General features: G+C 72.4%; 49 protein-coding genes and 1 tRNA gene (2 of these 50 running past the window's edge). 25 read left to right on the plus strand and 25 right to left on the minus strand.

Translation table 11 applies throughout. The features are described from left to right. Window positions 1–1406: the start of a DEAD/DEAH box helicase gene (locus tag ACZ4VW_RS05015; RefSeq protein ID WP_467958524.1), read on the minus strand. The gene continues 1495 nt to the left of window position 1, outside the view; the window shows 1406 of its 2901 coding nt (coding positions 1–1406); the start codon lies at window positions 1404–1406; the stop codon falls past the left edge of the window. 189 nt (window positions 1407–1595) lie between these two features. Here ACZ4VW_RS05015 and ACZ4VW_RS05020 point away from each other — a divergent pair, with 189 nt between their 5' ends. Then, window positions 1596–1931 (plus strand): hypothetical protein, encoded by a 336-nt coding sequence (locus ACZ4VW_RS05020; protein WP_467958526.1) that lies wholly within the window; start codon window positions 1596–1598, stop codon window positions 1929–1931. A gap of 105 nt (window positions 1932–2036) precedes the next feature. Here the strand turns inward: ACZ4VW_RS05020 and ACZ4VW_RS05025 are convergent, their stop codons facing one another. Then, window positions 2037–2495 carry a DoxX family protein gene (locus ACZ4VW_RS05025; protein WP_467958528.1) on the minus strand — a complete coding sequence of 153 codons (459 nt, stop codon included), beginning with the start codon at window positions 2493–2495 and terminating at the stop codon, window positions 2037–2039. A 268-nt stretch (window positions 2496–2763) separates the two neighbouring features. Between ACZ4VW_RS05025 and ACZ4VW_RS05030 the strand changes: the two genes are divergently transcribed. Then, window positions 2764–3036 (plus strand): DUF6343 family protein, encoded by a 273-nt coding sequence (locus ACZ4VW_RS05030; RefSeq protein WP_467958530.1) that lies wholly within the window; start codon window positions 2764–2766, stop codon window positions 3034–3036. Between the two features lie 57 nt (window positions 3037–3093). On the opposite strand, the gene ACZ4VW_RS05035 is transcribed toward ACZ4VW_RS05030, so the two are convergent. From ACZ4VW_RS05035 to rpsA, 4 genes are all read right to left on the minus strand, one after another. After that, entirely contained in the window at window positions 3094–3462 is a 369-nt protein-coding gene (locus ACZ4VW_RS05035) for a tetratricopeptide repeat protein (RefSeq protein WP_391797958.1), read from the minus strand. Window positions 3463–3611: 149 nt separating this feature from the next. Further along, window positions 3612–4220 carry a dephospho-CoA kinase gene (gene coaE / locus ACZ4VW_RS05040; protein ID WP_467958532.1) on the minus strand — a complete coding sequence of 203 codons (609 nt, stop codon included), beginning with the start codon at window positions 4218–4220 and terminating at the stop codon, window positions 3612–3614. Between the two features lie 87 nt (window positions 4221–4307). Then, window positions 4308–5246: a PAC2 family protein gene (locus ACZ4VW_RS05045; RefSeq protein ID WP_467958534.1), complete on the minus strand. Its 939-nt coding sequence runs from the start codon at window positions 5244–5246 to the stop codon at window positions 4308–4310. A gap of 201 nt (window positions 5247–5447) precedes the next feature. Further along, window positions 5448–6950, minus strand: a complete 1503-nt coding sequence (gene rpsA, locus ACZ4VW_RS05050; RefSeq protein ID WP_019885395.1) for a 30S ribosomal protein S1 — start codon at window positions 6948–6950, stop codon at window positions 5448–5450. A gap of 343 nt (window positions 6951–7293) precedes the next feature. Between rpsA and ACZ4VW_RS05055 the strand changes: the two genes are divergently transcribed. Next, entirely contained in the window at window positions 7294–8121 is an 828-nt protein-coding gene (locus ACZ4VW_RS05055; RefSeq protein ID WP_467958536.1) for a class I SAM-dependent methyltransferase, read from the plus strand. Window positions 8122–8322: 201 nt separating this feature from the next. Further along, window positions 8323–10965, plus strand: coding sequence for an ATP-dependent RNA helicase (locus tag ACZ4VW_RS05060; RefSeq protein WP_467958538.1), 2643 nt, complete (start codon window positions 8323–8325; stop codon window positions 10963–10965). Here ACZ4VW_RS05060 and pgfA read toward each other — a convergent pair. The 3 genes from pgfA to ACZ4VW_RS05075 form a co-directional block, all read right to left on the minus strand. Next, window positions 10949–11911: a cell envelope lipid trafficking protein PgfA gene (gene pgfA / locus ACZ4VW_RS05065; protein ID WP_467958540.1), complete on the minus strand. Its 963-nt coding sequence runs from the start codon at window positions 11909–11911 to the stop codon at window positions 10949–10951. The genes ACZ4VW_RS05060 and pgfA overlap by 17 nt on opposite strands. Before the next feature lie 13 nt (window positions 11912–11924). After that, window positions 11925–12065, minus strand: coding sequence for an SPW_0924 family protein (locus ACZ4VW_RS05070; RefSeq protein WP_467958542.1), 141 nt, complete (start codon window positions 12063–12065; stop codon window positions 11925–11927). Window positions 12066–12286: 221 nt separating this feature from the next. Next, a complete protein-coding gene (locus tag ACZ4VW_RS05075) occupies window positions 12287–14035 on the minus strand; it encodes a lytic transglycosylase domain-containing protein (RefSeq protein ID WP_467958544.1) in 1749 nt (582 codons plus the stop codon). 230 nt (window positions 14036–14265) lie between these two features. On the opposite strand from ACZ4VW_RS05075, the gene ACZ4VW_RS05080 reads away from it, so the two are divergent. Continuing rightward, window positions 14266–15147: a DUF4184 family protein gene (locus ACZ4VW_RS05080; protein ID WP_467958546.1), complete on the plus strand. Its 882-nt coding sequence runs from the start codon at window positions 14266–14268 to the stop codon at window positions 15145–15147. A gap of 54 nt (window positions 15148–15201) precedes the next feature. On the opposite strand, the gene polA is transcribed toward ACZ4VW_RS05080, so the two are convergent. Then, window positions 15202–17913, minus strand: coding sequence for a DNA polymerase I (gene polA / locus ACZ4VW_RS05085; RefSeq protein ID WP_467958548.1), 2712 nt, complete (start codon window positions 17911–17913; stop codon window positions 15202–15204). 124 nt (window positions 17914–18037) lie between these two features. On the opposite strand from polA, the gene ACZ4VW_RS05090 reads away from it, so the two are divergent. From ACZ4VW_RS05090 to ACZ4VW_RS05130, 9 genes are all read left to right on the plus strand, one after another. Continuing rightward, entirely contained in the window at window positions 18038–20320 is a 2283-nt protein-coding gene (locus tag ACZ4VW_RS05090; protein ID WP_467958550.1) for an FdhF/YdeP family oxidoreductase, read from the plus strand. Between the two features lie 68 nt (window positions 20321–20388). After that, window positions 20389–20898 carry a PaaI family thioesterase gene (locus ACZ4VW_RS05095; RefSeq protein ID WP_467958552.1) on the plus strand — a complete coding sequence of 170 codons (510 nt, stop codon included), beginning with the start codon at window positions 20389–20391 and terminating at the stop codon, window positions 20896–20898. Window positions 20899–21575: 677 nt separating this feature from the next. After that, window positions 21576–22460 (plus strand): trypsin-like serine protease, encoded by an 885-nt coding sequence (locus ACZ4VW_RS05100; protein ID WP_467958554.1) that lies wholly within the window; start codon window positions 21576–21578, stop codon window positions 22458–22460. 197 nt (window positions 22461–22657) lie between these two features. Next, window positions 22658–23065 carry a hypothetical protein gene (locus tag ACZ4VW_RS05105; RefSeq protein WP_467958556.1) on the plus strand — a complete coding sequence of 136 codons (408 nt, stop codon included), beginning with the start codon at window positions 22658–22660 and terminating at the stop codon, window positions 23063–23065. 457 nt (window positions 23066–23522) lie between these two features. Continuing rightward, on the plus strand, window positions 23523–24755 hold the full coding sequence (locus ACZ4VW_RS05110) for a branched-chain amino acid ABC transporter substrate-binding protein (RefSeq protein WP_467958558.1): 1233 nt from the start codon (window positions 23523–23525) through the stop codon (window positions 24753–24755). Window positions 24756–24861: 106 nt separating this feature from the next. Then, window positions 24862–25794 (plus strand): branched-chain amino acid ABC transporter permease, encoded by a 933-nt coding sequence (locus tag ACZ4VW_RS05115; protein ID WP_467958560.1) that lies wholly within the window; start codon window positions 24862–24864, stop codon window positions 25792–25794. Window positions 25795–25799: 5 nt separating this feature from the next. Then, window positions 25800–27566 (plus strand): branched-chain amino acid ABC transporter permease, encoded by a 1767-nt coding sequence (locus tag ACZ4VW_RS05120; RefSeq protein ID WP_467959563.1) that lies wholly within the window; start codon window positions 25800–25802, stop codon window positions 27564–27566. Between the two features lie 5 nt (window positions 27567–27571). Continuing rightward, window positions 27572–28570 carry an ABC transporter ATP-binding protein gene (locus ACZ4VW_RS05125; protein ID WP_467959565.1) on the plus strand — a complete coding sequence of 333 codons (999 nt, stop codon included), beginning with the start codon at window positions 27572–27574 and terminating at the stop codon, window positions 28568–28570. Continuing rightward, a complete protein-coding gene (locus tag ACZ4VW_RS05130) occupies window positions 28567–29283 on the plus strand; it encodes an ABC transporter ATP-binding protein (RefSeq protein ID WP_355111231.1) in 717 nt (238 codons plus the stop codon). The genes ACZ4VW_RS05125 and ACZ4VW_RS05130 overlap by 4 nt, the downstream gene beginning before the upstream one ends. A 76-nt stretch (window positions 29284–29359) precedes the next feature. Here the strand turns inward: ACZ4VW_RS05130 and ACZ4VW_RS05135 are convergent, their stop codons facing one another. After that, window positions 29360–30019, minus strand: coding sequence for an ANTAR domain-containing response regulator (locus tag ACZ4VW_RS05135; protein WP_467958562.1), 660 nt, complete (start codon window positions 30017–30019; stop codon window positions 29360–29362). Between the two features lie 98 nt (window positions 30020–30117). Between ACZ4VW_RS05135 and ACZ4VW_RS05140 the strand changes: the two genes are divergently transcribed. Beyond that, window positions 30118–30192, plus strand: a tRNA-Leu gene (locus tag ACZ4VW_RS05140). 92 nt (window positions 30193–30284) lie between these two features. Here the strand turns inward: ACZ4VW_RS05140 and ACZ4VW_RS05145 are convergent. From ACZ4VW_RS05145 to ACZ4VW_RS05155, 3 genes are all read right to left on the minus strand, one after another. Continuing rightward, on the minus strand, window positions 30285–31001 hold the full coding sequence (locus ACZ4VW_RS05145) for a DUF4331 family protein (RefSeq protein WP_467958564.1): 717 nt from the start codon (window positions 30999–31001) through the stop codon (window positions 30285–30287). A gap of 53 nt (window positions 31002–31054) precedes the next feature. Continuing rightward, window positions 31055–32491 (minus strand): pyruvate kinase, encoded by a 1437-nt coding sequence (pyk, locus tag ACZ4VW_RS05150; protein ID WP_467958566.1) that lies wholly within the window; start codon window positions 32489–32491, stop codon window positions 31055–31057. Window positions 32492–32671: 180 nt separating this feature from the next. Further along, on the minus strand, window positions 32672–33343 hold the full coding sequence (locus ACZ4VW_RS05155; protein WP_467958568.1) for an SIMPL domain-containing protein: 672 nt from the start codon (window positions 33341–33343) through the stop codon (window positions 32672–32674). Window positions 33344–33480: 137 nt separating this feature from the next. Between ACZ4VW_RS05155 and ACZ4VW_RS05160 the strand changes: the two genes are divergently transcribed. Then, a complete protein-coding gene (locus tag ACZ4VW_RS05160; RefSeq protein WP_467958570.1) occupies window positions 33481–35277 on the plus strand; it encodes a bifunctional metallophosphatase/5'-nucleotidase in 1797 nt (598 codons plus the stop codon). Here ACZ4VW_RS05160 and ACZ4VW_RS05165 read toward each other — a convergent pair. The 6 genes from ACZ4VW_RS05165 to ACZ4VW_RS05190 form a co-directional block, all read right to left on the minus strand. Continuing rightward, window positions 35274–36689, minus strand: a complete 1416-nt coding sequence (locus ACZ4VW_RS05165; RefSeq protein ID WP_467958572.1) for a lysine N(6)-hydroxylase/L-ornithine N(5)-oxygenase family protein — start codon at window positions 36687–36689, stop codon at window positions 35274–35276. The genes ACZ4VW_RS05160 and ACZ4VW_RS05165 overlap by 4 nt on opposite strands. Next, entirely contained in the window at window positions 36686–38101 is a 1416-nt protein-coding gene (locus ACZ4VW_RS05170) for a pyridoxal phosphate-dependent decarboxylase family protein (protein ID WP_467958574.1), read from the minus strand. Before ACZ4VW_RS05170 ends, ACZ4VW_RS05165 begins: the two co-directional genes overlap by 4 nt. Before the next feature lie 163 nt (window positions 38102–38264). Then, window positions 38265–40757 carry an aminopeptidase N gene (gene pepN, locus ACZ4VW_RS05175; RefSeq protein ID WP_467958576.1) on the minus strand — a complete coding sequence of 831 codons (2493 nt, stop codon included), beginning with the start codon at window positions 40755–40757 and terminating at the stop codon, window positions 38265–38267. Window positions 40758–40807: 50 nt separating this feature from the next. Continuing rightward, complete coding sequence (locus ACZ4VW_RS05180) at window positions 40808–41800, minus strand: asparaginase (protein ID WP_467958578.1); 993 nt, start codon at window positions 41798–41800, stop codon at window positions 40808–40810. Next, the gene (locus ACZ4VW_RS05185) at window positions 41800–42105 is read right to left on the minus strand and encodes a chorismate mutase (RefSeq protein WP_467958580.1); all 306 of its coding nucleotides are present in this window, start codon (window positions 42103–42105) and stop codon (window positions 41800–41802) included. Before ACZ4VW_RS05185 ends, ACZ4VW_RS05180 begins: the two co-directional genes overlap by 1 nt. A gap of 11 nt (window positions 42106–42116) precedes the next feature. Continuing rightward, window positions 42117–43004 carry a helix-turn-helix transcriptional regulator gene (locus tag ACZ4VW_RS05190; RefSeq protein ID WP_467958582.1) on the minus strand — a complete coding sequence of 296 codons (888 nt, stop codon included), beginning with the start codon at window positions 43002–43004 and terminating at the stop codon, window positions 42117–42119. Window positions 43005–43096: 92 nt separating this feature from the next. Here ACZ4VW_RS05190 and ACZ4VW_RS05195 point away from each other — a divergent pair, with 92 nt between their 5' ends. Beyond that, the gene (locus tag ACZ4VW_RS05195) at window positions 43097–44872 is read left to right on the plus strand and encodes a glycoside hydrolase family 35 protein (protein WP_467958584.1); all 1776 of its coding nucleotides are present in this window, start codon (window positions 43097–43099) and stop codon (window positions 44870–44872) included. A 145-nt stretch (window positions 44873–45017) separates the two neighbouring features. Here ACZ4VW_RS05195 and ACZ4VW_RS05200 read toward each other — a convergent pair whose 3' ends face one another. Next, window positions 45018–45815, minus strand: coding sequence for a S1 family peptidase (locus ACZ4VW_RS05200; protein ID WP_467958586.1), 798 nt, complete (start codon window positions 45813–45815; stop codon window positions 45018–45020). Between the two features lie 141 nt (window positions 45816–45956). Between ACZ4VW_RS05200 and ACZ4VW_RS05205 the strand changes: the two genes are divergently transcribed. From ACZ4VW_RS05205 to ACZ4VW_RS05215, 3 genes are all read left to right on the plus strand, one after another. Next, a complete protein-coding gene (locus tag ACZ4VW_RS05205) occupies window positions 45957–46859 on the plus strand; it encodes a hypothetical protein (RefSeq protein ID WP_467958588.1) in 903 nt (300 codons plus the stop codon). A gap of 76 nt (window positions 46860–46935) precedes the next feature. After that, the gene (locus ACZ4VW_RS05210; RefSeq protein WP_467958590.1) at window positions 46936–48537 is read left to right on the plus strand and encodes an ankyrin repeat domain-containing protein; all 1602 of its coding nucleotides are present in this window, start codon (window positions 46936–46938) and stop codon (window positions 48535–48537) included. Continuing rightward, entirely contained in the window at window positions 48528–48704 is a 177-nt protein-coding gene (locus ACZ4VW_RS05215) for a hypothetical protein (RefSeq protein ID WP_467958592.1), read from the plus strand. Before ACZ4VW_RS05210 ends, ACZ4VW_RS05215 begins: the two co-directional genes overlap by 10 nt. Window positions 48705–48711: 7 nt before the next feature. On the opposite strand, the gene ACZ4VW_RS05220 is transcribed toward ACZ4VW_RS05215, so the two are convergent. The 3 genes from ACZ4VW_RS05220 to ACZ4VW_RS05230 form a co-directional block, all read right to left on the minus strand. After that, complete coding sequence (locus ACZ4VW_RS05220) at window positions 48712–50199, minus strand: PE-PGRS family protein (RefSeq protein ID WP_467958594.1); 1488 nt, start codon at window positions 50197–50199, stop codon at window positions 48712–48714. A 71-nt stretch (window positions 50200–50270) separates the two neighbouring features. Further along, window positions 50271–51158, minus strand: coding sequence for an SDR family oxidoreductase (locus ACZ4VW_RS05225; protein ID WP_467958596.1), 888 nt, complete (start codon window positions 51156–51158; stop codon window positions 50271–50273). A gap of 1 nt (window position 51159) precedes the next feature. Then, window positions 51160–51924, minus strand: a complete 765-nt coding sequence (locus ACZ4VW_RS05230; RefSeq protein WP_467958598.1) for an SDR family oxidoreductase — start codon at window positions 51922–51924, stop codon at window positions 51160–51162. 68 nt (window positions 51925–51992) lie between these two features. On the opposite strand from ACZ4VW_RS05230, the gene ACZ4VW_RS05235 reads away from it, so the two are divergent. The 5 genes from ACZ4VW_RS05235 to ACZ4VW_RS05255 are packed head-to-tail and all read left to right on the plus strand — an operon-like array spanning window position 51993 to window position 56316. Continuing rightward, window positions 51993–52763 (plus strand): enoyl-CoA hydratase family protein, encoded by a 771-nt coding sequence (locus tag ACZ4VW_RS05235; RefSeq protein ID WP_467958600.1) that lies wholly within the window; start codon window positions 51993–51995, stop codon window positions 52761–52763. Next, window positions 52760–53617, plus strand: coding sequence for a CoA transferase subunit A (locus ACZ4VW_RS05240; protein ID WP_467958602.1), 858 nt, complete (start codon window positions 52760–52762; stop codon window positions 53615–53617). The genes ACZ4VW_RS05235 and ACZ4VW_RS05240 overlap by 4 nt, the downstream gene beginning before the upstream one ends. After that, on the plus strand, window positions 53614–54348 hold the full coding sequence (locus ACZ4VW_RS05245; RefSeq protein ID WP_467958604.1) for a CoA-transferase subunit beta: 735 nt from the start codon (window positions 53614–53616) through the stop codon (window positions 54346–54348). The genes ACZ4VW_RS05240 and ACZ4VW_RS05245 overlap by 4 nt, the downstream gene beginning before the upstream one ends. Next, a complete protein-coding gene (locus ACZ4VW_RS05250) occupies window positions 54348–55397 on the plus strand; it encodes an NAD(P)H-dependent flavin oxidoreductase (protein ID WP_467958606.1) in 1050 nt (349 codons plus the stop codon). Before ACZ4VW_RS05245 ends, ACZ4VW_RS05250 begins: the two co-directional genes overlap by 1 nt. A gap of 28 nt (window positions 55398–55425) precedes the next feature. After that, complete coding sequence (locus ACZ4VW_RS05255; protein ID WP_467958608.1) at window positions 55426–56316, plus strand: tyrosine-protein phosphatase; 891 nt, start codon at window positions 55426–55428, stop codon at window positions 56314–56316. On the opposite strand, the gene ACZ4VW_RS05260 is transcribed toward ACZ4VW_RS05255, so the two are convergent. Further along, window positions 56313–56576, minus strand: the end of a protein-coding gene (locus ACZ4VW_RS05260; protein WP_467958610.1) for a DEAD/DEAH box helicase. Its footprint extends 1437 nt past the window's final position; the window shows 264 of its 1701 coding nt (coding positions 1438–1701); the start codon falls outside the window, past its right edge; the stop codon is at window positions 56313–56315. The genes ACZ4VW_RS05255 and ACZ4VW_RS05260 overlap by 4 nt on opposite strands.

Consider the following 56576-nt stretch of genomic DNA (forward strand, 5'->3'; position numbering starts at 1 on the left):
GCGAGGGCTCCCACGGGCACGGCGCGGACGGTCTCGCCGTCCACCTCCGCGGTGCCGGTGAGAGCGGCGGCGAGGGCGTCCACGGGCTCCAGCAGGCCCAGTTCCCGCTTCCGGGCCTTGCGCACGAGGTCGGGGTCGACGACGACCCACTGGTCGCGCAGCCGGACGATGGGCCGGTGGGACTCGGCGAGGACGTCCATCTCCCGCTCGGTCAGCGGGTCTCCGTCGAGGGCGAGCTGCCAGTTGAAGCGGAGCAGTTCCTCGCTGTCGAAGAAGGTCGTGCCGTCGGTGGCGGAGCCGGGGGCGGACAGCGCCGGCCGCACCACGGCGGAGGCGCTGAGCGACCGGGCCAGCTCGCGGGGCCAGTGGACGGCGACCCCGGCGTCGGCGAGGCGCGCGGCGGCCGGGCCCAGCAGCTCGTACAGCTCGTCCTCGGTGAGGGCGAGGGCGTCGGGGACGTCTCGCTCCAGGAGCCTGCCGAGCGGGGACCAGACGCGGGCCGCGCGGCGCAGCGCGAGAACGGCGTCGATCCGGGCGCGCGGCCCGAAGAGGTCGTCGCCGGCGCCCGCCCAGAGGTCGGCCGCGTCGATGACGAGGGTGGGGTCGGCGAGGCTGTGGATCTGCAGGAGCGCTGCGGCGGCCTGCCGCTCGTCCCCGCCCTCCTCGGCGATGTCGAAGAGCTCGTCCCCGGCGAGGTCGAGGCGGAGCGAGACCCTGACCCCTGCGTCCATGCCGGCGGCGGCCTCGGCCGCCCAGGCACGCGCGCGGGGCAGGTGCTGCGCGGTGCGCGCGGCGAAGGGCGCGCCGGCCGCGTGGGCCGCGGCGGGCGTACGGGGCAGGGTGTCGGCGACCGCGTCGAGGAAGGCCCGTACGAGCGCCTCGGGCTCCGGCAGCTGGAGCGGGCTGCGGCCGGGGACGGGGACGGCGTGGCCTTCGGGGGGCAGAGCGGCGGCGACGGCCCGCAGGTGGGCGATGTCGTCGGCGTCCAGCGGGCCAGCTCGCCAGGCGTCCAGGTCGTCAGAGGTGAGTCCGGGCAGCAGCCGGCCCCGCGCGACGAGCTGCAGGGCGTGCAGGGCGGCGGCGCCCCAGCAGGCGGTGGCGGGGTGGACGGCCGGATGGTGCCGGGCGGCGACCAGGTGGGGCAGGGCCTCGGCGACGCCGAGCGAGACGGCGGGGACCGTGCGGCTGCGGACTCCGGCGCCGTGGCGGCGTACGACGGTGAGCTCGACGACCCGGCCTGCGGCACTCTCGCCGGCCGCGGACGTCTCCGGGCTCCGGCCGGCGGACGGCGGGGGCGGGACCGGGGGCAGCTCGCCACCGTCGGGGGCCCAGAAGGCGACCCGCCCGTCGCGGGGCAGCGCGGCCGGCAGGAAGACGGCGGCACTGGTCTGCCAGGTGTGTGTCACGGCGCTGCCCACCTCCCCGTTCCGCGACGGAAACCGACTGGACCTCCGACCTTACGGGTGGGGTCTGACAACGGGCCTCCGCGCCCTTCGCCCGGGCGGCCCAGCAGCGGATGACAGCCCGCCCGGCAGGCGGCAGGGTGACGGGAAACGGGGCGTCCGCCGCCTCCGCCCGACAGACGAGGATCCGCCATGTCCGTTCACCGGCGTCTCGGCACCGCCGCCGGGGTCGCGCTCCTGACGCTCGCCGTCGCGGGCTGCTCCGGCCTCGGTCGCTCCGCAGTGGGAACGATCACCTACGAGACGGGGAACGAGGTGGTGGTCACGGTGACGAGCCCGACGGTCAAGGGCTGCCACCGGCTCGCGCCGGCCGGCGCGACGAAGATCGAGAACCTCTCGATGGTCGACATCATCATGTATCCGACGCGGGACTGCCGGGGCACGCAGCCGATCTACGTCCCCAGCCGCTTGAGCGACTCGATCGTGCCGGGGACCGCCCCCTGGCGCAGCTACAGCGTCGTCCACTGACCCGTCGCCCCGCGAAACGGCGCGCCATGCCCGGACCCCCGTCCCAGGCATGACGCGCCGTCGCGCGCGAGTACCGCTGCCGCGCCTCCCCCGTCGAGCGTCGCCTCACGCGCGGCGCCGCGGGACCAGCGCCAGGAGCTCCTTGTTGTGGTCACGGCGCGTCCAGGCGATCACGACCAGCGGTACGGCGAAGAGGAGCGGCGTCAGGGCGTACTGGCCGTCGAAGACGGTCAGCTGGGTGACGAAGGCGCCGATCATCAGACCGGTGAGCGCCGTGGCCGCGACGCTGGAGAGCACCGGGACGACCAGCGCGACGGCTCCGGCCAGTTCCAGCGCTCCGACGGTGTACATCAGCCAGTCGCCCCAGCCGATCTTGTCGAAGGACTCGGCGGCTGACCAGTGACCGACGAGCTTCGGCGCGGCGCTCGGGATGGCGAAGGCGAGCGCGAGCAGGATCTGGAACACGCGGACCGTGATGTCGGCGCGGCGGCTCAGCCGGCCGGTGCGCGTCGTGGCGGCGGAGTCGGCGGTCGCGGAGGCGGTGGTCGCGGAGGCGGTGGTCATTGGGTGATCCCTTGTGTCGGCGTCATGTTCGCTTTCACAGGGGTAGACGGCCGGTGCGCGGGAAACTCATCGCCCCGGAGGCTCCCGACTCGATCTTTTTGAGGGGGACTTGGGGCGAGCCGACCACGAGGCTCGGCAGACTCGTCCACGGCCGTCACGGCGAAAGCCCGCCGGTTCCGGACTTCGGCGCACAGGCGGTCGGTCCCACGGCCGGACCCGTTCACCCGTCCCCTCCTGGGGTAGACCTCGGGTAGGAGATGAGACGGTCATGCGTACTGGGAGTGAGCCCGCGACCGCGCGCAGTGCCTTGCGGATGCGGTTCTGGCTGAGCCTGTGGGGTGTGGTCTGGGCCGTCCTCGGCACGACGGCGTTCGCCCTGGTCGGAAGGCCGGGTTGGGCGGCGGCATGCGGGGCGCTGTTCCTGGTGGCCGCGGTCGACATGTCGATGGTCCTGCGCCACATTCGCCAGGGCCCGCACTGGCAGCCGGGACGGGACGTCCCGCCCTACGAGCCCGACCATGACGGCCGGGGACGTCGCTGACGCGCCGGTACGGCCCGCCCGCTCGGCGCCCCCGTGGGTTGCCCCGGGCCGTGCGGCTCAGTCCTCGGCGCCGAAACGGGCGGCCTGGAGGTACTCCGGCTTGGGGTCGAGAGCGGCCGCCAGCCGGAAGTGCCGGGTCGCCTGGTCGGGCCGGCCGGAGCGCTGGAAGGTGCGGGCGAGCGCGAAGTGCGCGAACGCGTTGTCCGGTTCGCGCTCGAGGACGAGTTCGAACTCCAGCTCCGCGGGTCGCAGCTGGGCCGCGGCGAAGAACGCGCGGGCCCGCAGCAGCCGTGCGGCGGTGTTCTCGGGATGGGCGGCGATCACCGAGTCGAGCAGCTTGACGGCGCCGCGAGGATCCCGCGCGGCCAGCAGTTGCTCGGCGGCGCGGAAGTCGATGACGTGGGTTTCCGGGTTCCTCTCGGCCACGGTGGCATCCTTCCCTTGCTCCGGGGGTTCAACATCGCGTACGGCGGCCGTATTCCGTACGGGAATACGATCCGACCGCCGCCTCCGCGATCCCTACCCATCCGGGAGCGCGCGCGATCGGTGCGGCCCCCACCGCTCCCCCGGTCGTCTCACCGGCTCCCGGCGGCGGCCCGCTGTGTCAGCTCGGACCAGACCTTGCGGACCTGCGGCTCCAGCGCCTCCAGGGGCCCGTCGTTGTCGATGACGAGGTCCGCGATCGCCCGCCGCTCCTCGCGCGTGGCCTGGGCGGCCATCCGGGCCCGCGCCTCGGACTCGGTCATGCCGCGCAGCCGTACGAGCCGGTCGAGCTGGGTCTCCGGCGACGCGTCCACGAGGACGACCAGGTCGTAGAGCGGAGCGAGGCCGTTCTCGGTGAGGAGCGGCACGTCGTGGACGACGACGTCGTCCGGCCCCGCGGCGCTCTCCAACTCGGCGGAGCGGGCGCCCACGAGGGGGTGGACGATGGCGTTCAGGGTGGCGAGGCGGTCTGCGTCGGCGAAGACGATGGAGCCGAGCTTCGGCCGGTCCAGCGTCCCCTGGCCAGTCAGGATCTCCGGCCCGAAGGCCTCCACGACGGCCGCGAGCCCGGGTGTGCCGGGCTCGACGACCTCGCGCGCGATCTTGTCGGCGTCGATCAGGACGGCCCCGTACGAGACGAGGAGCCGAGACACCGCACTCTTGCCGGCGCCGATACCGCCGGTCAGGCCCACCTTCAGCATGAGCGGCAGCTTAGGACCCCTGGGCCACCTTCGCCCAGCCGGGGCCGAGGTCCACCGAGCCGGGGCTCGGGGTCCGCCCTGCCGGAACTAGGCGTCGCCCTCCCGCTCGGCGAGGAAACGCTCGAACTCCCGGCCCAGTTCGTCCGCCGACGGCAGGTCGACCGGCTCCGCGACCAGGCTGCCCCGGGTCTCGGCGCCCGCCATCGCGTCGTACTGATGCTCAAGCCCCTGGACCAGGGCCGTCAGCTCCTCGTCGTCCTCGCCGATCTGGCGCTCGATCTCGGTCTGGGTGCGCCGGGCCTCCGTGCGCAGCGCGTGCGCGACGCCGGGCAGGACGAGCCCGGTGGCGGCCGTGATGGCCTCCAGAACGGTCAGTGCGGCATCGGGGTAGGCGGAGCGGGCGAGGTAGTGCGGGACGTGGGCCGCGACGCCGAGGGTGTCGTGGCCGGACTCGGTGAGCCGGAACTCGACGAGCGACTCGGCGCTGCCGGGCACCTGCGCCTCGTCGAAGGGGCTGCGATGGCCGGGCATGAGGTCCGTGCGGCTGCCGTGCGGGGTGAGGCCGACGGGGCGGGTGTGCGGGACGCCCATGGGGATGCCGTGGAAGTTCACCGACAGGCGCACGCCGAGGCGCTCGACGATCTGGCGGACGGCGGCGGAGAAGCGCTCCCACTCGACGTCGGGCTCGGGGCCGGAGAGCAGCAGGAAGGGCGCGCCGGTGGCGTCCTGGACGAGCCGGACCTCCAGGGCGGGTGTCTCGTACGCCGTCCAGCGGTCGCGGCGGAAGGTGAGCAGCGGTCGGCGGGCGCGGTAGTCGACGAGCCGGTCGTGGTCGAAGCGGGCCACCACCTGGTGCGGCAGTGTGTCCAGCAGGCGCTCGACGATCTGCTCGCCGGTCTCGCCCGCGTCGATGTAGCCGTCGAAGTGGTAGAGCATGACCAGCCCGGCCGACTCCTGCGCCAGGGCCACGTCCACCACGGCCAGGCCCTTCTGGTCCCATTCGTACAAATCCTGGGGATCAAGCACGATTACCGCTCCTCCTCGCGTTCGTAGGAAGAACGCCGCCGGGTGCGAGGTCATTCCCCTTGCACCGGTTTTCGTGGACGGAGTGTCAGCGTCCGGGCACGCGCGCGGGGAGCGGGCGGTCGCCGGAAACGACCGAGGCCCGCCCCCCGAAGGGGGCGGGCCTCGATCGTTGGCTAGCTAGTGCCTAGCAGCAGAGCTGATTCAGCTCTGGCCGCCGGCCAGCTTCTCGCGCAGGGCAGCCAGGGCCTCGTCCGACGCCAGGGCGCCGGAGTTGTCGTCCGACTCGGAGGAGTACGAACCGCCCGAGACGCCCGCCGGGGCACCGGCCGGAGCGGCGGCGCCACCCTCGGCAGCGGCGGCCTCGTCGGCCTCGCGGGACTTGATGACCTGAGCCTGGTGCTGCTCGAAGCGCTGCTGCGCCTCGGCGTACTGGGTCTCCCAGGCCTCGCGCTGGGTCTCGTAGCCCTCGAGCCAGTCGTTGGTCTCGGGGTCGAAGCCCTCGGGGTAGATGTAGTTGCCCTGGTCGTCGTAGGACGCGGCCATGCCGTACAGGGTCGGGTCGAACTCGACCGACGCCGGGTCGGCACCGAAGGACTCGTTGGCCTGCTTCAGGGACAGCGAGATCCGGCGACGCTCGAGGTCGATGTCGATGACCTTGACGAAGATCTCGTCGTTGACCTGGACGACCTGCTCCGGGATCTCCACGTGGCGCTCGGCCAGCTCGGAGATGTGGACCAGACCCTCGATGCCCTCGTCCACGCGGACGAACGCGCCGAACGGAACCAGCTTGGTGACCTTGCCCGGGACGACCTGGCCGATCTGGTGCGTGCGGGCGAACTGCTGCCACGGGTCCTCCTGCGTCGCCTTCAGCGACAGGGAGACACGCTCGCGGTCCATGTCCACGTCGAGAACCTCGACGGTGACCTCCTGGCCGACCTCGACAACCTCGGAGGGGTGGTCGATGTGCTTCCAGGACAGCTCGGAGACGTGCACGAGGCCGTCGACGCCACCCAGGTCCACGAAGGCACCGAAGTTGACGATCGAGGACACGACGCCGGAGCGGACCTGACCCTTCTGCAGGGTCGTGAGGAAGGTCTGGCGGACCTCGGACTGGGTCTGCTCGAGCCAGGCGCGGCGGGACAGGACCACGTTGTTGCGGTTCTTGTCCAGCTCGATGATCTTGGCCTCGAGCTCCTTGCCCACGTAGGGCTGGAGGTCGCGGACACGACGCATCTCGACCAGGGAGGCCGGGAGGAAGCCGCGGAGGCCGATGTCGAGGATGAGACCACCCTTGACGACCTCGATGACGGTACCGGTGACGATGCCGTCCTCTTCCTTGATCTTCTCGATGGTGCCCCAGGCGCGCTCGTACTGGGCACGCTTCTTCGAGAGGATCAGGCGGCCTTCCTTGTCCTCCTTCTGAAGGACCAGGGCCTCGATCTCGTCGCCGACCTTGACGACCTCGTTCGGGTCGACGTCGTGCTTGATCGAGAGCTCGCGGCTCGGGATGACACCTTCGGTCTTGTAACCGATGTCGAGCAGGACCTCGTCCCGGTCGACCTTCACGATGACGCCGTCGACGATGTCGCCGTCGTTGAAGTACTTGATCGTCTCGTCGATCGCGGCGAGGAAGGCTTCCTCGTTACCGATGTCGTTGACCGCAACCTGCGGGGTGGTGGCGGTGGTCTCGGTGCTGCTCGTCATGTGGGAAAGGGCTCCGGTTACGGACAGAAAGTCGTAGGTACTGCTACGCCGTGAGCCCGTATCGCACCGAAGAAGCCGGACAGCCAATGAAGCGCCTACCGACTGAGCGGCGGGACGCCTCGAGAACCGAGGGGACATACAACCGTGCGAGCGCGGCCTGCTCCGTCTGAGGCGCGCAGGCCCGCAGCGCAACCTTTAGCATACGGGGGCAGCCGGACAGGGTCAATGCGCGAAGCGCGCACCCGGCGCGGATCACCGCATAACCGGCACAACTCACGTCCCTCCGGGCCGTCCCGGCCCGGCAGCACAGCCGCGCTGTGCGCAAACTACATCGACGGGCGAGATGAACCAAGAGTACGAACAGGAAGACGTGCGCGACGACGAGCCGGAGGCGACCCGGCGTGACGCCGGTGACGCGGAGAGCAGCCGGGCGAGCCGCGGATGGTGGGACCGGAACGCGGACGAGTACCAGAACGAGCACGGGGCCTTCCTCGGGGACGACCGGTTCGTCTGGGGTCCGGAGGGTCTCGACGAGGCCGAGGCCGGTCTGCTCGGACCGGCCGGCTCACTGAAGGGCCTGGACGTCCTGGAGATCGGCGCGGGGGCGGCGCAGTGCTCGCGCTGGCTGGCCGCGCAGGGGGCGCGGCCGGTGGCGCTCGACCTCTCGCACCGGCAGCTCCAGCACGCGCTGCGAATCGGTGAGGACGTGCCCCTGGTCGAGGCGGACGCCGGAGCGCTGCCCTTCCTGGACGGTTCCTTCGATCTGGCGTGCTCGGCGTACGGCGCGGTGCCGTTCGTGGCGGATCCGGTCAGGGTGTTCCGCGAGGTGCGCCGGGTGCTGCGGCCCGGCGGCCGGTGGGTCTTCTCGGTGACGCACCCGATCCGCTGGGCGTTCCCGGACGAGCCCGGCCCGGAAGGGCTGTCGGTGGCGTCCTCCTACTTCGACCGCACTCCTTATGTGGAGCAGGACGAGCGGGGGCGGGCCGTCTACGTGGAGCACCACCGGACGATCGGCGACCGGGTGAGGGACGTGGTGGCCGGCGGCTTCCGGCTGGTGGATCTGGTGGAGCCGGAGTGGCCGGCCTGGAACAGCCAGGAGTGGGGCGGCTGGTCCCCGCTGCGGGGGAATCTGATCCCGGGCACGGCGATCTTCGTGTGCGAGCGGGACTGACGACGCCGGCGGGACTCGCGGGGCGAGAGTGCGACGAGGTGAGCGGGACCGACGGCGCGAGCGGGACCGACGAGGTGAGCGGGACCGACACGAGCGGCCCGTCGAACGCGAGGCCGCTCATTCGCCATATGAGTCATATGAACAGACCGAGCCTGTGGACAGCCGAGCTCGCCGCCGGCGACGACGTACGAGACTGAGTGCGTGATCCGACACGACGCACTCGACCGTCTCCCCGTCCGCCATGCCGTCCCCGAGCTGCTGACCGCACTCGAGGAGCGCGGCACGGCGGTGCTGTACGCGCCTCCCGGCACCGGCAAGACGACGCTGGTGCCCCTCGCGCTCGCGGGCCTCATAGGGGACGGCCCGCGGCGCAGGGTGCTGGTCGCCGAGCCGCGCCGGATGGCGGTGCGGGCGGCGGCGCGGCGGATGGCGTGGCTGCTGGGCCAGGAGGTCGGCGACGCCGTCGGCTTCTCGGTCCGCGGCGAGCGCCGGACCGGACCCGCGACGCGCGTCGAGGTGGTGACCACAGGCGTGCTGCTTCAGCGGCTCCAGCGCGATCCCGAGCTGGCGGACGTGGACGTGGTACTGCTCGACGAGTGCCATGAGCGCCATCTGGACGCGGACACGGCGATGGCGTTCCTGGTGGACGTCCGGGCGACGCTGCGGCCGGAGCTGCGGTTGATCGCCGCCTCGGCCACCACCGACGCCGAGGCGTGGGCAGGGCTCCTGACGGGCCTGGACGGCGATGGTCCCGCGCCGATCGTGTGGGGGAAGGAAGAGGGGCACGGGTACCGCGTGTTCTTCGCGGCGCCGCCCGCCGGCATCCGGCCAGCGCACGGCACCTGGGTGGATCCCGCGCTCCTGCGTCATGTGGCGGCGACGGTGCGGCTCGCCGGTGAACGGCACGAGGGCGACATCCTCTGCTTTCTTCCCGGCACAGGGGAGATCGCCCGGACGGCGGGGATGCTGGCGGACCTCGACGCCGACGTGCTCCAGCTGCACGGGCGCGCCCCGGCGGCGGTGCAGGACGCGGTGCTGCGCGGGACGGAGCCCGGCGGGCGGCGGAGGGTGATCCTCGCGACCTCGGTTGCGGAGTCGAGCCTCACCGTGCCGGGGGTGCGGATCGTCGTGGACTCGGGCCTGGCCAGGGAGCCGCGGATGGACCACGCGCGAGGGCTCGGCTCCCTGGCCACGGTGCCGGTGTCGGTCGCCGGGGCGACGCAGCGCTCCGGGCGGTCCGGCCGGGAGGCGTTCGGCACCGTCTACCGCTGCTGGGCGGAGGCGGACGACGGGCGCCGATCCCGCTTCCCCTCCCCCGAGATCGAGATCGCGGACCTCACCTCGTTCGCCCTGCGGGCGGCGTGCTGGGGCGATCCCACGGCGCGCGGGCTGGCGCTCCTGGACGCCCCGCCGGCCGGGGCGATGGCGGCGGCCCGTGAGGTGCTGACGGCGGCCGGGGCGGTGGACGAGGAAGGCCGGGCCACGGAGCGGGGCGTACGGATGTCGCGGCTGGGGGTGCATCCGCGGCTGGCCCGGGCCCTGCTGGACGGTGCGCCCGAGGTGGGCGTCCGGCGGGCGGCCGAGGTGGTGGCGCTGCTGAGCGAGGAGCCGCCCCGGGAGTACGGCGACGACCTGGCGGGTGCCTGGCGGGCGGCGCGGCGTGGCGGCGACGCGTACGGGGCGCGATGGAGAGCGGAGGCCCGGCGCCTGGAACGGTCGGCCACCGAGGCGGGCCAGCTGGGACCGGGAGGGCCGGGCGGCCCTGCCGGGTCGGGCGGGCTGACCGGGCGGGGCGCCCGGGTGGCACCGCGTGGGCCGGGCGGGACGGGCGGTGGCGTCGAGGGTGCCGGGGCGGGCGGTGCCGACGACATGGTGGCCGGTCTGGTGACGGCGCTGGCGTTTCCCGAGCGGGTGGCCAGGGCCCGAGAGGGCGGTGGCTTCCTGATGGTGTCGGGGACGGGCGCCGAGCTCGCCGAGGGTTCGGGGCTGCGCAGCGCCCCGTGGCTGGCCGTGGCCGTGGCGGACCGGCCCGTGCGCAGCGCCACGGCCCGGGTGCGGCTGGCGGCCGCGGTGGGCGAGGCGGTGGCGCGGGCCGCCGCCGGGCATCTGCTGGAGGAGGGTGAGGAGGTGCATTGGGAGGAAGGGGACGTGGTCGCGCGGTCCGTGTCCCGGCTGGGCGCGGTCGAACTCACCGCGCGTCCGCTCAGGGACGACGCCGATTCCGTGCTCGTACGGGCGGCGCTGCTGGACGGGCTGCGGCGCGAGGGGCTCGGGCTGCTGCGGTGGAGCCGGGAGTCGGAGGAGCTGAGGCAGCGGCTCGGTTTCCTTCACCGGGTCCTGGGCGAGCCCTGGCCGGAGGTCTCCGAGGAGACCCTGCTCGGCCGGGCCGACGAGTGGCTGGAGCCCGAGCTGTCCAGGGCGCGGCGCCGGGCGGACCTCGGCCGGATCGACGCGGGGCAGGCGCTGCAGCGCCTGCTGCCGTGGGCGACGGGCGAGGCGGGCCGGCTCGGTGAGCTGGCGCCCGAGCGGATCGAGGTCCCGAGCGGATCGCGGATACGGGTCGATTACAGCGGCGAACAGCCGGTGCTCGCGGTGAAGCTGCAGGAGATGTTCGGCCTGGCCGAGACGCCGAGGGTGGCGGGGACGCCGGTCGTGGTCCATCTCCTCTCCCCCGCCGGCCGCCCGGCGGCCGTCACCGCCGATCTGGCCTCGTTCTGGCGGGACGGCTATCGCGCGGTGCGGGCGGAGCTGCGCGGGCGCTACCCCAAGCACCCGTGGCCGGAGGACCCCGCCGTGGCCGCGCCGACGCGGCACACCAGCGCGCGGCTCAGGAGGGAGCGGTAGCGGGCGCCGGGCCCGGGCGCCGGCCGCGGGCCTCCAGCCAGAGCGCGAGGGCGAGCAGGGCGAGGGCCAGGGTGACGAACGTCCACGGCAGACGGGAGGTGACGAGGAGAACCACCGTCCGGTTGGTCTTGACGAGTTCGACGGTGGACCAGATGTAGTCCTCGCGCATCTTCACGTGGCCGGAGAACGCGGTGACCTTCCACCCGGTCTTGTCGTTGCGGAGCTCCTCCTTGTGGACCTCCTCGCCGTTGACGGGAGCGCCGGTGACCGGATCGACCCAGAACATCCGCTTGGTGGTGTACCAGATGGTCATGCCGGACTGGGCGATCATGTCGGGGGTGATGCCCTTCACGGGCATCGTCCTGGGCATGGGGACCTTGGTCCACGGGATGGTCTGCTCGAAGTAGTAGACGTCCATGCCGCGGAAGGTGCGGGTGCCCTTGTAGTGGATGGGAGCCGTGGTGCGGGACCTGGCGTCGTAGTACTGGTAGTCCCTCTTCTCGGTGAGGAAGGGCCACTTGAACTCGATGCCCTCGCGCCGGACGGGGTCGCCGTCGACCATCGCGCCGGTGGCGTCGACCGGGTCCTGGGTGTGGGCGTCGAAGATGTAGCGCTCGGGGATCTGGGAGACCATCGCGCCGTCGGGGCCGGTGATGTAGGTGAGCGCGTCCCACACGACGACGTCACGGCCGGCGTCGCGCTCGATCCTCTGCGACTCCTCCACGTTGCCCTTGAGGGTCTGGATGATCGTCAGCTTCTCGACCTCCTTGGCCGTGAGGGTCGAGTAGTCGACGAGGGTGGCGGGCTTCGCCTCCAGAACGATCTCCTGGTACTGGTTCGGCGGGATCTTCACCACGCGGGGGAAGACGTACCACCGCAGGGTGGGGGCCATCGCGGCGAGGAACACGGCGAACGAGAGCAGGACGAGGCTGGCTCGGCGGCGCATGGACTGGCTCCTCCTACTTCTTGGGGCCGGGATCGGCGGTGAGGAGGGGCCGGGGCGAGGTGGGTCCGTCGGGCGGCAGGTCGACCACGGAGACGAGGAGGATGACGAGGAGGACTGGGACCAGCCCGATGGCGGCGGCTACGAGGGCGCGCATGGTCGGCCTCCCGGTGCTCGATCTGATACAGCGTCAGGGCTGGGGCACCGTAGCAACGCGGCCGCGAGATGAGAACACGTCGCACTCAGAACACAGGGGCACCGGAACACGGAGAACCGCCCCACCGTCCGGGCGGACGGAGGGGCGGCGAGGTCGTACGGAGCCGGCGGGCGCGCGCCGCTCGGGTGTCGCGGTCAGGGCGGGCGCCGGTCGGGTCGCGGTCAGGGCGTCGGCGTGGCCTCGGTCGAACCGCTGGGCGACGGGGTGGGCGTCGGAGTCGGGGTCGGCGTCGGCTCGGGGGCCAGGGCGGTGACCGTGAGCTCCAGGGTGAGGGTGCCGCCTCCGGGTGCGGTCAGGCGCAGCAGGAAGGTACCGGCCTCGCCGTCCGCGTAGAGGTCCGGAAGCGTGAGCAGGCCGTTCTCGTCCGTCTTCAGGCCGGTGAGCGTACGCAGCGGGTTGCCGTCCGCGTCCTTGAAGTACGGGCCCTTCGTGTTCGTCCGCGGGTCGTCCGCCGAGGTGATCAGGGTGGCGGTCAGGGCCACCGACGGGGCGGCGGCGCCGTCGAGGGTGGCCTTCAGCAGGACACGGTGGGCGAACCGGTCGCCGGCGGTGGCGGTCAGCTCCTCGGCGTCCCCCCGGACCAGGGTGTCGGCCTTCCGCTCGGTGACCGTCGCGGAGAACGCGACGGGCGCCAGGGTGCGGCCCACGACGGTGGCCCGGACCGTGAACGTGCCGTGCTGCTCGCCCGCTCGGACGGGCGGCGCGACGGCCTTGCCCGCCGCGTCGGTGGTCACGGTCACGGTCTTGGCCACACCGCCGAAGTGGGCGTCCGTGGAGCCGGTGATCTCGAAGCGCACGCCGAGGCCCGCGACCGGCCTGCCGGCGGCGTCGAGCGCGAGGACGGACGGACGGCTCGCGAACGCGCCGCCGGCGGTGGCCGTCAGCGTGCCCGTGCCGGCGTCCTTGATCCGCGCCACCCGCGCCTCCGGGGGCACGACGGGCGGCTTGGCCGGCGGCGTCGTGCCGGGCTCGGACGGGTTCGGGCGCGGTGTGCCCGTCGACGGGGAGGGGTCGGGGGCGACCGGCTTCGGCGGAGGCGTGGTCGTCGGCCGGGGGGAGGTGGTGCGGGGGGTGTCGCTGCGGTCCACCGGCAGCAGGCCCGTGCCGTCCGGCACCTGGTGGGTGCCGCGCTTGTAGTACTCGAACCAGGAGAGCACCGTGTGCAGGTACTCGGTGGAACGGTTGTAGCTGAGGATCGCCCGGTCCAGGTCGGCCTTGATCGCGAGGTCGCGGTTGTTGGCACAGAGGTAGAGACCGGCGGCCTGGGCGGCGTCGTAGATGTTGTTGGGGTCCTTGCGGCCGTCGCCGTTGGCGTCCTGACCCCAGGTCGCCCAGGTGGAGGGGATGAACTGCATCGGGCCGACGGCGCGGTCGTGCGTCGAGTCGCCGTCGAAGGCGCCGTCGTCGGTGTCCGAGATGTTGGCGAAGCCGACACCGTTGAGGACCGGGCCGAGGATCGGCGTGAGCGTGGTGCCGTTGGCGTCGACCCGGCCGCCGCGCGCCTGCCCGGACTCGACCTTGCCGATGCCGGCGAGCAGTTGCCACGGCAGGTTGCAGGCGGGGTCGCTGGAGCGTATGGACTGCTCCGCCCGCTTGTAGGCGGCGAGCACGGACGCGGGGATGCCCGCCTCCGCGGGACCGGTGATGACGGGCAGGTCTATGGAGGTGCCGGGCTTGTTGGGCGTGTTCAGCGGCGGCAGATCGGTGTAGTACGGGGAGTCGCCGGTCGCCGTGCCGTCGGGGGACGCCGGTGTCTCTCCGGCGCCGACGGGGCGGTCACCGCTCGCGTTGTCCGAGGGCGGCGGTGTCACGCCCGGCGCCTGGGAAGCGGCCAGCGCCGCCACCGCCGCGGCCACGACGGCACCACTGGTGGCTCCCCTGCGCAGACGGCGGCCGAATTGCGCTGCCATACGTATGGTCCCTCCCCCTCGACTGGACTGCGCTCCCCGCGCGTGGACTCAGGAGACCCTATGACACCGACACACCCCGGAGAACCGGGCCTTGACCGTCTTTCACGCTTTCGTCACCTCTTGGCCGCTCGCCGTCCCGCACTTTCGCTCCCCCATACTGGGCGTGATCGTCGAGCACCGGCCGCGGGGGAGGGCCGGTGCTCGCCACGGCCTTTGAGGGGGATGTTCCGATGCCGTTCACGCTCAGTCATGCCGCCGCGGTGCTGCCCGGCATCCGCCGCGACGGCACCGCACGCGGTCCGCTGATCGCCTCCGCGCTGGTGGCGGGCTCGTTCTCGCCCGACATGACCTACTTCGCGGCCACGGCCGTCCCGGACGCGATGGTGTTCGGCGACGTCACGCACTCCGCCCTGGGGATCGTGACCGTCGACGTGCTGATCACCGCGGCGCTGGTGGCGGTGTGGCTGATGGTGCGTGAACCGCTGGTGGCCCTGTTGCCGGAGCGGTGGCGTGGGCGGGTGTACGGGTTCGTCCGCGGCCGCTCCTGGCGGGGGCGGCCACCGGCTCCGCTGGCCGCGTGGTTCTTCCTGTCCGCGGTGCTCGGCGCCACCACCCACGTGGTGTGGGACGCCTTCACCCATCTCGACCGCTGGGGGACGCGGACGATTCCGTTCCTCGCCGAGGTCGTGGCCGGTTTCCCGGTCTACCTCTATCTGCAGTACGGGGGTTCGGCCCTCGCCCTCGTCCTGCTGGGGTGGTTCACGGTGCGGGCTCTGCGCGCCACCCCGGCGGACCTGGCGGCGCCCGCGGCCGTACCGACCGTCGGCGGGCGGGGGCGTCGGCTGGCCGGCGGGCTGATCGCCGTATGCGTCCTGGCCGGAGTGGTGCACCGCTGCCTGCGCTGGTACGCGTACTGGGGCCGGATCGAGACGCCCCTGGACATCATCCCGACGGCCTGCTTCGGCGGCGGCGCGGGCCTGGCCGTCGGCCTGGTGCTGTATGGGGCGGGGATGCGGCTGCGCAGGACGCCTCCGCCGTCCCGGGTGACGGCGGACGCCCCGGCGGGCGCCGAGGACCCGGAGCCGGTGCGCTCCCGACCGGGACCTCGTTGATCCTGCCGCCGAGGCGGCGGCCCCCACGGTCGCGGCCGTGGGGGCCTCGCTCCGTCAGTGCGCCGCGGACTCCCAGTCGGGGCCCACGCCGACCGAGACGTCGAGCGGGGCGCGGAGGCTGACCGCCGAGGACATCTCCCGGCGGACCAGGGACTCGACCTGCTCGCGCTCGCCGGGGGCCAGCTCCAGGACGATTTCGTCGTGGACCTGCAGGAGCATCCGGGAGGTGAGACCCGCCTCCCTCAGCGCCCGGTCGACGTTGAGCATCGCGACCTTCACGATGTCCGCCGCCGTGCCCTGGATCGGGGCGTTGAGCGCCATCCGCTCCGCGGCCTCGCGGCGCTGGCGGTTGTCGCTGTTCAGGTCCGGGAGGTACCGGCGGCGGCCGAGCATCGTCTCGGTGTACCCCGTGGCGCGCGCCTCGTCCACGACCCGGCGCAGATAGTCCCGCACCCCGCCGAAGCGCTCGAAGTAGGTGTCCATCAGGGCACGGGCCTCGCCCGCCTCGATGTTCAGCTGCTGGGAGAGACCGAACGCCGAGAGCCCGTACGCCAGGCCGTACGACATGGCCTTGATCTTGCGGCGCATCTCCGCGTCGACCGCGGACCGCTCGACGCCGAACACCTGGGAGGCGACGGTGGTGTGCAGGTCCTCTCCGGAGGTGAACGCCTCGATGAGGCCCTCGTCCTCGGAGAGGTGGGCCATCACCCGCAGCTCGATCTGGCTGTAGTCCGCCGTCATCAGGGCCTCGAAGCCCTCACCGACGACGAAGCCGTGCCGGATGGCCCGTCCCTCGTCGGTGCGCACCGGCACGTTCTGCAGGTTCGGGTCGGTGGACGACAGGCGTCCGGTCGCGGCCACCGTCTGGCTGAAGGTGGTGTGGATGCGGCCGTCGGCGGCGATGGTCTTGATCAGGCCCTCGACCGTGGAGCGCAGCCGCGCCTGCTCGCGGTGACGGAGCATGATCACCGGCAGCTCGTGCTCGGTCTGGCCGGCCAGCCACGCCAGCGCGTCCGCGTCCGTGGTGTAGCCGGTCTTCGTCTTCTTGGTCTTCGGCAGGTTCAGCTCGCCGAAGAACACCTCCTGGAGCTGCTTGGGCGAGCCGAGGTTGAACTCGTGTCCCACCGAGGCGTGCGCCTCCTTCACCGCCTGCTGCACGGCTCCGGCGAACTGCTGCTCCATGGCCTCCAGATGGGCCCGGTCGGCGGCGATGCCGTGCCGCTCGAGGCGGGCCAGCAGCACGGACGTCGGCAGCTCCACCTCGTGCAGGAGCTCGCGGGCGCCGACCTCGCCGAGCTTCTCCTCGAAGGCGACGCCGAGGTCGAGCACGGCACGGGCCTGACTCATCAGGGCCTCGGCCTCGGCGGTGTCGTCGGCACCGAAGGCGAGCTGTCCGTCGGCGGTGGCCGCCGGCGCGAGCTCGCGGCCGAGGTACTCGACGGAGAGCGCGTCGAGCGCGAAGGAGCGGCGGCCCGGCTTGACCAGATAGGCGGCGAGCGCGGTGTCCATCGTGACGCCGGCGACGCTCCAGCCGTGCTCGGGGAAGACCCGCAGGGCGCCCTTGGCGTTGTGCAGGACCTTCGGCCGGTCGGGGTCGGCGAGCCAGGCGGCGAATGCCTGCTCGTCGGCCTCGTCGAGCTCGGTGGTGTCGAACCAGGCGGCGGCGCCGTCGGCGGCGGCCAGCGCGACCTCGCTGACGTTTCCGGCGCCCAGGGCCCAACTGTCGACCGTGGCCATGCCCAGCTGCTTGCCGGCGTGCTCGGTCAGCCACGGCCCGAGCTCGCCGGCGCCGAGCACGGTGCCGTCCAGCTCCAGGCCGGCGGCGGGGGCGGGCGCCTGCTCCTCGGCCGCACCCGGGTCCACGGCGAGGAGCCGCTCGCGCAGCGAGGGGTTGCGGATCTCCAGGGTGTCCAGGACGAGCGCGACGGCCGTGCGGTCGTACGGCGCGCGCTCCAGGTCCTGGACGGTCTTCGGCAGCTCGACGTCCCGCACCATCTCGGTGAGGACGCGGTTGAGCTTGACCGCCTCCAGGTGGTCGCGGAGGTTCTGGCCGGCCTTGCCCTTGACCTCCTCGACGCGCTCCACCAGCGAGGCGAACGAGCCGAACTGGTTGATCCACTTCGCCGCGGTCTTCTCGCCGACGCCGGGGATGCCGGGCAGGTTGTCCGACGGGTCGCCGCGCAGCGCGGCGAAGTCCGGGTACTGCTGCGGGGTGAGGCCGTACTTCTCCTCGACCTTCTCGGGCGTGAAGCGGGTCAGCTCCGAGACGCCCTTCGTCGGGTACAGCACGGTCACGTTGTCCGTGATCAGCTGGAAGGAGTCGCGGTCGCCGGTGACGATCAGGACCTCGAAGCCCTGCTCCTCGGCCTGGGTGGCGAGCGTGGCGATGACGTCGTCGGCCTCGAAGCCGTCGATCGCGAACCGCTGCGCGTGCATCGCGTCCAGCAGCTCGCCGATCAGTTCCACCTGCCCCTTGAACTCGTCCGGGGTCTTGGAGCGGTTCGCCTTGTACTCCGGGAACTCCTCGGAGCGCCAGGTCTTGCGGGACACGTCGAACGCGACGGCGAAGTGCGTGGGCGCCTCGTCGCGGAGCGTGTTCGCCAGCATCGACGCGAAGCCGTAGATGGCGTTGGTCGGCTGACCGGTCGCCGTGGTGAAGTTCTCCGCGGGCAGCGCGAAGAACGCCCGGTACGCCAGTGAGTGCCCGTCCATGAGGAGCAGGCGCGGACGGTTGTCTTGGGTCTTCTTCGATGCTGTCTCAGCCACGGGGACGATCCTGCCACGGACCACTGACATTCCCTCCCCCGGCGGCCGAGGGGGCACGGACTGTCCGTGGGGCGTGACAGGATCGGAGATGTACGAGACAGATGACCGCTCAAGGGAGAGCGCGATGGTCAGCAAGCCCCCCGCAGGCGACCCGGTCCAGGACGCACCGCAGGTCGCGCCGCCCCAGCACGCGGCCGCCGGGCTGCCCGCCGTCGCGCAGACCCTCAAGATCGCCCAGGCTCAGATGGGGGTGCGGCGCACCGCGCGGACCCTGCTCAAGGTCAATCAGAAGGACGGCTTCGACTGCCCGGGCTGCGCCTGGCCGGAGGCCGACAAGCGACATGTGGCGGAGTTCTGCGAGAACGGGGCGAAGGCCGTCGCCGAGGAGGCGACGCTGCGCCGGGTCACGCCCGACTTCTTCGCCGCGCATCCGGTGGCCGACCTGGCGGCCCGCAGCGGGTACTGGCTCGGACAGCAGGGCCGGATCACACATCCCATGCTTCTGGCCGAGGGCGCGGAGCGGTACGAGGCGGTGAGCTGGGAACGGGCGTTCTCGATCATCGCCGAGGAGCTGACCGCCCTCTCCTCCCCCGACGAGGCGCTGTTCTACACCTCGGGGCGGACCAGCAACGAGGCCGCGTTCCTGCTGCAGCTCTTCGCGCGCGAGTTCGGCACGAACAACCTGCCGGACTGCTCCAACATGTGCCACGAATCCTCCGGTTCCGCCCTCAACGAGACCATCGGGATCGGCAAGGGCAGCGTCTCGCTGGAGGATCTGCACCGGGCGGACCTGATCGTGGTCGCCGGACAGAACCCGGGCACGAACCATCCCCGGATGCTCTCCGCCCTGGAGAAGGCCAAGGCCGCGGGCGCGAAGATCATCTCGGTGAACCCGCTGCCCGAGGCCGGCATGGAGAAGTTCAAGAACCCGCAGACCCCCCAGGGCATGCTCAGGGGCGCCGCGCTCAACGACCTGTTCCTCCAGATCCGCATCGGCGGCGACCAGGCCCTCTTCCGCCTCCTCAACAAGCTGATCCTCGAGACGGAGGGAGCGGTCGACGAGGAGTTCGTACGGGAGCACACGCACGGGTACGAGGAGTTCGTGGCCGCCGCTCGCGCCGCCGACTGGGACGAGACCCTCGCGGCCACGGGCCTGACCCGGACGGAGATCGAGCGGGCCCTGGAGATGGTCCTCGCCTCGAAGCGGACCATCGTCTGCTGGGCGATGGGCCTGACCCAGCACAAGCACTCCGTGCCGACCATCCGGGAAGTGGTCAACTTCCTCCTCCTGCGCGGCAACATCGGCCGGCCGGGCGCCGGCGTCTGCCCGGTCCGCGGCCACTCGAACGTGCAGGGCGACCGCACGATGGGCATCTTCGAGCGGCCCGCGCCCGCCTTCCTGGACGCCCTGGACAAGGAGTTCGGGATCGTCTCGCCGCGCCACCACGGCTTCGACGTGGTCCGGTCGATCCAGGCGCTGCGCGACGGCGAGGCGAAGGTCTTCTTCGCCATGGGAGGCAACTTCGTCGGAGCCACCCCCGACACGGAGGTCACCGAGGCCGCGATGCGCCGGGCCCGGCTGACGGTCCACGTCTCCACGAAGCTGAACCGCTCGCACGCGGTCACCGGCACGCGCGCGCTGATCCTCCCGACGCTCGGCCGCACCGACAAGGACGTCCAGGCATCCGGCAAGCAGTTCGTGACGGTCGAGGACTCGATGAGCCTCGTGCACGCCTCGCGCGGCAACCTGCCGCCCGCGAGCCCCCATCTGCTCTCCGAGCCGGCGATCGTGGCCCGGATGGCGCGGGCCGTGCTGGGCGCCGCCTCCACCACCCCGTGGGAGGAGTTCGAGAAGGACTACGCCACGATCCGCGACCGCATCGCGCGCGTGGTGCCCGGCTTCGAGAACCTCAACGCCCGCCTCGCCGCCGACCCCGGCGGCTTCGCGCTCCCGCACGCCCCGCGCGACGAGCGCCGCTTCCCCACGGCCACCGGCAAGGCGAACTTCACCGCCGCGCCGGTCGAGTACCCGGAGGTCCCCGAGGGCCGGCTGCTGCTGCAGACCCTGCGCTCGCACGACCAGTACAACACCACGATCTACGGCCTCGACGACCGCTACCGCGGCATCAAGGGCGGCCGCCGGGTCGTCCTGGTCCACCCCGAGGACGCGAAGGCCCTCGGGCTGGCGGACGGGGCGTACACCGACCTGGTCAGCGAGTGGAAGGACGGCAGCGAGCGGCGGGCGCCCGGATTCCGGGTGGTGCACTATCCGACGGCCCGGGGCTGCGCGGCGGCGTACTACCCGGAGACGAACGTCCTGGTGCCCCTGGAGTCCACGGCGGACATCAGCAACACCCCCGCCAGCAAGTCGGTCGTCGTGCGTCTGGAACAATCACAGCCCGCCTAAGCGTTCGCTCAGGCGATCAGGCGGATCAGTGGATCAGCAGCCGTACGAAGACGAACGGAGCCGGGCCGATGGGCGAGCAGCAGCATGTGAAGTTCCCGCAGGAGGTCATCGACGAGTACGCCGCGCTCGGGGTCGATCTTCCCGCCCTCTTCTCCGCCGGGCACCTCGGCAACCGCATGGGCGTGCAGATCGTCGAGGCCTCGGCGGAGAAGGTCGTCGGCACGATGCCGGTGGAGGGCAACACCCAGCCGTACGGCCTGCTGCACGGCGGCGCGTCCGCGGTCCTCGCCGAGACGCTCGGCTCGATCGGCTCGATGCTGCACGGCGGGGTCTCGAAGATCGCCGTCGGCGTGGACCTGAACTGCACCCACCACCGCGGGGCGCGCAGCGGCCTCGTCACGGGCGTCGCGACGCCCGTCCACCGCGGGCGTTCCACGGCGACGTACGAGATCGTGATCACCGATGAGCAGGGCAAGCGGGTCTGCTCGGCCCGCCTGACCTGCATGCTCCGTGATGTCACCGCCAAGGACGCGGGGAACGTCCCGGGCGCGGGCATGGCCGGCGGCGACGCCGCCTGATTCGCGGCCAGCGGGCAACCGGACGCCACGGACCTTCCGGCCCGGGACGGAACCTCGTCCCGGGCCGCGCTGCACTCCGGGTCGCACCGCGCCCGGGCGGGGTGCGACCCCGGCGGGTTGATGCCCCACGGCCCCGGCCCGCCCGCGGCCGCGCCCCCTCGCAGGCCGCGCCGCCCCCTTCACAGGCCCCAGGCCGCGCCGCCTCCCTCCCAGGTCCTTCCGCAGATCCCTCCGCAGGCCATCCGTCACCACCCGGAGCCCCCGGGACGCCGGCCACGGCGACACACAGTCACCATCGAGCCCTCGCGCGGCCCGCCGGAGACGAGGCTCGCCGCCCCCGGATCGGGCGCCGAACCGGGCACGCCTCACCCCGTCGGGGGCCCGTCCTGACTGAAAGCCGCGAATACCGGTCTCCGGAGACGGAACATCGGCTTCCGAACGCCCTCCCCCGAGGCTCCGGTCCCAGCCTCCGGACGCCCGGGCCAGGTCAGGGCAGGCTCCCCCCACTCCGAAGGGATCCGACGGACGGCGTACGCCGTTGCGCGGCCGACGCCGTCGGGCGGGTCCTCAACACCCGTCACCTCCGACCCTCTTGCCCCGGCGACCGGCACCCGCTTCACTGGCGATCCTCCCCCACAGGAGAACACCCGTTCCACTCACACACCGAGGGGTTCTTCGTGACCGCCGTACGCACCACGACCGTGGCGACCGCACTCACCGCCGCGGCCTGCGCTGCCGTTCTCGCCACCGCGATCCCGTCCGCAGCGATCAACTCGTACAACGCGACCCCCGCACCCGAGCGCACCGAGGTCGGCGCACTGGTCGCGACCTGGGACAACGACGGCGACCCGGGCACGCCCGACCGGGTCGACTGGGTCTGCTCCGGCACCATGATCGACGCGGACACCTTCCTGACCGCCGCGCACTGCACCACCGACTGGCCCGACAACGTACGGTTCCACGTCTCGCTCGACCAGGACGTGCAGGCCGGCCTGGACAAGGCCGCCGCCGAGCACCCCGGCGACCCGGCCGCCGTGGCGAGGGCCGTGGCCGTCGAGGGCACCGCGCACAACCACCCGGCGTATCCCGGACCGGCCTCCGACACCCATGACATCTCCGTGGTCGAGGTGCCCGGCGCCGCGATGAAGAAGCGCTGGTCGTTCACGCCCGCCACCCTCCCCCGGGCGGGCGCGCTCTCCGCGCTCGGATCGCAGGGGCTGAACGACACCTCCTTCGTCGTCGCCGGGTACGGCACGCAGGAGGCGCGCCGCGGACCGGGGGGCCAGACCCACCCGGGCGGCGGCGTCCGGCTCAAGGCGCCGGTCACGTTCAACGCGCTCAACGACGCGTGGATCCGGCTCGCCATGACCGCGCCGCAGGGCAACGGCGGTGCCTGCTACGGCGATTCGGGCGGGCCCAACTTCGCCACGCTGGACGGCCGGCGGATCCTGGTGGCCACCACCATCACGGGCGACACGCCCTGCTACGCCACGAACGTGGTGTACCGGCTCGACGCGCCCGGCGCCCGGTCCTTCCTCGCGCCGTTCGTCCAGCTGCCGTAACCGGCCCGCCGCCATGACCGGCCCCCTGCCGTGACCACCCCGCCGCCACGACCGGCCGGCTGCCGTATCGGCCCACCGCCGTAGCCGCGACCGGCCGGCGTCCATCACCGCCCGCCGCCACGGCTCGGCGCGGCGGCCAACGTCCTTACACGGAACAGCTGTTGTGCCCCTGCCCGCGATCCCCTAGCGTCCCGGGCATGGGCTTCCCGCCGTACGCTCCGGCCGGGACCGCGCTCGCCGCGGTCCTGGCCGTCGGCGTTCTGGCCACCCTGCCGGCCTGCTCGGACGATCACCCGGCACCGGCACCGGCGCCGCCCCGGGCCAGGACGGCGGTGGACCTCTGCACCGACCTGATCGCGTACTGGGTGAAGGAAGCGCTCCGGGGGAGCAGGTGGGCCGGGCTCGACTGGGAGCAGAAGGGCCTGTCGAACGAGCAGCTCACGATCCACGACGAGGTCCTCGCGAACGCGCGCGTCAAGGAGCGCGCGGAGGGCCGGGAGGCCGCGGAGACCTTCGCCGACCGGGAGACCCGAAGACGGTGCGCGTCGGCGAACGGCGCGACGGGCAGCTCGGAGAACTGGGCTCCACAACAGAACCATCCGTGACGCTCCGTGACACCGGCGCCGGAAACGGGGGGATCGGCGGGCTGCGGCGCGTTCGGCCTTCCGTCCGCTGAGGTTTGGGTGGGTGTCCGCTATCCGGATAGCGGGAGAAGCGCTCCGACAGGAGCAAGAACGACTCAAGCCCCTTAGCGGAACTGCACGTTCTCACTATGTGAACACGACGTTGCTGACCGTTTTGCCCTTATTTGCCCACCCCCTGTCCACCTCCTCTCCCCTTCGCGATAACAAGACAGTCACATCCTGACCTCCTCGCTCCCCACCTCCCCCACCTGCGCTTAGAGTCACCGCCAGTCACCGCGCCGCCGGGCGCGTCCGCTGCACGGCCCCGCATCACCCAGTCATCCCCAGTACGGCCCGGCATTCACAAACGGCACCTCCAGCTTCACGCTTCACGGCACCGCCTCAGCTCGAGGGGGCCGCGCCAGGGAAAGGATTCATCGTGCGACACCGTTCCTTGCTCATCCTCACCACCGTGATCACCACGGGAGCACTCACCCTCACCGCCTGCGGTTCGCGCGACGACAAGGGCACGAGCGACAACTCCAGCGGCACCACGACCGTCGTCATCGGTGTCGACGCGCCGCTCACCGGTTCGCTCTCCGCGCTGGGCCAGGGCATCAAGAACTCCGTGGACCTGGCGGTCCAGACCGCCAACAAGAACAAGGAAGTCCCGGGCGTCACCTTCAAGATCGAGGCCCTCGACGACCAGGCCGTCCCGGCCACCGGCAAGGCCAACGCCACCAAGCTCGTCGGCATCAAGGACGTCCTCGGCGTCGTCGGCCCGCTGAACTCCGGCGTCTCCCAGTCCATGCAGGCGGACTTCGACAAGGCCAACCTGACCCAGGTCTCCCCGGCCAACACGAACCCCTCGCTCTCGCAGGGCGACAACTGGGGCAAGGGCGACTTCAAGCGCCCCTTCAAGACCTACTTCCGTACCGCCACCACGGACGTCGTCCAGGGCAAGTTCGCCGCGAACTACCTCTTCAAGGACGCCGGCAAGAAGAAGGTCTTCGTCGTCAACGACAAGCAGACCTACGGCGCCGGCCTCGCCGCGATCTTCGCCGAGGAGTTCAAGCGCCTGGGCGGCACCGTCGTCGGCACCGACTCCGTCACCGTGAAGGAGACCGACTTCTCCTCCACCGCCAACAAGATCAAGGGCTCCGGCGCCGACTCCGTCTACTTCGGCGGCCAGTACCCCGAGGGCGGCCTGCTCTCCGACCAGGTCAAGAAGACCGGCGCCAAGATCCCCACCATGGGTGGCGACGGCATCTACGACCCGCAGTTCATCAAGGCCTCCGGCGAGGCCAACGACGGTGACCTGGCCACCTCGGTCGGCTTCCCGGTCGAGAAGCTCCCGACCGCCAAGAAGTTCATCGCCGACTACAACGCGGCCGGCTACAAGGACCCGTACGCGGCCTACGGCGGCTACTCCTACGACGCCGCCTGGTCCATCATCCAGGCCGTCAAGGCCGTCGTCGCCGCCAACAACGGCAAGCTGCCCGACGACGCCCGCGCCAAGGTCACCGAGGCCATGGCCAAGGTCTCCTTCGAGGGTGTGACCGGCAACGTCTCCTTCGACCAGTTCGGCGACACCACGAACAAGCAGCTCACCGTCTACCAGGTCAAGAACGGCGCCTGGGTCGACGTCAAGTCCGAGACCTTCAAGGACTGACACCCCGCACTGCCCCGCACACGCACCACCTGAACCAAGCCGCGCGAGGGCGCAAACAGCGCCCTCGCGCGGTGTCATATCCGACACGCTCATCGGAGGCCCTGCGGTGAACGAACTGCCGCAACAGCTGGCCGACGGCCTTGCCCTGGGGGCCCTTTACGGCCTCATCGCCATCGGTTACACGATGGTCTACGGCATCGTCCAGCTCATCAACTTCGCCCATGGCGAGATCTTCATGATCGGGGGCTTCGGCGCCCTCACGGCGTACACGATCCTTCCCGAGGGCACCGCCCTCGTGATCGCGATACCCGTGATGCTGATAGGTGGCGCGGTGGTCTCCGTGGCCGTCGCCACCGCTGCCGAACGCTTCGCCTACCGGCCCCTGCGCGGCGCCCCCCGCCTCGCCCCCCTCATCACGGCCATCGGCCTGTCGATCGTGCTCCAGCAGCTCGTCTGGGGCTTCTACCCCGGCGCCAAGAGCCCGGTCAGCTTCCCCGAGTTCAAGGGCGACAGCTTCCAGATCTTCAACGACCTGGCGATCTCCCGCGCCGACGCGTTCGTCCTCGTCGCCGCCCCCGCCTGCATGCTCGCCCTCGGCCTCTTCGTCTCCAAGAGCCGCAGCGGCCGCGCCATGCAGGCCACGGCCCAGGACCCCGACACCGCGAAGCTGATGGGCATCAACACCGACCGCATCATCGTGATGGCCTTCGCCATCGGCGCCGCGTTCGCCGCGGTCGCAGCGGTCGCGGAAGGTCTCGACAAGGGCCAGATCCGCTTCGAGATGGGCTTCCTGCTCGGACTCAAGGCCTTCACCGCTGCCGTCCTCGGCGGCATCGGCAACATCTACGGCGCCATGATCGGCGGCGTCGTCCTCGGTGTCGCGGAAACCCTCTCCATCGCCTACGTCGAGCACATCCCCGGCATGGCCGAGTTCGGCGGCGGCGCCTGGAAGGACATCTGGGTCTTCTCCCTCCTGATCCTGGTGCTCCTCTTCAGACCACAAGGCCTCCTCGGCCAGCGTGTCGCGGACAGGGCGTGATCGTGATGACGACCGACCTCACCAAGACCCCCGCACCGGCCGACGCCCCCGAGAAGACCGACGCCCAGCGCACCGGCCTCCTCCACTGGATCGTCGCCGGCGGTGGCCTCGCCACCGTCGCCAGCACCTTCCTCGCCTGGACGTACACCACCGAGTTCCCCGGTGACCTCACCGTCACCGGCTACCCCGGCGGCCTCCAGGTCCTCACCCTCGTCGCCGGCCTCCTGCTGACGCTCTTCGCGCTCTCCGCGCTCGGCGTCAAGGGCCTGGGCTGGCTCACCCCCGGCGGCTCGACGAAGGCCCTGCAGTTCCTCGCCCTCGGCGCGGTCGGCACCACCTGGTACACCGTGCTCGCCATCGCCGTGCAGCTCGGCGGGCTGGCCCACCTGGAGCCCGGCGGCTTCGTCGCCGCCGTCGCCACACTCGTCCCTCTGGCCGCGTTCGCGCTCAAGGACGACTCCCGCAAGCCGGCGAAGGCCAAGGAGATCCCCTCCTGGGCCGAGATCCTGATCATCGTCGCGGCCTTCGCCCTCGGCATGTACGCCGTCACGTACGGCATCTCCACCGAGTACCCCGAGCTGTTCATCGGCTACCTGCTCCTGGCGGGCTTCGGCGCCGGCGCGCTCAACAAGTCCGGCCTGATGAGCCGCGTCTCGGCCATCGCGTCGAAGAACAAGCAGATCGCCGCCGTCGCGGCCTTCGCCGCAGCGGCCGTCTTCCCCTTCACGCAGACCACCGACACGTTCACCGTGATCGCGGTGCAGATCCTGATCTTCGCCACGGTCGCCCTCGGCCTGAACGTCGTCGTCGGCCTGGCCGGCCTGCTCGACCTCGGTTACGTCGCGTTCCTCGGCGTCGGCGCCTACACGGCCGCCCTCGTCTCCGGATCCACGGCCTCCGCGTTCGACATCCAGCTCCCGTTCTGGGTCGCCATGATCATCGGCGCCCTCGCCTCGCTGGTCTTCGGCGTCATCATCGGCGCGCCGACCCTCCGGCTCCACGGCGACTACCTCGCCATCGTGACGCTCGGCTTCGGCGAGATCTTCCGCATCACCGTCAACAACATGGACGGCGACAACGGACCCCAGATCACCAACGGACCCAACGGCATCCCGAACATCCCGGCGCTGAACATCTTCGGGTACGACTTCGGCGAGACCCACACCATCCTCGGCGTGGAACTCGGCTCGTACGCCAACTACTACCTGCTGATGCTCCTCGTCATGGTCTTCGTCGTCCTGGTCTTCAGCCGGGCGCAGGACTCCCGCATCGGCCGCGCCTGGGTCGCCATCCGCGAGGACGAGACCGCGGCCACCGCCATGGGCATCAACGGCTTCCGGGTCAAGCTCATCGCCTTCGCCCTCGGCGCCACCCTCGCCGGCGTCGCCGGCACCGTCCAGGCCCACTTCCAGGGCACGGTCCTCCCCGAGATGTACGTGTTCGCCGGCCCCGTCGCCCCGAACTCCGCGTTCCTCCTCGCGGCCGTCATCCTCGGCGGCATGGGCACCATCCGCGGCCCGCTCCTCGGCGCGGCGCTGCTCTTCCTCATCCCCGAGAAGCTGGCCTTCCTCAAGGACTACCAGCTCCTCGCGTTCGGCCTCGCGCTCATCCTCCTGATGCGCTTCCGCCCGGAGGGCCTCATCCCCAACCGGCGCGCACAGCTCGAGTACCACGAGCACGAGGAGAACGCCGGGGACACCGACAAGCTCGACGTACCGGACCAGCGGCCCGCCGCCGAGCCCATCGCCGGAACCTCCAAGGCGGGGGCGTGACCACCATGACGACGACCACCACCACGGCCACGGCCGCCACCGTCCTCGACGCCAGCGGTGTCACCATGCGCTTCGGCGGACTCACCGCCGTACGCGGAGTGGACCTCACCGTCCGCGAGGGCGAGATCGTCGGCCTCATCGGCCCCAACGGCGCCGGCAAGACGACCTTCTTCAACTGCCTGACCGGTCTGTACGTCCCCACCGAGGGACAGGTCAGCTACAAGGGGACCGTGCTGCCGCCCAAGCCGCACCTGGTCACCAAGGCCGGCATCGCCCGCACCTTCCAGAACATCCGCCTCTTCTCCAACATGACGGTCCTGGAGAACGTCCTCGTCGGACGCCACACCCGGACCAAGGAGGGCCTCTGGTCCGCGCTCCTGCGCGGACCGGGCTTCAAGAAGGCCGAAGTCGCCTCCCGCGAACGCGCCATGGAACTCCTCGAGTTCGTGGGCCTGGCGAAGAAGGCCGAGCACCTCGCCCGCAACCTGCCCTACGGCGAGCAGCGCAAGCTGGAGATCGCCCGCGCACTGGCGAGCGACCCCGGCCTGCTGCTCCTCGACGAGCCGACCGCCGGCATGAACCAGAACGAGACCCGCACCACCGAGGAACTCGTCTTCGCCATCCGTGACAAGGGCATCGCCGTCCTGGTCATCGAGCACGACATGAAGTTCATCTTCAACCTGTGCGACCGCGTCGCGGTGCTCGTCCAGGGCGAGAAGCTCGTCGAGGGCACCTCGGACGTCGTCCAGGGCGACGAGCGCGTCGTCGCGGCGTACCTGGGCACGCCGTTCGAGGGCGCGCCGGGCGCGGAGGAGGTCGCCGAGGTCGAGGCGGCGGAGGCGCACGCGGAGGCCGAGGCGGAGGCCGAGGCTGCTGCCGAGGCCGAGGAGGCTCCCGCGGAGGAGGCGCCCGAGGCCCCCGAGGCCACGGACGCCCCCGAGGCCGACGCTCCGGACCCCGCCTCGAAGGACGCGGGCAGCACCACCGAAGGAGACACCAAGTGACCGCACTTCTCGAGGTCGAGGACCTCAGGGTCGCCTACGGCAAGATCGAGGCCGTCAAGGGCATCTCCTTCACCGTCGAGGCCGGTCAGGTCGTCACCCTGATCGGTACCAACGGCGCCGGCAAGACCACCACCCTGCGCACCCTCTCCGGCCTCATCAAGCCCGCGAGCGGAAAGATCACCTTCGACGGCCAGGTCCTCAACGGGATCCCCGCCCACAAGGTCGTCTCCCTCGGCATGGCCCACTCCCCCGAGGGCCGGCACATCTTCCCCAAGCTGACCATCGCCGAGAACCTCCAGCTCGGTGCCTTCCTCCGCAAGGACAAGGACGGCATCGAGCGGGACGTCCAGCGCGCCTACGACCTCTTCCCCATCCTGGGCGAACGTCGCAAGCAGGCCGCCGGCACCCTCTCCGGCGGTGAGCAGCAGATGCTCGCCATGGGCCGGGCCCTCATGTCCCAGCCCAAGCTGCTCATGCTCGACGAGCCCTCCATGGGCCTCTCCCCGATCATGATGCAGAAGATCATGGAGACCATCGCCACCCTCAAGGCCGAGGGCATGACCATCCTGCTCATCGAGCAGAACGCCCAGGCCGCGCTCTCCCTGGCGGACTACGGCTACGTCCTGGAGGTCGGCTCGGTCAAGCTCTCCGGCACCGGCCAGGACCTGCTCCACAACGACGACGTGCGCAAGACGTACCTCGGCGAGGAGTAGACCGCCGCACCACGGACAGAAGGCCCGCCCCACAACGATGTGGGGCGGGCCTTCTTCGTGTTCGTACGGCAGGGGGCTACTGCTGGCCCTTCGCCGCCTTCTTCTCCTCGGCGTCCTCGATGACCGCCTCGGCCACCTGCTGCATCGACATGCGGCGGTCCATCGACGTCTTCTGGATCCAGCGGAACGCGGCCGGCTCCGTCAGGCCGTACTGCGTCTGGAGGATGCTCTTCGCCCGGTCGACCAGCTTGCGGGTCTCCAGCCGCTGCGAGAGGTCCGCGACCTCCTTCTCCAGCGCCCGCAGCTCCGCGAACCGCGACACGGCCATCTCGATGGCCGGCACGACGTCGCTCTTGCTGAACGGCTTCACCAGGTACGCCATGGCCCCGGCGTCGCGGGCCCGCTCGACGAGGTCGCGCTGCGAGAAGGCGGTGAGCATCAGAACGGGGGCGATGGACTCCCCCGCGATCTTCTCCGCGGCGGAGATCCCGTCCAGGACGGGCATCTTCACATCGAGGATGACGAGGTCGGGCCGGTGCTCCCGCGCGAGCTCGACGGCCCGGGCGCCGTCGCCGGCCTCGCCGACGACCGAGTAGCCCTCTTCTTCGAGCATCTCTTTGAGGTCGAGGCGGATGAGGGCCTCGTCCTCGGCGATGACGACACGGGTCGTCAGCGGCGGGACGTGCGACGCGTCGGCATCGTCGGCGGCGGGCTGGGGCGACTCGGGGGCGGTCACGGGGGCTCCTCGTTGCGGGGCAGGTACTGCTCCCCTGAGCCTACCTAGCTCCTGTAAGGTGGTGATCCGCAGGGCCCGTGTGGCCCTCCCTTTCTAAGGCCCCAGTACTCCAACTGGTCAGAGAGGCCGCTCTCAAACAGCGGACAGTGTGGGTTCGAATCCCACCTGGGGCACTTTTCCTTCGATTCCAAGGTTGAGCTGACGCGACGGCTGTTCACACGGCCCGGCGCGCGCGCCTTCGCGTCCTCGCGATATCCCGCCCCCCTCAGTGCGGCGTTCCCAGGTAGGGGAAGTGCGGCAGCAGATCGGTGCGCGAGGCGACCGAGCCGAACCGGGGCGTGGTCACGTCGTCGCTCAGGTGACGGCCGTTGGGGTACGACGCCGGGCGCGAGCGGTCGTAGTGGAGGGTGTCCGGGCGGGGGGCGTGGGCGCCGCGATCGACGGATCGCAGCTCGCCGTCGGTGCGGAGGCTGACACGGGCGCGGACACCGATGCGGGGGTTGGCCCCGAGTTCGTCGTCGGGCATTTCGAGGGCGATGCCGAAGACGTTCCTGTCGGCTCCCCGGTCGGGGTCGCCGCGGAGTCCGGCGGAGACCTTGTAGTCGTCGGCCGCGGTGACGGAGAGTTCCCGGCCGAAGGAGACGGGGACGCCCGTGAAGAGAGGGGTTCCGGCGGCTTCGTGACCGCGGGCCTCGGGGCCGGTGGCGCGGTGGAGGGCGAGAGTCTGTTCGCCGTCCGCCGCGGGGGTGGAGAAGGTGAAGCTGTAGGCGATGTCGGCCTGGTCGTCGCCGTCGGTGTCGATGTCGATGCGGTAGACGGCGTCGGGGTGGAAGGTCGTGCCGCCGCTGGGTGCGAGCGGGTGGACGTTCATGATCAGGGCGGTGCGCCCGCCGGGGACGGTGAAGGCGAAGAGGTTGGTGAGGTCCAGGCGGGCGTCGTCCGTCGGGGAGGGCGGGTGGGGTCCGCCGAGGTGGTGTGACATGGCGCCACTGTTGCGGCACGAGGGGGTGGTCGGCGGCGACGGGGCCGCCGTGGTCACTCCTTCGGGCTGTCGTCCTCGCCGATGTGGTGGACACGGACGAGGTTGGTGGAGCCCGCGACGCCGGGCGGGGAGCCGGCGGTGATGACGACGATGTCGCCCTTCCGGCAGCGGCCGATGCGCAGGAGCTCCTCGTCGACCTGGGCGACCATGGCGTCGGTGGAGTCGACGTGCGGGCCGAGGAAGGTTTCGACGCCCCAGGTGAGGTTGAGCTGGGAGCGGGTGGCGGGGTCGGGGGTGAAGGCCAGGAGGGGGATCGGCGAGCGGTAGCGGGAGAGGCGCTTGACCGTGTCTCCGGACTGGGTGAAGGCGACGAGGAACTTGGCGCCGAGGAAGTCGCCCATCTCGGCGGCTGCGCGGGCGACGGCTCCGCCCTGGGTGCGGGGCTTGTTCCGTTCGGTGAGGGGCGGCAGGCCCTTGGCGAGGACGTCCTCTTCCGCGGCTTCGACGATGCGGCCCATGGTGCGGACGGTCTCGACCGGGTATTTGCCGACGCTGGTCTCGCCGGAGAGCATGACGGCGTCCGTGCCGTCGATGACGGCGTTGGCGACGTCGCTGGCCTCGGCGCGGGTCGGCCGGGAGTTGTCGATCATCGAGTCGAGCATCTGGGTGGCGACGATGACGGGCTTGGCGTTGCGCTTGGCGAGCTTGATGGCGCGCTTCTGGACGATGGGCACCTGTTCGAGGGGCATTTCGACGCCGAGGTCACCGCGGGCGACCATGATGCCGTCGAAGGCGGCGACGATGTCGTCGATGTTCTCGACGGCCTGGGGCTTTTCGATCTTGGCGATCACGGGGAGGCGGCGGTCCTCCTCGTCCATGACGCGGTGGACGTCCTCGATGTCGCGGCCGCTGCGGACGAAGGAGAGGGCGATGATGTCGGCTCCGGTGCGCAGGGCCCAGCGGAGGTCGTCGATGTCCTTCTCGGAGAGGGCGGGGACGGAGACGGCGACTCCGGGCAGGTTCAGGCCCTTGTGGTCGGAGACCATGCCGCCTTCGACGACGCGGGTGTGGACGCGGGGTCCGTCGACGGCGGTGACTTCGAGGGTGACGCGGCCGTCGTCGACGAGGATGCGCTCGCCCGGGGTGACGTCGGCGGCGAGTCCGTCGTAGGTGGTGCCGCAGATGTGGCGGTCGCCCTCGACGGGTTCGACGGTGATGGTGAAGTCGTCACCGCGTTCAAGGAGTACGGGTCCTTCACGGAAGCGGCCGAGGCGGATCTTCGGGCCTTGAAGGTCGGCGAGGACTCCGATGCTGCGGCCGGTCTCGTCGGAGGCTTTGCGCACGCGCTGGTAGCGCTCCTCGTGTTCGGCGTAGGTGCCGTGGCTGAGGTTGAGTCGGGCGACGTCCATTCCCGCTTCGACCAGTGCCTTGATCTGGTCGTATGTGTCGGTGGCGGGGCCCAGGGTACAAACGATTTTTGCTCGGCGCATGGTTCGAGCCTAGGGCTTACCGGTGGGTAGAGAAGTGGGCCGGCATGTCTGTTCAACAACCTTTGCGTGAAAGCTTGTTGACAAGTCTTGAATCTGTGCGGGCGGGTGCTCCGATGAGCGTTTCCGGGGGTCGGGAGAGGGAGGCCCGGCGCCGCCCGGGCCCGGGCCGTCCCACCCCCGTCACAGCGTCGGTGGGGCCATGGTGAAGCGGGCCGTCACCTCGGCCGTGACGGTCTGGCGCTGGGGTTCGAGGTCGAGGGGCGGCGCCGTGTCGACGGCTTCCGCGGCGAAGGCCATCCGCATGCCGCCCATCGGGGTGGGCGGCGGGACCAGGCCGGTGTCCGAGAGTTCCAGGAGAGCGGAGAGGGAGGTGCCGAGCGCCGCCGCGTACGCGCGGGCGCGCTGGACCGCCTCCCCCACCGCCGTGCGGCGTGCCTCTCCGTACGACGGGGAGTCGGGGCGCAGCGCCCACCAGGGGCCGTCCACCTGGGTGAGCTCCAGGTCGGCGAGGCGGGTGGTGAGTTCGCCGACGGCGGTGAAGTCGTTGAGTTCGGCGGTGAGATGGACGCGGCCCTGGTAGGCGCGTACGCGTTCGCCGCGGCCGTGGCGGCTCGGCTCGGGTGCGATGGAGAAGGCGCCGGTCTCCAGTTTCTCGACGGCTTCGCCGTAGGACTTGATCAGGTCGAGGGCGAGGGCGTTGCGCCGCGTGAGGTCGGTGAGGGTGGCGGCCCGGTCGGTGCCGCGGGCGCTCACGGTGACGCCGACGCGGGCGATCTCGGGGTCCACTTCGAGTCGTGCCTCGCCCCGGACCGCCACCTGCGGCGCCTCCGGGGTCGGGTGGGGGGTCGTCACTTCGGGCTCCCTCGGACGAAAGACGGCTGCCGTGCTCCGCACACTTTCCCACTCCGTAACCGGAAAGCTCTGTTGCGGAGGTGACGCGTGAGCCAGAATCTACGCGCGTTGTGCGCCACTGGACCAAGGAGAACCACATGCCGTTGAACCGTCGGACCTTCCTGGAGAGCTCCGTCGCCGTCGGAGCCGGAGCCGCCCTCACCACGGGGGCTGCCGCCCCCGCGCAGGCCCACGAACCTCACCCCCGGCCGGCCAAGCGGTACTCCTTCACCGTGATGGGCACCACCGACCTGCACGGCAACGTCTTCAACTGGGACTACTTCACGGACAGGGAGTTCGACGACAAGGCGCACAACGACGTCGGTCTCGCGAAGATATCGACGCTGGTCGACCAGGTCCGTGCGGCGAAGGGGAGGCGCAACACGCTCCTGATCGACGCCGGTGACACGATCCAGGGGACGCAGCTCTCCTACTACTACGCCAAAGTCGACCCGATCACCCGGGTCGGCGGCCCGGTCCATCCCATGGCACAGGCGATGAACGCCATCGGCTACGACGCCGCGGCCCTCGGCAACCACGAGTTCAACTACGGCATCCCGGTGCTGCGGAAGTTCGAGGAGCAGTGCGACTTCCCGCTGCTCGGCGCCAACGCGCTGGACGCGAAGACGCTGCGGCCGGCCTTCCCGCCGTACAGCATGCACCGGCTGCGGACCCCGCACGGCCGGGACGTGAAGGTCGCGGTGCTCGGCCTGACCAACCCCGGCATCGCCATCTGGGACAAGGCCAACGTCACCGGCAAGATGGTCTTCCCCGGCCTGGAGGAGCAGGCGGCGAAGTGGGTCCCGAAGCTGCGGTCGATGGGTGCCGATGTCGTCGTCGTGTCCGCGCACTCCGGCTCCAGCGGCACCTCCTCGTACGGTGACCAGCTTCCGCACATCGAGAACGCGGCCGGACTGGTGGCCGAGCAGGTCCCGGGGATCGACGCGATCCTCGTCGGGCACGCGCACACCGAGATCCCGGAGTACCGGGTGACGAACAAGGAGACCGGCAAGGACGTCGTGCTGTCCGAGCCGCTGAAGTGGGGGCAGCGCCTCACCCTCTTCGACTTCGACCTCGTGTGGGAGAAGGGCCGCTGGGTCGTCGAGAAGGTCGGCGCGCAGGTCCTTAACTCCAACACGGTGGAGGAGGACCCGGAGATCGCCGGGCTGCTGGCCGACGAGCACAAGAAGGTCGTCGCGTACGTCAACCAGGTCATCGGCACCTCCGGAGCGACCATGGCCACCGCCGACGCGCCGTGGAAGGACGAGCCGATCATCGACCTGATCAACCACGTCCAGGCGGAGACGGTGAAGGCGGCGCTGGCCGGCGGCGCGTACGCCGCGCTGCCCGTCCTCTCGCAGGCGTCCTGCTTCTCCCGCACCGCCGCGATCCCGGCCGGTCAGGTCACCATCAGGGACGCCGCCGGGCTCTACCCCTTCGAGAACACGCTGGAGGCCCGCCTGCTGACGGGCGCGCAGCTCAAGGACTACCTGGAGTACTCGGCGCGGTACTACGTCCAGACCCCGGCCGGTGCGCCCGTCGACCCGGCGAAGCTGACGAACGCGAACGGCATTCCGGACTACAACTACGACGCCGTGTACGGGGTGACGTACGAGATCGACATCGCGGCGCCGGCCGGCTCGCGGATCGTGAACCTGTCCTTCGGCGGCGCGCCGATCGACCCGGCCGCGCGGTTCGTGCTCGCCGTGAACAACTACCGGGCCAGTGGCGGTGGCGCGTTCCCGCACATCGCGGGCGCGCAGCAGCTCTGGGCGAACTCGGACGAGATCCGGAACACGATCATCCAGTGGGTGCAGGCGGAGGGCGCGATCGACCCGGGCCGGTTCGCGTCGGTGGACTGGAAGCTGACCCGGGGCGGTACGCCCGTCTTCTAGTTGCTCTGCGGGAGAGGCGTCAGCTCCTGGCCCTGGGCCGGGATGCGCGGCGCCTCTCGCCGTTCCAGGCCGAAGCTGGTGAACGCGGTGCGGCGCGGCAGCGGGTAGGGCTCCTTGCCGGTGAGCGTGTTGAGGATGGTCGCGCTGCGCCAGGCGGCGAGGCCGAGGTCGGGGGCGCCGACGCCGTGGGTGTGCTTCTCGGCGTTCTGCACGTAGACGGAGCCGGTGACGGACGCGTCGAGGACGAGTCGGAAGGAGTCGTCGACGCGGGGGCGTCCGGCGGAGTCGTGGCGCAGGTACGGGTCGAGGCCGGCGAGGATGCGGTCGAGCGGGCGCTCCTTGTAGCCGGTGGCGAGGACCACGGCGTCGGTGGTGAGGCGGGAGCGGGTGCCTTCCTGGACGTGTTCGAGGTGCAGCTCCACCTTGGTGGTGGCGACGCGGCCGGCGGTGCGGACCCGGACGCCGGGGGTGAGGACGGCGTCGGGCCAGCCGCCGTGCAGGGTGCGCCGGTAGAGCTCGTCGTGGATGGCGGCGATGGTGTCGGCGTCGATGCCCTTGTGCAGTTGCCACTGGCGGGGTACGAGGTCGTTGCGCACCGGCTCGGGCAGGGAGTGGAACCAGCGGGTGTAGTCGGGGGTGAAGTGTTCCAGGCCGAGCTTGGAGTACTCCATCGGCGCGAACGCCTCCGTCCGCGCCAGCCAGTGGATCTTCTCGGCGCCGGCGGGCCGTGCCCTGAGGAGGTCGAGGAAGACCTCGGCGCCGGACTGGCCTGAGCCGATGACGGTGACGTGTTCGGCGGCGATGAGCCGCTCACGGTGGTCGAGGTAGTCGGCCGAGTGGAAGACGGGGACGTTCGGGGCGGTCGCCAGGGGCTTCAGCGGCTCCGGGACGTACGGCTCGGTGCCGACGCCCAGCACCACGTTCCGGGTGTAGGCGCGGCCCAGCGCCTCGGCCTCTCCGTCCGGGTCGAGCTGGGTGAAGTCCACCTCGAACAGGTCCCGTTCGGGGTTCCAGCGGACGGCGTCGACCTGGTGGCCGAAGTGCAGGCCGGGGAGGCGGGAGCTGACCCAGCGGCAGTAGGCGTCGTACTCGGCGCGCTGGATGTGGAACTTCTCCGCGAAGTAGAAGGGGAAGAGCCGGTCGCGGGTGCGCAGGTAGTTGAGGAAGGTCCAGGGGCTGGTGGGGTCGGCGAGGGTCACCAGGTCGGCGAGGAAGGGGACCTGGAGGGTGGCGCCCTCGATGAGCAGGCCGGGGTGCCAGTGGAAGGCCGGGTTCTGCTCGTAGAAGCCCACCGACAGGCCGCCGGGGACGCCGTGGGCGAGGGCGGCGAGGGAGAGGTTGAAGGGGCCGATGCCGATGCCCACCAGGTCGTGGGGCTGATCGAGGTCGCGCTGGGGGGTGCTGCCGGTCATCGGTCGGTGCTGCCTTCCGTCTGGGCTGTGACGAGCGTGAGGATCTCTTCGAGGTCGCCGGGGGTGGCGTGGGGGTTGAGCAGGGTGGCCTTGAGCCAGAGCCGGCCGTCCTGGTGGGCCCGGCCGAGGACGGCGCGGCCCTGGGCGAGGAGGGTGCGGCGGATCGCGGCGACGGTGGTGTCGTCGGCGTTCTCGGGCCGGAACAGGACGGTGGTCAGCGTCGGGCGCTCGTACAGCTCCAGGCCGGGGGCCTTCTCGACGAGGTCGGCGAGGTGGTGGGCGAGCGCGCAGACCCGGTCGACGAGGTCGCCGAGTCCGCTGCGGCCGAGGGCGCGCAGGGTGACGGCGGTCTTGAGGACGTCGGGGCGGCGGCTGGTGCGCAGGGAGCGCCCGAGCAGGTCGGGGAGGCCGGCTTCGGTGTCGTCGTCCGCGTTGAGGTAGTCGGCGGTGTGGGAGAGGACGGCGAGGTCGGTCCGGTCGCGGACGGCGAGGAGTCCGGCGGCCACTGGCTGCCAGCCCAGTTTGTGCAGGTCGAGCGTGACGGTGCGGGCGCGGTCGAGGCCGTCGAGGAGGGGGCGGTGGGTGTCGCTGAAGAGGGCGGCGCCGCCGTAGGCCGCGTCGACGTGGAGGTCGGACTTGTGGGCCTCGCAGAGCGTGGCGATCTCGGGGAGGGGGTCGACGCGGCCGGTGTCGGTGGTGCCGGCGGTGGCCGCGACGAGGAGGGGGCCGGGGAGGTCGGTCAGTGCCTCGTCGAGGGCCGCCGGGTCGAGGGTGCCGTTGGGGGTGGGCACGGTCACCGGCTCGGGCAGGCCGAGGAGCCAGGCGGCGCGGCGGAAGGAGTGGTGGGCGTTGGCGCCGACGACGGCCCGGACGGCGTGGCCGGGGCCGTGGCGTTCGCGGGCGAGGAGGAGGGCGAGCTGGTTGGACTCGGTTCCGCCGGTGGTGACGAGGGCGTCGGGGTGGGGTGCGGTGGGGTAGACGGCCGTGGCGAGGGCCTCGGTGACCAGGGCCTCCAGGGCGGAGGCGGCGGGGGCCTGGTCCCATGAGTCCATGGAGGGGTTGAGCGCGGAGGCGGCGAGGTCGGCGGCGGCGGCGAGCGCGAGGGGCGGGGTGTGGAGGTGTGCCGCGCAGAGGGGGTGGGCGGGGTCCGCGGCGCCGTGGGCGAGGGCCGTGACGAGGGAGCGCAGGGCGGTGGCGGGGGCGGTGCCGGTGCCGGGGAGTACGGCGCCTCCGAGCGCCTCGCGCATCCGGGCGGTGACCTCGTCCGGTCCGCCGGCCGGGATCGGTCCGCCGCGTGCGTGCGCGCCGTCGCGGAGGGCGTCGAGGACGGTGTCCAGGAGGGGGCGCAGGGCGTCGGGGCCGGTCTCGCCTCCGGCGAGGGGTGGGGCGTCGGGGGTGGGCGCGGCACACATGGCACAACCCTGCCGGGGGTTCTGGCGGTATGTCCGCCGATGCCGCCTGAGCAACCCGTTCGGGGGACGGGGCCTGGACAAGGCCCCGTCCCTCGTGGTGGGCGTTCGGGGTGCGAGCCGGAGGGCGGGGCCCGGTCCGCCGGCGGGCCCGGGCCCGCCCCCGTCAGGCGCCCCGGACCTTCAGGGCGCGGCGCAGGTCGTCGAGCTGGTCGACGAGCTTGCGGTGCAGGGCCGGGATCTGGGTGTCGCTCGCGAGGTGGTGCTCGCCCCAGGCCAGGGCCTCCGTGTCGATCGCGTACGCGGGGAAGGCGTAGCGGCCCGCCGCCTCGGCCATCGCGGGGCCGCGGCGGGCGCCGAGGGCGGCGGCGGCCGGGTAGAAGCGGGGGACGTACTCCCGTACCAGTTCGGCCTGTTCGGGCTGCCAGAAGCCCTGGGCGGTCGCGGTGAAGAGGTAGTTGGAGAGGTCGTCGGAGTCGAAGAGCCGGGACCAGGCGGTGGCCTTCGCCTCCGGGTTCGGGAGGGCGGCGCGGCAGCGGGCGGCACCCTCCTGGCCGGTGGCGCTGGGGTCGCGCGCCAGTTCGGCGTCGATCGCGGCCTCGTCGACGGCGCCGAGGACGGCGAGCCGGGCGAGGATGCGCCAGCGCAGTTCCGGATCGATCTCGGGGCCGCCGGGGACGACTCCCTCGGCGAGCCAGGCGGCGATGGTGTCGGGCTGGGTGGCGCTGCTGATGAACGTGCGGACGGCCGTGAGGCGCAGGCCGGGGGCCTCGCCGTCCTCGGTGCGGCGGATGAGGTCGCGGGCGAGGGAGGTGAGCAGGGCCAGCGCGGCGGGGCGCTCGGCGTCCGGGAGGTAGTGGTCGGCGATCTGGGTGCGGGCGAAGGCGAGGACGCCCTGCACGATGGCGAGGTCGGTCTCCTCGGCGAGGTGGGCGTCGGCGGCCTGGAGGTAGACGGAGGGTTCCAGTTCGCCGTCGCGGACCATGTCGCGCAGGGTGTTCCACACCAGGGCGCGGGTGAGGGCGTCGGGGATGCTGGAGAGCGCCCACAGGGCGTTGTACTGCGAGGTGTCGTCCAGGCGGATCTTGGCGTAGGTGAGGTCGCCGTCGTTGAGGACGACGAGGCCGGGGCGCGGGCCGGGGAGTTCCACGGGGGCGGTCTGCGGGACGTCGACGTCGAGGCGCTCGCGCGGGACGAGCCGGCGGCCGTCGACGAGGTCGAGGTCGTAGACGCCGACGGTGACGCGGTGGGGGCGGCTGCCGTCCTGGCGCACGGTGAGCGTGGTGCGGGTCGCGTCGCCTCCCAGCTCCGGGGTGAGGGTGTCGACGCCGGTGGTGCGCAGCCACCGCTCGGCCCAGCCGTGGACGTCGCGGTCGGTGGCGGAGGCGAGGTTGTCGATGAAGTCGGCAAGGGTGGCGTTGCCGAACTTGTGGCGCTTGAAGTGGGTGTTGATGCCGGCGAGGAAGTCCTTCTCCCCCATCCAGGCGACGAGCTGGCGCAGGGCGGAGGCGCCCTTGGCGTAGGAGATGCCGTCGAAGTTGAGCAGCGCGGAGGCGGTGTCGGGGACGGCGTCGGGGTCGGGGGCGACGGGGTGGGTGGAGGGGCGCTGGTCGGCGTCGTACCCCCATGCCTTGCGGGCGATGCCGAAGTCGATCCAGGTGTCGGGGAAGCGGTCGGAGCACGCTTCGTTGACGGTCTGGTAGCCCATGTACTCGGCGAAGGACTCGTTCAGCCAGATGTCGTCCCACCAGCGCAGGGTGACGAGGTCGCCGAACCACATGTGGGCCATCTCGTGGGCGATGACCATGGCGCGGGTCTGGCGCTCGGTGACGGTGACGGCGGAGCGGTAGACGAACTCGTCGCGGAAGGTGACGAGGCCGGGGTTCTCCATGGCGCCGGCGTTGAACTCGGGGACGAAGGCCTGGTCGTAGGAGTCGAAGGGGTACGGCTCCTCGAACTTCTCGTGGAAGCGGTCGAAGCAGGCCTTGGTGACGTCGAGGATCTCGTCGGCGTCGGCGTCGAGGTGGGGGGCGAGGGAGCGGCGGCAGTGGATGCCGAAGGGCAGTCCGGCGTGCTCGGTGCGGATCGAGTGCCAGGGTCCGGCGGCGACGCAGACGAAGTAGGTGGAGAGGAGGGGGGTGGGGGCGGCCTCCCAGCGGCCGTCGGGCTGCTGCTCGGTGATGCCGTTGGCGAGGACGGTCCAGCCGTCGGGGGCGGTGACGCCCAGCTCGAAGACGGCCTTGAGGTCGGGCTGGTCGAAGGCGGCGAAGACGCGCTGGACGTCCTCCATGAAGAGCTGGGTGTAGACGTACGACTCGCCGTCCGCGGGGTCGGTGAAGCGGTGCATGCCCTCGCCGGTGCGGGAGTACCGCATGGTGGTGGTGACGCTCAGCGTGTGCTCGCCCTCGGTGAGGCGCAGGGGGAGCCGGTTCTCGTGGAGGGTCGTGACGTCCAGGGGCTCGCCGTCGAGGAGGGCGGAGTGCAGGGTCTCGGGCTTCAGCTCGACGAAGGTGTCCCCGGCGGTGCGGGCGGTGAACCGGATGAGACTCCGCGAGTGGAAGGTCTCGTCACCGAGGGTGAGGTCGAGGTCGACCCGGTAGTGGTGGACGTCGAGGAGCCGGGCACGGGTCTGCGCTTCGTCGCGCGTCAGTACGGACATGGGGCCCATGCTGCCTGATGCGTCCGCGCGGGGGCAGGGGGTTTCCGCTCTCAGGCCAGGCCGGTGCCGTCGAGGTGGGCGAAGGCCGCCGCGATGCCCGGGCGGTCGTAGCCGGCGGGGCCCTTGGCGCCGGAGGAGAGCAGGGCGTGGAGGAGGAGGCGGGCCTTGGCGGGGTCGAGGGCGCCGGCGGAGACGAGTCCGCGGTGCAGGAGGTCGTACTCGGAGCCGGGTCCGCGGTAGGTACGGGTGAGGGTGGCGCCGGCGCCCGTGCGGGAGGCGAGGACGACGGGGATGCGGCCGGCGAGGTCGGCCAGGGGGTCGACGAGCGCGGCGGGGACGTGGCCGGCGCCGAAGGCGGCGACGACGAGGCCGTCGAAGCGGGAGCCGACGGCCTCCAGGAGTTCGCCGCGGTCGCCGACGGCGAGGGTGAGCAGGGCGACCCGTACCGCCGGGTCGAAGCGCAGCGGGTGGATCGCGCTCGTGGTGGTGGGGCGCAGCAGGATCCTGGGTTCGCCCTCGACGACCGTGCCGAGCGGGCCGGCGCCCGGGGAGGCGAAGGTGGTGAGGGACGTGGTGTGGGTCTTGCGGACCAGTCGGGCGGCGTGGATCTCGTCGGCGAGGACGACGAGGACGCCGAGGTTCCGGCAGCCGGGTCCGGCGGCGACGGCGAGGGCGGCGGCCAGGTTGGCGGGGCCGTCGGCGCCGGGCAGGTCGGGGCGGCGCATGGCGCCGGTGACGACGATCGGTTCGCTGGTGACGCAGAGCAGGTCGAGGAGGAAGGCGGTCTCCTCGATGGTGTCGGTGCCCTGGACCACGACGACGCCGGAGCCGGCCGCGACGGTCTCCCGCACCTCGTGCGCGAGCGCGGCGAGGTCCTCGAAGGACAGGGAGGAGCTGGGCAGCCGGCGGAAGTCACGGAGCTCCACGTCGGCGTCGGGGACGACGCCGAGTCCGGCCAGGACCTCCGCGCCCGTCATGCGGGACGCGTCGCCGCCGCGCGCGGAGATGGTCCCGCCCAGGGTGAAGACCGTGACCCGGCCCATCAGCGTGCTCCGTCCGCGATCGTCTCGTGGTGGCGGATGACTTCCGCGATGATGAAGTTCAGGAGCTTCTCCGCGAAGGCCGGGTCCAGTTTCGCGCTCTCGGCCAGTTCGCGCAGCCGGGCGATCTGGCTGGCCTCGCGGGCGGGGTCGGCGGGCGGCAGCTGGTGCTTGGCCTTGAGGACGCCGACCTGCTGGGTGCATTTGAAGCGTTCGGCGAGCATGTGGACGACCGCCGCGTCGATGTTGTCGATGCTCTCGCGCAGCCGGGTCAGTTCCGCGGTGACGGACTCGTCGATATCACTCATGAGCAGCGAGCTTAGACGGATCGGGTGGCGATCGTCGGAGGGTGTTCGGGATCCGGGATCCGGTTGCTCCAGCCGCCGGGGACGGTCCGTCCCTGCTGGTCGCGGAAGCGGATGGGGGCGGTGCCGACGCGGCGGGTGAAGAGCCGGGAGAAGTAGGCCGGGTCGTCGTAGCCGACGCGGCGGGCGACGGCGGCGACGGGGAGCTCGGTGGCGGCGAGGAGTTCCTTCGCACGGCCCAGCCGGATGGAGAGCAGGTAGTCCTTGGGGCTGCAGCCGGCGGCGCGGCGTACGGCGGTGCGCAGTTCGGCGGGGGTCATGCCGTGCCGGGCGGCGTGTTCGGCGACGGAGAGCGGCTGGAAGGCGTCGCGGGCGAGGGCGGTGAGGACGGGGTCGCCGTCGGCGTTGGTGTCGGCGCGGGCGCGGCGCAGGGCGACGAGGAGTTCGTGGACGGCGGCCCCGGTCTCGACCTCCAGGAGCGGGTTGCCGCGGCGGGCGGCGCGGGCGATGCGGCCGATGGCGGCGCGGGGGGCGGCGGCGTCGGAGAGGGGGACGACGGGCCGGTCGGGTTCGATGTAGCCGAGTTCGGTGTAGGTGGTGGTGGCGGGGCCGCCGAAGTCGACGAAGGACTCGTCCCAGCCGGTCTGGGGGTCGGCGGAGTAGTGGTGCGGTACGCCGGGGGTGAGCCAGATCAGGGCGGGTGCGGTGATGGTGGTGCGCCGCCCGTCGGGGCCCCGGTACCAGCCGCTGCCGGCGCTGACGACGACGGCCACGTGGTGGTCGAGGGTGCGCGGGCCGACGGTGGGCAGGGCGCCGTGCTGCAGTCCGACACCGAGGCAGACGAGCCCGAGGCGGTGGTGGACCGGGCTGGGAGTGAAGTAGCGCATCCAGGTGTGGTACATCCGCCGTGCCTGCCTTTCTTCCGTCCTTCCGTCCAAACAGCGACGATCTTTGTCCATGGACCCGTCCGCCGCCAGAGGGTGAGGGTGAGGCCATGAGCACGTTCGCTGTGGGTGACGAGGACTTTCTTCTGGACGGGCGGCCGGTGCGGCTGCTGTCGGGGGCATTGCACTATTTCCGGGTGCACGAGGACCAGTGGGGTCATCGTCTGGGCATGCTCCGCGCGATGGGGCTCAACTGCGTGGAGACGTACGTCCCGTGGAACCTGTACGAGCCGGAGCCGGGCCGGTACGGGGACGTGGCCGCGCTGGGTCGGTTCCTGGACGCCGTGGCGGCGGCCGGGATGTGGGCGATCGTGCGGCCGGGTCCGTACATCTGTGCCGAGTGGGAGAACGGCGGGCTGCCGCACTGGCTGACGGGCCGGCTGGGGCGGCGGGTGCGGACGGAGGACGCGGAGTACCTGGCGCGGGTGGAGCGCTGGTTCCGGGTGCTGTTGCCGCAGGTCGTGGAGCGGCAGATCGACCGCGGCGGTCCGGTGATCATGGTCCAGGTGGAGAACGAGTACGGGAGTTTCGGCTCGGACCAGGGGTATCTGCGGCGGGTCGCGGATCTGCTGCTCGACTGCGGGGTGAGGGTGCCGCTGTTCACCTCGGACGGCCCGGAGGACCACATGCTGACGGGCGGGTCGCTGCCCGGGGTCCTGGCGACGGCGAACTTCGGCTCGGGGGCGCGGGAGGCGTTCGCGGCGCTGCGGCGGCACCAGCCGTCGGGGCCGCTGATGTGCATGGAGTTCTGGTGCGGCTGGTTCGACCACTGGGGCACGGAGCATTCCGTACGGGACGCGGCGGACGCGGCGGCGACGCTGCGGGAGATCCTGGAGTGCGGGGCGTCGGTGAACGTCTACATGGCGCACGGCGGGACGAATTTCGCGGGCTGGGCGGGGGCGAACCGGGCCGGTGCGCTGCACGAGGGCGAGCTGGTCCCGACGGTGACCTCGTACGACTACGACGCGCCGGTCGACGAGGCGGGGCTGCCGACGGAGAAGTTCTGGCGGTTCCGCGAGGTGCTCGCGCGGTTCGCGGAGGGTCCGCTGCCCGAGGTGCCGGCGCCGCCCCGGCGGATCGGGGGGCCGGCGGGCGCGGTCGTGGCGGAGTGGGCGCCGCTGGCGGAGGTGCTGGAGGCGCTCGGCGACGAGGAGTCGTTCACGCCGCTGCCCCCGACGTTCGAGGAGCTGGGCGTGGACCGGGGGCTGGTGCGCTACCGGCTGGAGATCCCCGGGCCGCGGCAGCCGTATCCGCTCTCGGTGAGCGGTCTGCGCGACCGCGCGGTGGTGTACGTGGACGGGGTGCGGGCGGGGGTGCTGGCCGCGGAGGACGCGGTGCTGGCGGAGCCGGTGGCGGGGCCGGCGGTGGTCGAGCTGTGGGTGGAGTCGCTGGGCCGGGTCAACTACGGGCCGCGGCAGGGCGAGCCGAAGGGGATCACGGGCGGGGTGCGGCACGAGCGGCAGTACGTGCACGGGGTACGGGCCCGGGGGCTGCGGGTGGACGCCTTCGAGGCGGGGGCGGTGGCGAAGGTGCCGTTCCGGCCGGTGGAGGACGGCGCGGTGGAGGACGGGGCGGGGGCGGGGGACGCCGGGCCGGGGCTGTACCGGGCGGTGGTGGAGGTCGCGGAGCCGGGTGACGCGGCGCTGTCCGTGCCGGGCGGGACGCGCGGCTTCGTCTGGGTGAACGGCTTCTGCCTCGGGCGGTACTGGGGTGTGGGTCCGCAGGACGCGCTGTTCGTGCCGGGTCCGGTGCTGCGGGAGGGCGGCAACGAGGTGTGGGTGCTGGAGCTGGAGGGCGGGGCGGCGGGGCGGGTGGAGCTGGCGTAGGAGGGCCGGGCGGCGGCGCGGGTGGGACTGGCGCAGGAGGACGCGCGGCGGCGCGGTGGAGCTGGCGCAGGAGGACGCGCGGCACGGGTACGGGGGCGGGCCCACCCCCGTACGCGTACCGGTACCGGCCTACCGCGTCACGGGGTCACAGCGTCGCGGCGGCGGACTTGATCGCGGCGGCGAAGGTCGAGACCTCGGTGTACACGCCGGGGTAGCCGGGCCGTGCGCAGCCCTCGCCCCAGCTCACGATGCCGACCTGGATCCAGGCGCCGGCGTTGTCGCGGCGGAACATCGGGCCGCCGGAGTCGCCCTGGCAGGTGTCGACACCGCCCTGGTTGTAACCGGCGCAGATCTCCTCGCCCGCGACGAGGGAGCTGCCGTAGGCGGCCTTGCAGTCGGCGTCGGAGACGAAGGGCACCGTCGCCTTGCGCAGGTACCGCTGCTGCGCGCCGCCCTCGCGGGTGGCGCCCCAGCCGGCGACGGTGAACGTGCCGCTGTTGTACGCGGTGGTCTCGGCGATCTTGAGGGTGGGGACCGAGGTGATCGGCGAGGCCAGCTTGATCAGGGCCCAGTCCTTGCCCGTGCCGTTGTAGCCGGGGGCCTGGAGGACCTTGGTCGACCTGACCTTGATGGCGCTGCTGGACTGCAGGTCCACGACGCCGGCGGTGGCGGTGATGCTGGTGTTGTTGCCGGAGCCGTTCACGCAGTGGGCGGCGGTGAGGACGATCTGCGGGGTCAGCATCGAGCCGCCGCAGCCCATGGAGAGCCTGACCATCCAGGGGAACTCGCCCTGGGCGGCGCGGGTGCCGCCGACGACGGGGGCGGGCGCGGCGGAGGCGGTGGAGGGCTGGAGACTGACGGCGGCGAGAATGACGGCGCCGGCCGCTGCGATTCTCTGCAGGGCACGTACGAAGGTGTTCTTCTTCAAGTGTCTGCCTTTCATGGGGGGTTGAGCCTTGATGGCATGCGCGCGTCAAGGCTTGTCCGGATTATGGGCAAGGGCTCACCGGGGCCACAAGCACGTGTTTTCGGCCAGCGGACGGGGCCGGGCCGCCCCCGTACAGTGAAGGAGAGGGGGTGTGACGTGCCGAACGACCGCGCAGCCGACGGAGTCGACGGAGTCGACGGAGTCCTCCACGGATTCCCGCACCTCGCCACGGTCCGGGCCTGCGTCACCGCGCTGTACCGGAGACTGTCGGCGGACGGGGTGCGGCGGTACGCGACGAGCGTGCCGCCGGCGGACGTGGCCTTCGGGGACGACGAGGACCTCCATCTCGGTGCGCAGCGGGTGGCCCGGGCCCTCGTGCACCACCTTGGCCTGCCCGAGGCGCGGATGGTCGTGAGCTTCCGGGAGATGGAACACGCGGCGAGTGTCGAACTGACCGCGGGACCGGAGTACTTCGTCGAGCTGAACGACCGCTTCCGGCGACACCGCAGGGACGTGGGAGCCGCCCTGGCCCACGAGATCACCCATGTGTACCTGCACCGCCTCGGCCTCGGCTTCCCCGACACACGGGAGAACGAGATCCTCACCGATGTGGTGACCTCCTATCTCGGAGCGGGATGGCTGCTGCTCGACGCGTTCCGGCGGGACGCGGTGTCCAGCCAGAAGCTGGGCTATCTGACCCCGGAGGAGTTCGGATACGTCCTGGCCAAGCGGGCGGCGCTGTTCGGGGAGGACCCGTCGCCCTGGTTCACCAGCCCGCACGCGTACGAGGCATGGACACGGGGCCGCGAGGAGGCCGCCCGGGACGACCGCCGGCCCCCGCTGGCCGCGGCGGGGTGGGCGGCCCGCCACCGCTACGCGAAGGACCGCCGCTACGGTCGGGCGGCGGCCGACGCGCCGTACTCCTTCGAGGGGAAGGGGGCCTCCGCCCGGGTGGCCTTCCCCTGCCCGGTCTGCCACCAGCGGCTGCGGGTGCCGGCGGGCCGGGACGTCCGGGCCAGGTGCGGGGTGTGCGAAACGGTCCTGGACTGCGCCCCGTAGGGGCGGTCCGCCGCGGGCCGGAGGGCGCGGGACTATTCGTTTGCGCCGTCCGCGTGCGGCGGGTGAGGGTCGGAGCATGAGCACGCTGTTCGACGCCATCCACGAGGGGGACGACGCCGTCGTGCGCGCCCTCCGGGCCGGGGCGTCCCCCGAGGCGGACGACGAGGGGGAGACCCCGCTGTACCGGGCGGCCCTCACGAACGAACCCGGGATCGTACGGCTCCTGCTGGCCGCGGGCGCCGACCCCACGCGGGGCAGCGGCGAGGAAGCGGGGGACCTGCCGCTGTGCGGCGCGGCGTGCGGCGGCCACGCCGAGGTCGTGCGGGCGCTGCTGGCCGGCGGGGCGCGGGCCGGCCAGGCGGAGGCGTACGGGTTCACGGCGATGGACTGGGCCGTCCGGCTCGGGCACGCCGAGACGGTACGGATCCTCCTGGAGCACGGGGCCGACCCGAGCCGGCCGGGGCCCGACGGCCACCCGCCGCTGGTGGCGGCGGCCCGGCGCGGCTCGACCGGGAGCGTGCGCGCGCTGCTCGAACACGGTGCGGGGCCGGTCGGGGAGGCCCTGCGTGAGGCGCGGCGCTGGATCGGTGTCGACATCGCGGAGGAGCTGCGGCGCGGCCTCCTCGGGACGAGCGGCGACGACAGCTCCGGCGAGACCGTGGTGCGCCGCGTGCACGAGGACGGCGGAGTGACCGTGGTCGTCGACCTGCTGCGAGCGGACGGCGCGCCGGGCAGCGGCAACGAACGGCAGACCGGCCACGCGGCCATCGCCACGCTCCTGGAGCAGGCCCTCGACCTGCGCACCCCGCCCGAGGAGCTGGGCGGGCGGGCCCTGCGGTGCGGGGACCCGGACCTGGACGACTGGGCCGAGACGGTCCGCGTGCTGGCCGACCGCGACGACGAGGAGACCTTCCGGACGGCCGCCGCGTGGTGCGCGGGCGAGGAGCCCCTGCGGCGGGCGCTCGGCGCGAGTGTCCTGGGCGGCCTCGACGCCTTCACGGCGCGCGCGGTACCGGTGCTGTGCCGCCTGGCCTCGGAGACGTGGCCGGGCGTGCCGTCGTCCGCAGGCGAGGCACCCCGCGAGGCGGCACGCGGCACGACACGCGACACGGTACGCGGCACGGCACCGGCCGCCGCTTCGGCCGGGTCCGCGCCCGAGACCCTGCCGGCCCCCGCCCCGGCCGTGGCGCGGGAACCCGCGCTGTCCGTGGTCGCCGCGTTGGGGCGGTGCGGGGACGCGAGCGCGCTCCCCGCGTTGGTGGCGTTCGCCTCGCATCCCGATGCCGAGGTGCGGCGGGCCCTCGGGCGCGCCCTCACCGGACCCGTGCCCGCCGGGGACGCGCGGACCGTGCAGACGCTCGTCGCGCTGAGCCGCGATCAGGACCGAGGGGTGCGGGACTGGGCGACGCTGGCCCTCGCCGAGGTGCCCGAGGACACCCCCGTCCTCCGGGAGGCGCTCGCGGCCCGGCTGGACGACGAGGACCCGGAGGTCGTCGCCGAGGCGGCCCGCGGGCTGGCGATGCGTCAGGATCCGCGGGCCGTCGAGCGGCTGGCGTGGATCCTCGCGGAGGGGTCCGCGCACGGCACGGCCCGCGACACCGCCCTCGCGGCCGTCGCGTACGTCCGGGACGACCGGGTCAGGAACCGACTGGAGCATACGAGCCCGCGATGTCGTTGACGGCCGCCCGGGCGCACGTCATCGCCGGACCGATCGTGGCGCCCGGCCGACCCGGCCGGGTCTCCCCCCTCACGGCCGCCGAGCAGTCGCCGGCGGCGTACGGGCCCATGGACGACCTCGCCGTCCACCCGTGGCGCCCGCGCGTCGCCGTGGGTGACACGGGCTGATCGCGCGTCAGCGCGTGGACACGGCCGAGTCCGCCCGCTCCTCCAGCAGGTCGACCATCCGGCGCATGACGGGCACGGGCAGGGCCGGGTTCATCGCCGCGTCGCGGGCGGTCCCCGGATCGCGCAGCAGCCGGAGCAGGACGTGCCGCGGGAGGGCGGGGTGGCGGGCCGCGCGGGCCCGTACGGAGGAGTCCGGGTCGTCGAGCAGGCGTACCGCCGTCGAGGGAGCGAGCCTCGGGTCCTGCGCCACGTCCTGCCGGACCTCCGCCGCCTCGTCCCGGCTGAGCTCCTCGACCAGCGCGGGTGTGGACTCGGCATCGCCCAGCGCGAGTCGGCGCAGTCGGGGGTTCGGGTCGGTGGCGTGGTGGAGCAGCCCGGCGCGCGGGAAGTTCGGATGGGTGCGCGGGCGCCCGGGGAAACTGAAGCTGCCGTCCCACCAGTGCCAGACCTCCAGGAGCAGGTCGGGGGGCGCGTCGTCGCAGGATTCGGCGAGGAAGAGCCGGACGACCCGGTCCTCGTCCCGGGCGAGCCGTGCGACGACATCGGGCGGCAGCCGGCGCGCGCGGGCCACGCTGCTGCGGACGTACGGGTGGCTGGAGGCGGCGAGCCGGCGCATGGCGTCCGGGTCGTCGTGGAGCTCCGCGACCCAGGGCAGGGCCATGGGGCGCCCGTCGACCGGGTCGAAGGCGAGACGCACGGCGGCCCGCTGATCCTCTGTCAGGTCGGCCCGTACGGCGATGCTGTGGCGGACCTCGTCCTCCGGGTCCTCGGCGAGGAGGGCGACGGCCGCCGGGTCGAGGCGGGGGTTGCCCGCCAGTCTCTCCCGCACCTCCGGGTCCTCGTGCGCCGCCAGACGCGCGGCCAGGCCGGGCGTCAGGCGGCAGGTGTCCAGGGCCTTGCCGGCCGTGCCGCCGAGCCGCTCGAAGCCGTCCTCGTCCAGCGAGTGGTCCTGGTGGTGGCGCAGCAGTGCGGCGGTACGGACGTGCGCGTCGGGGTCGTCGAGCAGCCCTTCCCGTGCGGGCGGGCGGAGGTGGGGCCAGGCCGGGGCGCAGGCGGCGGCCCGTACGGCGGGGACGGGGTCGGCGGTGAGCGCGTCGAGCAGGAACGCGGGCGGTCCGGGAAGCCGGGCGGCCTCGGCGCGGACCGACGGGGAGGGGTCGCGGGCGAGTGTGTCGTACGCCGCGTCGGTCAGAGCTACGCCGGCATACGCCAGCCACTCCACGGCCAGGGCCCGGTGCGCACCGCTCGTCTCCGCGGCGAGGAGCCGGAGCCACTGCTCGGCGGTCAGTTCGTGCCGCGCCTCGACCACCCGGCGGCGCACGGTCGCGACGGAATGGCCGACGGCGGCGTCGAGGACGCCCGGCGGCAGGTCCTGGCGCCACAGGAAGCCGGGGTCGAGGGCGAGCAGGCGGATCAACAGGTCGTCGGGCGCCGCCGGGTTGAAGCCCAGGTGCCCCCAGCCGTGGACCGGTGCCACCAGGTCGTCGAGGGTCATGGGCCCATCCTGCCCGGTCCCTGGGCGGCTGTGGTGAGAGACAGCTGTGGTGAGAGACGGCTGTGGTGAGATCACGCCCCCTGGGACGCGCCGTACACCGGCTGGGGCGCCTCCGCGGCCGCCAACAGCTTCAGCGTCGCCTCCCCCGCCTCCGCCGGGCTCCAGCGTGCCCCCTTGTCGGCCGTCGGGCCGGGCCGCCAGCCCTGCATTACGGTGATCCGGCCGCCCTCCGCCTCGAAGACCCGGCCGGTCACGCCCGCCGATGCCGCCGAGCCCAGCCAGACGACGAGCGGCGAGACGTCCTCCGGTACGCCCTCCAGGCCCGCGAAGGCCCGCTCCGTCATCCGGGTCCTGGCGGCCGGGGCGATCGCGTTGACCTGGATCCCGTACCGGCCCATCTCCGCCGCCGCCACCAGCGTGAGCCCGACGATGCCGGCCTTGGCCGCCGCGTAGTTGCCCTGCCCGACACTGCCCGAGAGGCCCGCGCCCGACGTCGTGTTGACGACCCGCGCCGCGGGCTCGCGCCCCGCCTTCGCCTCCGCCCGCCAGTACGCGGCGGCGTGCCGCAGCGGCAGGAAGTGGCCCTTCACGTGCACCCGCATGACCGCGTCCCAGTCGTCCTCGCCCAGGTTCACGAGCATCCGGTCGCGCAGGAAGCCCGCGTTGTTGACGAGGGTGTCGAGCCGTCCGAAGGAGTCCAGGGCGGCGGCGACGAGCGAGGCCGCGCCCTCCTCCGTGGCGACGTCGCCGCCGTGCGCGACGGCCTGCCCGCCCGCCGCGCGGATCTCCTCCACCACCTGCCAGGCGGGTGAGCCCGACCCCGCCGAGCCGTCGAGCCCCACCCCCAGGTCGTTGACGACGACCTTCGCCCCCTCGGCGGCGAAGGCGCGCGCGTGCGCCCGCCCCAGCCCCCGCCCCGCGCCCGTCACGATCACGACACGACCCTCGCACAGACCCATCTCAGCTCTCCCTGTCGACCGTTGCGGCATCCAGAAACGCGGGGCGTTCGCCGCCCCCGTGCACGAGCAGCGACGCCCCCGAGACGTACGCGGCCCGGTCGGAGGCGAGGAAGACCGCCGCCTCGCCCACGTCCGAGGGCTCGGCGAGCCGGCCGAGCGGCACCGTCGCCGCGACGGCGGCGATGCCGTCCTCGTCGCCGTAGTGGAGGTGGGACAGCTCGGTGCGGACCATGCCGAGGACGAGGGTGTTGACCCGTACCTCGGGGGACCACTCCACGGCCATCGAGCGGGCCAGGTTCTCCAGGCCGGCCTTGGCGGCGCCGTAGGCGGCCGTGCCGGGCGAGGGGCGGGTCCCGCTGACGCTGCCGATCATGACGACCGACCCGCGGGAGGCCCGCAGCAGCTCGTACGCGGCGAGGGAGACGGCCAGCGGGGCGGTGAGGTTCAGGGCGACGACCCGGGCGTGCCGTTCGCCGTCGCCCTCGCCGAGGAGCCGGTACGGAGTGCCGCCGGCGTTGTTGACCAGCACGTCCAGGCGCCCGTACCGCTCGTCCACGCGCGCGAAGAAGGCGGCGACCGCCGCGGGTTCGCGCAGGTCGAGGGGGGCGAAGGCGGCTTCCCGGCCGCCGTCGGTCACCGCCTCGTCCGGGGGCCGGCGCGCGCAGACGACCACGTGCGCCCCGGCCCTGAGGAAGGCCCGGGCGATGCCCGCGCCGACCCCTCGTGTGCCGCCGGTGACGACGGCGACCCTCCCGTCCAGCTCCATCGGCTGCTACCTTTCCTCACCACGCAGTCACCTAACAAATGTTTGGTGGAAAGGTAGCTGATCCGCTCATGGGTGTCTCCACCTCCCGCCCCGGAAAGGGCATCGCCCTCGTCACCGTCGACTTCCCACCCGTCAACGCCCTCCCTGTGCGGGGCTGGTACGACCTCGCCGACGCCGTCCGCACGGCCGGCCGGGACACCGAGGTCCGCTGCGTGGTGCTGGCCGCCGCCGGTCGCGGCTTCAACGCCGGCGTCGACATCAAGGAGATGCAGCGCGAGCACCCCAACGGGCGCCACACCGCGCTCATCGGCGCCAACCACGGCTGCGCGGAAGCCTTTTCGGCGGTGTACGCGTGCGAGGTCCCGGTCGTCGCGGCCGTCGGCGGTTTCTGCCTGGGCGGTGGGATCGGGCTCGTCGGCAACGCGGACGCGATCGTCGCCTCCGAGGACGCCACGTTCGGCCTGCCGGAGCTGGACCAGGGGGCGCTCGGCGCCGCCACCCATCTCGCCCGGCTCGTCCCGCAGCACCTCATGCGCGCGCTGTACTACACCTCGCGCACCGTCACCGCCGCCGAGCTGCACGCCCACGGCTCGGTCTGGAAGGTCGTGCCGCGCGCGGAACTCCTGGACGCGGCCATGGAGCTGGCGGGCGAGATCGCCCGGAAGGACGGATCTCTGATCCGTCTCGCCAAGGCCGCCATCAACGGGATCGACCCCGTGGACGTGCACCGCAGCTACCGCTTCGAGCAGGGCTTCACCTTCGAGGCCAACCTCAGCGGCGTCGCCGACCGCGTCCGCGACACCTTCGGCAAGGACGAGGCCAGGGAGGCCGGCTCGTGACCGACAAGACGATGACCCCCGACGAGGTGGTGGGCCGCCTGCGCAGCGGCATGACCATCGGCATCGGCGGCTGGGGCTCGCGCCGCAAGCCGATGGCCCTGGTCAGAGCGCTGCTCCGGTCCGAGATCAGCGATCTCACCGTGATCTCCTACGGAGGCCCCGACGTGGGCCTGCTCGCCGCCGCCGGCCGCATCCGCAGGCTCGTGGCCGCCTTCACCACCCTGGACTCCATCCCCCTCGAACCGCACTTCCGCGCGGCCCGTGAGCGCGGCGCCTTCGCCTTCACGGAACTGGACGAGGCCATGTTCATGTGGGGTCTGCACGCCGCCGCCAACCGGCTGCCCTTCCTGCCCGTGCGGGCCGGTCTCGGCTCGGACGTGATGACGGTCAACCCCGAGCTGCGGACGGTCACCTCGCCGTACGAGGACGGGGAGACGTTCGTCGCCGTGCCCGCCCTGCGCATGGACGCCGCCCTCGTCCACCTCAACCGGGCCGACCGGCTCGGCAACGGCCAGTACCTCGGCCCGGACCCCTACTTCGACGACCTCTTCTGCGAGGCGGCCGACACCGCGTACGTCAGCTGCGAGCGGATCGTCGACACCTTCGCCCCCGGCTCCGGCACCTCCACCGTCCCGCAGTCGCTGCTCGTCGGCCGGCACAGCGTCACCGGTGTCGTCGAGGTCCCGAACGGCGCGCACTTCACCTCCTGCGCCCCCGACTACGGCCGCGACGAGCCCTTCCAGAAGCTGTACGCGACCACCCCCTGGCCCGAGTTCGCCGAGAGGTTCCTCGCAGGCAAGAGCGAGGACGACTACCAGCAGGCCGTCCGCGCCTGGCGCGAGGAGCAGCGGTGACCACGACCACCACCACACGGGCCGAATACTGCGTCGTCGCCTGCGCCGAGGCATGGCGTGACGACGGCGAGGTCCTGGCCGCCGCCATGGCCCCGGTCTCCTCCTTCGGCGCCCGGCTCGCCAAGCGTTCCTTCTCCCCCGACCTGCTGCTGACCGACGGCGAGGCGATGCTCGTCGGCCTCGACGGGGAGGTCGAGGGCTGGCTGCCGTACCGCCGCCATCTCACCATGGTCACCGGTGGCAAGCGGCACGTCATGATGGGCGCGAGCCAGATCGACCGGTACGGAAACCAGAACATCTCCTGCATCGGCGACTGGTCCCGGCCCGCCCGCCAGCTCCTCGGGGTCCGCGGTGCCCCGGTCAACACGCTGAACAACCCCGTCAGTTACTGGATCCCCAAGCACTCGCCCCGGGTCTTCGTGGAGCGCGTGGACATGGTCAGCGGCGTCGGATACGACCGCGCGGCCGCCGCGGGGGCTGCGCGCTTCCACCGGATCCCCCGGGTCGTCTCCGACCTGGGCGTCTTCGATTTCGAGACGCCCGACCGCTCGATGCGCCTCGCCTCGCTCCACCCGGGCGTCACCGTGGACCAGGTCAGGCGGGCCACCGGCTTCGACCTGGTGATCGGCGACGACGTCCCGTACACCCGCGAACCGACCGCCGGGGAGCTGCGGCTCATCCGCGAGGTGATCGACCCCGCGGGGCTGCGGGACCGGGAGGTCCGGGCCTGATGGAGACGGCACTCACCCGACTCGCCGGCGTGCGCCACCCCATCGTCCAGACCGGCATGGGCTGGGTGGCCGGACCGCGGCTGGTCTCGGCCTCGGCCGCCGCCGGCGCCCTCGGCGTCCTCGCCTCGGCGACGATGACCGTGGAGGAGCTGCGGGCCGCGGTCCGTGAGGTGAAGTCCCGTACCGACCGGCCCTTCGGGGTGAATCTGCGGGCCGACGCCGGCGATGCCCGCGAGCGGGTACGGATCATCGTCGACGAGGGTGTACGGGTCGCCTCCTTCGCCCTCGCCCCGTCCCGGGAGCTGATCGCCGAGCTCAAGGACGCGGGCGTGGTCGTGATCCCTTCCGTGGGCGCCCGGCGGCACGCCGAGAAGGTCGCCGCCTGGGGTGCGGACGCGGTGATCGTGCAGGGCGGCGAGGGCGGCGGGCACACCGGCGAGGTCGCGACGACCGTCCTGCTGCCGCAGGTGGTCGACGCGGTCGGCATCCCGGTGATCGCGGCGGGCGGCTTCCACGACGGCCGCGGCCTGGTAGCGGCGCTCTCCTACGGCGCGGCCGGCATCGCCATGGGCACCCGCTTCCTGCTCACCTCCGACTCCACCGTCCCCGACGCCGTCAAGGCGATGTACCTGGCCGCGACGGTCAGGGACGTGACGGTGACGACCGCCGTCGACGGGCTGCCGCACCGGATGCTCCGTACGGAGATGGTCGCCGCCCTCGAACGGGCGGGCCGCGTACGGGCCTTGGCGCAGGCCGTCCGCCGTGCGGCCGGTTTCCGCAGGATCTCGGGGCTCTCGTGGTCGCGGATGGTCCGCGACGGTCTCGCGATGAGACACGGCAAGGACCTCTCGTGGAGCCAGGTCCTGCTCGCCGCGAACACCCCCATGCTCCTCAGGGCGTCCATGGTCGAGGGCCGCACCGACCTCGGTGTCATGGCGTCCGGGCAGGTCGCGGGGCTGATCGAGGATCTTCCGAGCTGCGAGGAACTCGTCCTGCGGGTCATGTCCGAGGCCGCACACGCGCTCCGCACCCTGCCATCACCAGGGTGAACCCTCATCCCCGCAAGGGAGTCCGGTCATGTCTCTGTCGAGACGCGCTTTGCTGAGCACCACGACCGCCGCCGTCCTCACCGCGGCCCTCGCCCCCACCGCCCTGGCCCGGCCGCGCGCGGGCACCGCCCTCCGCCACATCCCGCTCCAGGGCGCGGTCAACGTCCGCGACCTGGGTGGTTATCTCACCTACACGGGCGACCGGGTCCGCCACGGCCTGGTGTACCGGTCGGACGCCCTCGGCAAGCTCACCGACGCCGATGTGACGACCCTCGCCGGACTGCGTCTGGGCCGGGTCGTCGACTTCCGCATCCCGCTGGAGGTCCAGTACGACGGCGCGGACAAGCTCCCCGCCGGAGTCGCCGCGGTGTCCCGTCCCGTCACCGACAACGGTCTGTTCGGTCAACTGCTCGCGGCGATCGGCTCCCGGGATCCGGTGCGCCAGGAGGAGATGCTGGGCGGCGGCCGGGCCGCCGCGTTCATGCACGAGGTGTACCGCACCTTCGTCACCAGCGCCGCCAACCGCGCGCAGTTCGGCGCCACGCTCCGCGAACTCGCGACCCTGGGCGCGACCCCCTCGCTGTACCACTGCACCTCGGGCAAGGACCGTACGGGCTGGGCGAGTTACCTGCTGCTGACGGTCCTGGGGGTGCCGGAGAGCGCGGTCGTCGGCGACTACCTGGCCTCGAACACGTTCCGGGCCGCGTACGACGCGAAGGTGCGGGAGGGTCTGAAGCAGGGCGGGCTCATGCAGAACCCGGATCTGATCATCCCGCTGCAGGAGGTGCGGACGGAGTACCTGAACACCGCGCTCGGCGAGGTGAGGGCCGGTTACGGCGGCCTGTTCCGCTACCTCACGGACGGCCTGGGCCTGGAGCCGCACACGCTGGCGCGGCTCCAGGACCGGCTCGTCGACTAGGTGGTGCCGCCCCGGCGGCCACGGCCGCCGGTGGCACCGCCGGCGCGGGTACGGGAGGCCGCGCCGCCCGTCCGCGTCCCCGTGCCGGCGCCCGTGCGCGTACCGGTGCCGGCACCCGCGCCCGTGCGTGTACCGGTGCCGGCGCCCGTGCGCGTGCCGCTGCTCGTACCCGTTCCCGTACGGCCGGTGGCCTGGGAGCGGGTGCGGCCGGCGCCACTGCCACCGCCGCCGCCGCGGCGGGAGCGCTGGCCGCCGCCGCG

The sequence above is a fragment of the Streptomyces sp. NPDC029139 genome, assembly GCF_055564335.1.

Bases quoted from the DNA above. Each gene is read 5' to 3' on its own strand.
- ACZ4VW_RS05020 (WP_467958526.1), top strand. From the start codon at position 1,596: ATGTCCGTTCACCGGCGTCTCGGCACCGCCGCCGGGGTCGCGCTCCTG.
- ACZ4VW_RS05025 (WP_467958528.1), bottom strand. From the start codon at position 2,495: ATGACCACCGCCTCCGCGACCACCGCCTCCGCGACCGCCGACTCCGCC.
- ACZ4VW_RS05030 (WP_467958530.1), top strand. From the start codon at position 2,764: ATGCGTACTGGGAGTGAGCCCGCGACCGCGCGCAGTGCCTTGCGGATG.
- coaE (WP_467958532.1), bottom strand. From the start codon at position 4,220: ATGCTGAAGGTGGGCCTGACCGGCGGTATCGGCGCCGGCAAGAGTGCG.
- rpsA (WP_019885395.1), bottom strand. From the start codon at position 6,950: ATGACGAGCAGCACCGAGACCACCGCCACCACCCCGCAGGTTGCGGTC.
- ACZ4VW_RS05055 (WP_467958536.1), top strand. From the start codon at position 7,294: ATGAACCAAGAGTACGAACAGGAAGACGTGCGCGACGACGAGCCGGAG.
- pgfA (WP_467958540.1), bottom strand. From the start codon at position 11,911: ATGCGCCGCCGAGCCAGCCTCGTCCTGCTCTCGTTCGCCGTGTTCCTC.
- ACZ4VW_RS05070 (WP_467958542.1), bottom strand. From the start codon at position 12,065: ATGCGCGCCCTCGTAGCCGCCGCCATCGGGCTGGTCCCAGTCCTCCTC.
- ACZ4VW_RS05075 (WP_467958544.1), bottom strand. From the start codon at position 14,035: ATGGCAGCGCAATTCGGCCGCCGTCTGCGCAGGGGAGCCACCAGTGGT.
- ACZ4VW_RS05080 (WP_467958546.1), top strand. From the start codon at position 14,266: ATGCCGTTCACGCTCAGTCATGCCGCCGCGGTGCTGCCCGGCATCCGC.
- ACZ4VW_RS05090 (WP_467958550.1), top strand. From the start codon at position 18,038: ATGGTCAGCAAGCCCCCCGCAGGCGACCCGGTCCAGGACGCACCGCAG.
- ACZ4VW_RS05095 (WP_467958552.1), top strand. From the start codon at position 20,389: ATGGGCGAGCAGCAGCATGTGAAGTTCCCGCAGGAGGTCATCGACGAG.
- ACZ4VW_RS05105 (WP_467958556.1), top strand. From the start codon at position 22,658: ATGGGCTTCCCGCCGTACGCTCCGGCCGGGACCGCGCTCGCCGCGGTC.
- ACZ4VW_RS05120 (WP_467959563.1), top strand. From the start codon at position 25,800: ATGACGACCGACCTCACCAAGACCCCCGCACCGGCCGACGCCCCCGAG.
- ACZ4VW_RS05125 (WP_467959565.1), top strand. From the start codon at position 27,572: ATGACGACGACCACCACCACGGCCACGGCCGCCACCGTCCTCGACGCC.
- ACZ4VW_RS05145 (WP_467958564.1), bottom strand. From the start codon at position 31,001: ATGTCACACCACCTCGGCGGACCCCACCCGCCCTCCCCGACGGACGAC.
- pyk (WP_467958566.1), bottom strand. From the start codon at position 32,491: ATGCGCCGAGCAAAAATCGTTTGTACCCTGGGCCCCGCCACCGACACA.
- ACZ4VW_RS05160 (WP_467958570.1), top strand. From the start codon at position 33,481: ATGCCGTTGAACCGTCGGACCTTCCTGGAGAGCTCCGTCGCCGTCGGA.
- ACZ4VW_RS05165 (WP_467958572.1), bottom strand. From the start codon at position 36,689: ATGACCGGCAGCACCCCCCAGCGCGACCTCGATCAGCCCCACGACCTG.
- ACZ4VW_RS05170 (WP_467958574.1), bottom strand. From the start codon at position 38,101: ATGTGTGCCGCGCCCACCCCCGACGCCCCACCCCTCGCCGGAGGCGAG.
- pepN (WP_467958576.1), bottom strand. From the start codon at position 40,757: ATGTCCGTACTGACGCGCGACGAAGCGCAGACCCGTGCCCGGCTCCTC.
- ACZ4VW_RS05180 (WP_467958578.1), bottom strand. From the start codon at position 41,800: ATGGGCCGGGTCACGGTCTTCACCCTGGGCGGGACCATCTCCGCGCGC.
- ACZ4VW_RS05185 (WP_467958580.1), bottom strand. From the start codon at position 42,105: ATGAGTGATATCGACGAGTCCGTCACCGCGGAACTGACCCGGCTGCGC.
- ACZ4VW_RS05190 (WP_467958582.1), bottom strand. From the start codon at position 43,004: ATGTACCACACCTGGATGCGCTACTTCACTCCCAGCCCGGTCCACCAC.
- ACZ4VW_RS05195 (WP_467958584.1), top strand. From the start codon at position 43,097: ATGAGCACGTTCGCTGTGGGTGACGAGGACTTTCTTCTGGACGGGCGG.
- ACZ4VW_RS05200 (WP_467958586.1), bottom strand. From the start codon at position 45,815: ATGAAAGGCAGACACTTGAAGAAGAACACCTTCGTACGTGCCCTGCAG.
- ACZ4VW_RS05210 (WP_467958590.1), top strand. From the start codon at position 46,936: ATGAGCACGCTGTTCGACGCCATCCACGAGGGGGACGACGCCGTCGTG.
- ACZ4VW_RS05215 (WP_467958592.1), top strand. From the start codon at position 48,528: ATGTCGTTGACGGCCGCCCGGGCGCACGTCATCGCCGGACCGATCGTG.
- ACZ4VW_RS05220 (WP_467958594.1), bottom strand. From the start codon at position 50,199: ATGACCCTCGACGACCTGGTGGCACCGGTCCACGGCTGGGGGCACCTG.
- ACZ4VW_RS05225 (WP_467958596.1), bottom strand. From the start codon at position 51,158: ATGGGTCTGTGCGAGGGTCGTGTCGTGATCGTGACGGGCGCGGGGCGG.
- ACZ4VW_RS05230 (WP_467958598.1), bottom strand. From the start codon at position 51,924: ATGGAGCTGGACGGGAGGGTCGCCGTCGTCACCGGCGGCACACGAGGG.
- ACZ4VW_RS05235 (WP_467958600.1), top strand. From the start codon at position 51,993: ATGGGTGTCTCCACCTCCCGCCCCGGAAAGGGCATCGCCCTCGTCACC.
- ACZ4VW_RS05250 (WP_467958606.1), top strand. From the start codon at position 54,348: ATGGAGACGGCACTCACCCGACTCGCCGGCGTGCGCCACCCCATCGTC.
- ACZ4VW_RS05255 (WP_467958608.1), top strand. From the start codon at position 55,426: ATGTCTCTGTCGAGACGCGCTTTGCTGAGCACCACGACCGCCGCCGTC.